Consider the following 48377-nt stretch of genomic DNA (forward strand, 5'->3'; position numbering starts at 1 on the left):
ACAAGGGCACCAACGGGCTCGAACTGCTCAGCGTCCTGGTGATCCAGAACCTGGTCGGCGTGGGCACGGTGATCGGCGTCGGGTCGGCCCTCGCGGTGATCCTGCTCGCCATCTCGGTGGGTCCCATCGTCTACTACCTGGTCCGCACGTTCCGGAGGACTGACTGATGACGGCGACGGCGACGGCCGCCCCCGCGAGAGGGGCGGGCAGGCCGCACTACGGCACCCACCTGTTCCTGATCGTCATGGCGGTGATGTGGCTGATCCCGCTGTTGTGGACCCTCTACGCGGCGCTGCGCCCGAAGGCGGTGACCGACAAGTACGGCTACTGGAGCCTGCACGGGCCGATCAACCTGGACAACTTCACCAACGCGTGGACCCAGGGCGGCATGGCGACCTACTTCGGCAACACCCTGACCATCACCGTGCCGTCGGTCCTGCTGACGCTTCTGCTCGCCTCGATGATGGCGTTCGCGGTGAGCCGCTTCACCTGGAAGTTCAATCTGACGCTGCTCGTGTTGTTCACCGCCGGCAACATGCTGCCACCCCAGGTGCTCGCGGCCCCGCTGTTCGAGATGTTCAAGCACACGCCCCTGCCGTACTCGATCAGCTCCTCCGGCACCCTGCTCGACACCTACTACGCCGTCATCGCCGTCGAGGTCGCCTTCCAGATGGGCTTTTGCACCTTCGTGCTGTCCAACTACATGAAAGCGCTGCCCGGCGGACTGACGGAGGCGGCGCAGGTCGACGGCGCGAGCGTCTGGCAGCAGTACAGCCGCATCATCATGCCCCTGACGCGTCCGGCTCTGGCCGCGCTCGGCACGCTGGAGGTGGTCTGGCTGTACAACGACTACTTCTGGCCGCTGCTGTTCATTCACAGCGGTGACCGGCTGCCCATCACCACGGGGATCACGAACCTGCAGGGCCAGTTCCTGCTGGACTACAACATGATCGCGGCGGGTGCCACCATCACGGTCATCCCGACCCTTGTGGTCTATCTGGCGCTGCAACGGCACTTCGTCGCGGGTCTCACCCTCGGTGCCAGCAAGGGGTGAGGCGGCCGGGCCGACAAATGCCGCGATTTTGTCGGTCGGAGGCGCGAGAATGGCGTCCATTGTGATGACCACATCGACGCAAACTCGCGCTCGCCCGCTGCCGGTCGACCTTGTCGACGGGCCCGCCGGGCTGCTCTATCTCCTCCCGCGCGCCCCGCTCACCCTCGACGACTGCGAAGCGCTGTCCGAGGCCCTGGCCGTCCGGGCCGCCGCCCTGCGCGGCGCGGCGCTTCACGCCTCAACGGACAAGAAGGAATTCTGACGCCAAGGCGGAAGCGGCCGGCTCGACAGTGACACGGAGGCGACACGGGGGCGTGCCGGTGCCCCGCCCAGGGGCCCCGGCACATGTCAGCCCGGCGTCAGATCCGGAGCCGGATTCGGAATCAGATGAGGCCGCGCGACGCGAACACGGCACGGACCGCTCCTGCCGCCGCCGCTCCGCCGTGCCGCTGTGCGGCGGCGACGGTGGCCTCGGCCGCCGCCTTGAAGGTGATGTCCTTGGTGAAGTCGAACTGCGCGTCGATGATGATCGTGCTCGCCGCGCGGTCGCCCAGCATGGCGCGGATCTCGTACAGCGCCGCGGACCAGATCTCACCGTCGGCGTGGACCTCGCCGACCATGTCCTCGGGGTAGTGCTTGGTGCCGTCCAGGCGGCGCAGGCAGTGGGGTGCGGTGGAGGTGTAGGAGACGGAGTCCCAGTCGGCGACGCACGCCTCGGGCGTTCTTGTTGGCGTGCCCGTCTTCCAGCTGGTCACGGCGACGGCGAGGTAGTCGCCGAAGGCCTCGCCGATCGAGCCTGACTCCAGGGTGGTTCCGAAGCCGGTGACCTGGCCGTCCTGGACCGAGTGGCCGTACTCGTGGACGATCACCTCGCCGTCCTCCCCGTCGTCCACGCCGCCCTTGCCCAGCGTGATGTTCGCCTTGTCCTCCCTGAAGAAGGAGTTGTCGCCGCCGTACTGGTTGATCCGCAGCTCGATCTGGCGCTGGTTGACCGGGCGCAGCCGGGAGCCGAAGCCCAGCGACTGGATGTACTGCTGCGCCGTGGTGACCCAGTAGTAGCCCATCACCTGCTCGAACTGGTCGCTGTCGCGGTGCCATGCGGGGAAGGACCCGTTCACGGCATGGGCGGCCTTTCCGGTCTCGCTCTTGACCGTGACGTATCGGCCGGTGAGGGTTCCGGAGCCGTCCAGGTCGGTGAGCGTGACCGTGCGGTACGCGGAGGCGAAGGCGGCGCCGTCGCGGTCCTTGTCGTCGGATAAGGATTCGTCACCGGTGCTCTGCACCGGGTTGGGAGAGAAGACGACGGCGGTGGGGTCGCCGGCGGCCCGGGCCGTGCCCGGCGTGAGGAGAACGGTCACAGAGGCCAGCGCCAGGAAGGCGGCGGACATACGGCGTCGGGGGGTGTTCACCGCAGAATCCTCCTTGAAGGGGAAACAATCATGGTGAATCTACGGCGGCGCCCAACGTCCTGTCACTGCCGGCGGGGGAGGAACCCGGCCGCCCCCGCGAGCTCGTGCGAACGGGCGCCGGCCCGCCCCGGGCGGCGGGGACGGGCCGGCGGACGGGTCTGCTCCTACGGGGCGGCGCGGTTCCGATGGTGGCGGTGTAGACGCCGGACTGGGCGTCCAGCAGCAGGTCGCCTGCGCCAAGTGCGGCAACGAGGGTGCGTACACCTCCTACGTCCGCCCGATGGAACGCACCCCAGAGGCGGTCGCGGGGAATGCCTCCAGCGGTGCTGTACACGGTGCGGGCACGTGTGGTGGGAGGCCACGATCGAGCAGAAACCGCCAAGGCTCGCCTCGTCCCCGCCGCAGCTGGTGCACCGGGCCTGGAGTAGGGGAGAGTCCGTGCGGTGACGTGTCGCCCGGGCGGTTGTCGACGGGCCAGCCCCTGGCGGTGACGTGCCCGGGCCGCCGCCATACGGCTGAGCTGGAAGCCGGCGGCCGCGCGCCAAGGCTGCAGGTCGGCTTCGCCCGCACCGCGGTTGAGCAGGCGCAACCTCACTGACCAACAGGTCGCCCCTAACCTCCGCCGAATTCGAGGAAAGCTGATGGCCCCCACGCCGCTACCCACCGCCACGGTCACCACGACGGCCACGGTCACCGTCACCAGCACGCCGAGGCCCGCGCCAGCCGATAGCCCCTCGTTGCTCGACCAACTACAGGGCTGGGGCACTCTGGCCGCGATCTTCGTCACGCTCGGCACCGTGTGGTGGACCAACCGCAAATCGGCCAAGGACCAGGCCGCGCAGTTCGCAGAGCTTCGTGCTCGTGAGCGACGCGAAGTCCTTGTTGAGCAACTCCAGCGGGTCGCCGAAAGTTACGCCGAGCGTGTGGGCCAGCCCGATGAGATACCGCCCCGATTCGGCGGGCTCATACCGGCAGAAGCACCCGTAAGCGCGCAGCGGGCGGACGCGCGCACGCGGACGAGGATCGCCCAGGCCAAGCTCCAGGCGCACGTTGCGGCGCTTCCGTGCACGTACGGTTCGCTTCTTAAGATGATCGAGTTCTCTTCGGTTCCGCAACTACTCACCGAGACTGCGGAGGCCGAAGCGAAACGGCGTCTCGCGATCCTGGGTGCGGAGGCCGAGAAGGTCGAGCCGCACATGATCTACGCCGAGCTGGCCGAGAACATCGCCGAGGCGATCGGAGAAGGCGAGGCCAAGCCGTGAGGTATGAAGGTCCACCCCACCGTGAGCGGTGCCAGCGCGAGCTTCTCGGCGGCTGTGTGCGGCCGCCTGAACCAGCCAGGAAAACGAATCAGGGCTCGCACCCATGAAAGTGCGAGCCCCGGTTCGTGGTTGGTCAGGCGGGAACGATGTTCTCAGCCTGCGGGCCCTTCTGGCCCTGGGTGATGTCGAAGGCCACCTTCTGGCCCTCGCGCAGCTCGCGGTAGCCGCCCTGAGAGATGATGTTGGAGTAGTGGGCGAAGACGTCGGCGCCGCCGCCGTCCTGTTCGATGAAGCCGAAGCCCTTTTCCGCGTTGAACCACTTCACGGTGCCAGTAGCCATGTCGAATCTCCTCTTGATAGGGGCAGAGCCGGAATCCGCACTACACGGATCCCGCGTCGCCGCGATAGGCCCACCCGGAGTCGACCGGCAAACAAAAATGCACCTGAGGCTGCATACCGTCAGGTGCACATAAGTTCTTATGGGTACTACAACTGCAACTTTGCCCAAACGTAGCACACGAGCTGGAGGAAAGGTTCGAGCCCTGTGGCTGCACAGGCAGAGAGATCATCGACAACCCCATCAGGAGCATGACCCGTGCGCGCAGTTGAGCCCAATGTCTGTGGCCTACGAGACGCTCCTGTCGCCCACCGCCACGCTGTCGGCCAGCGGCGACTCGGTCACGGTCACCTCCACCGTCACCATCTCCTGACCTGCCCCGGGGCGGGAGGTGACCGGTGGCCACACGCCAGAACACCAGCCTCAACCCAGCCCTCAAGAACAACAACGCCGGCTGGGGTGGCGCCGCGGCCCCGACCCGGATCACCGGTGTCTCAGGGTTCCCCAGGGCGACCGCCGCGCATTACGTGTCCGGCACGTTCATGCAGACCGAGGTCGGGCTCGTGGTCGCCGGCCAGGTCTTCACCTGTTCGGTCCACGCCCGGGCGAATGTCTTCAACGTCAACAGCGGCACCCTGTACATCGACTGGTTGACGTCGACCGGCACCCACATCAGCTACACCTCGACGGTGTTGATGCCGGGGCCGCCCCACGAGTTGTTCACGATGTCGAGGGCGAGATCCGGGCGGGGGTTCTGGCCGTTCAGGTCGGTGGGGGCGAGCATTCACTGGCCGGCGGCGAGCAGGGAGGCGTCGGAGCAGCTGTTGCTCTCGCAGCCCTTGGCGGCGATCCACCTGGCACCGGGGGCGACGCCGATGCCGTCGGCGCCGACCATCGTGCCCATGGTGTGGGTGCCGTGGCCGTAGTTGTCGCAGGGCGCGTCGCTCGGGCACACTCCCGCCGGGTCGAACCAGTTGTAGTTGTGGTCGACGGTGCCGTCGGCGTTCTTGCCGCGGTACTGGGCGGCCAGGGCCGGGTGGTCGAACTGCACGCCCGTGTCGACGTTGGCGACGACGATGCCCTCACCGCGGTCGCCGAGCTCGTCCCAGACGCGCGGGGCGTTGATGCGGTCGATGTTCCACTCGACGGCGTCGACCTTCTGGACGGCCTTGCCTGGCAGAGGGTCGGGCAGCTTGACGACCTGGTCGGCCTCGATCTGCTTGACCTCGGGCAGTTTCGCGATCTCCGCTGCCAGTTTGGCATCGCCGGTCACCTTGACGGCGTTGACGATCCAGAACGAGGAGAAGTCGGCGTGCTGGGCCGTCAGGAGCTTACGCAGGTTGGCCTGCGACGACGTGGCCTTCTCCGTCTTGGCCTGATAGACCTGCTCGGCCTTCTCTGTCTTGGTCTTCGCGGTACGGGCCGCCGTGAGGTCGGCGGCATCCTTCAAGCGCACCCAGAAGGTGGCCTTGTCGTCTTTGGCCAGTTCCGCCTGGATGACTTTGTCGATCTTGCTGGGCTCGGGGGAGGGCTGGGCCGCGCCGTACGCGGCGGCTTGGGGGAGGAGGAGTGCGAGGGCGGCGACGGTCCCTGTCAGGGCTGTTCGCCAGTGATGGGAGGTGCTGGACACACGGTCTCCTTCACGCGGGCGGGGGTCTCCTGCCGGAAAGCGAAGTGGGCCTTTATGTGATCTTTACAACCCACGTGAAGGATCCTGAATCGATCTTGTTAACTCATCAAGAGTCCGACTGGACGGTGTCAGAAGATTTAACAATCGAGTCGGTGAGGCCGGTGGCGGGTAGCCGCCAGACATGAGCGCGATGACGTGCGACTTCATTCGGACGACAGAGTTCCCGCGCGGTATTCCGGTCGACGCGTGGCGGTTTTACGCCAAGTGTCAGATCCGCCAGTCGTCCGGTGCCTATGGGCGGCCGGATTCGTGGCGGTGCCGTCCCAGCAGAAACGACGACGCGAGCACCGCCGCCACCGCGAAGCAGGCGCCGCCCACCACGTCGGTGGGGTAGTGGAAGCCGCTGCCGACGAGCGCCGCACCTGCGATGAGCGTCACGATGACGGCCGCGGTCGCGGCGACGACCCGGGCCGTGCCCCGTCTCGCCAGGACGACGAGAACCGTGAGCGCCGAGACGAGACTGACGGTGTGGCCGCTCGGGTAGGCGAGATAGTCGCCGAGCGGCCGGTCGAACAGCGGCTTCAGCACCCAGGTGTTGAGGGCCACCGGCACGACCGACCCGACGAGACAGAAGATCACGGCGTCCCATCGGCGGCGGAGCGCGCAGGCCACGGTCATCAGCGCGATCAGGGGGACCAGCACGTACGGCTCCGTCGGCAGGAGCGCCACGCGCAGCAGGGCTCCGTCGTCGCCGATTGATCCGGTGATCCCCCGCAGGAGGCCCGCGTCGAGCGCGTCAGGCCGCCGTTCCCCCGCCACCCACAGTCCCAGCCCCAGCGTGACCGCCGCGCCCGCGGTGGCACCGGCGGCGCGTGCCCTCACACCCGTCACGCCGGAGAACCTTAGCCCGGTGGCACCCGAGGAGGTTGGGCGGGTCAGAATCCCGCGACGACGACCTTGCCGATCATGCGGCCGCTCTCGACCATCTCGTGCGCGCGCCGCAGCGACGCCGCGTCGACGGGCCCGAGCGTCGTGGTGGCGGTGGTGCGGACCTTCCCCTCGTCGACCAGGTCGCGCACCCGCTCCAGCAGGTCGTGCTGGGCGATCATGTCGTCGGTCTCGAAGAGGGATCGGGTGAACATGAGCTCCCAGTGGAAGGTGATGCTCTTCTCCTTGAGCGGCAGCAGCTCCAGCCCCTCGGGCTCGTCGATCGCCGTGATCTGGCCGCCGGGCCGCAGGATCTCGGCGTAGGCCTCGATGGCCCCTCCGGTGATGGGCGAGAAGATGTAATCCACGCCACCGGGAGCGACGGCGCGGACGTTCCGTACGAGATCGTGATGGTCGACCACCTCGTGCGCACCCATGTCCCGTGCCCACTGCTGCGACTCGGGCCGCGACGCGGTGGCGATGACGGTGACCCCGGTGAGGGCGCGGGCGAGCTGGATGACCATGGAGCCGACACCGCCCGCTCCGGCCATGACCAGCAGGGTGCCGGTGCTGCCGGCGTCGAGGCGGAATCGGTCGAACAACGTCTCCCAGGCCGTGATCGTGGTCAGCGGCAGCGCGGCCGCGTCGGCGAAGCTCAGCGAGCCGGGCTTGTGGCCCACGATTCGCTCGTCCACCGTGTGGAACCGGGCGTCGGTGCCGCTGCGCGCGATCGACCCGGCGTAGTAGACCTCGTCGCCCGGCTGGAAGAGCGTGACGTCGCCGCCGACCTCGACGACCACGCCGGCGGCGTCCCAGCCGAGGACCTTCGGCCGGCCTCCGGGATCATTGCCGGCGCGCACCTTCGTGTCGACGGGGTTCACCGAGACGGCCTCGACGCGCACCAGAAGATCGCGCGGGCCGGGCGCGGGAATCGGCAGTTCGAGATCTTCAAGACTGGCCGGGTCGGAGATCGGAAGTGGTTTGCGGTATCCCACCGCCGGCATCGTGTTCGTCATGCTGCAACGGTATGAGAAGTGAAGTACTTACCCGCAAGGGAGCCTAGTTCCCATTGGATACCATGCTCGCATGACCACCATCTCGGAGTGCGGCCCGAACGACGTCTACGCGGCCGCCTGCCCCTGCCGGGACATGCTCGATCTGCTCGCCAACAAGTGGAGCGCGCTCGCCCTCGGCGCGCTCGAGGACGGCCCGCGCCGCTTCGGCGCGATCAAAGAACGGCTCCAGGGCATCAGCCCCAAGGTGCTCACCCAGACCCTGCGCCGGCTGGAGGAGCACGGTCTCGTCTCCCGCGAGATCTTCCCCGAGGTTCCGCTGCGGGTGGAGTACTCCCTCACGCCCCTCGGCGTGGACGCCTGCGTGCCGCTGGCAGGCCTGCGCCTATGGGTCGAGGACAACATCCACCGGTTCCCGGCCTCGGCCTGAATCCCGGGTTTCCGGGATCATGTGCCCACGGGTACGGCGGCGAGCAGGCGGCGGTAGCGCCGGGCGTGCCGGGCGAGTTCCTCGTCGCCGGTGCCGCGGGCGTCGTGGAGGATCAGCGGCTCGGCGAAGGTCATCCCCATGCGGTGCGCGGTCTGCTCCATCGGGCGCAGGAGTTCCGTCATGGTGAAGCGGTGGAAGCCGCCGTGCCGGTACGCATCGGCTATGCCGCCGGTGGACGCAGCGACCAGCATGGTCTTTCCGGTGAGCAGACCTCCCGTGTCGTAGGCGAAACCGCGGGCCATGACCTCGTCGAGCCACTGCTTGAGGAACCCCGGCATGGCGTACCAGTGGAACGGGAACTGGAAAACGATCACCTCGTGACCCGTCACGAGCCGCTGTTCCGCGGCCACGTCGATGGTCCTGCCGGGATAGACCCGGTGCAGGTCGTGCAGCGTGACGTTCTCGAGACCGCGAATCGCGTCGGCCATCGTGGCGTTGATCCGCGAACGGGCGAGGTCGGGGTGGCCCAGCAGAACCAGAGTGCGAGGCGCTGACTCGATCATGACGACTTCTTTCTGAGAACGGTCGGTGCCCCAGTGGTGCCTATCCTGACTTCCTGGGACATGGGGGAGGGAGGGTGTCGGTGCAGAGCCGTGGGGGCGGAACTCGTCGTGTCGCGATCCTGGCGTTCGACGGCGTGACGATGATCGACGTCGCGGGTCCCGCCGACGTGTTCAGCCACGCCGCCCGGCTCGGCGCGGCGTACGAGGTGACCGTGGTGTCGCCGGACGGCGCCGACGTCGTGACCTCCACCGGGCTCACGCTGCACGTCGCCCGCGCCGCCGCGGAGTGCGGCCCGGTTCACACGGTGCTCGTGCCCGGGGCGTACGGCATGGTGGACCGGCCCTTCGACGCTGCACTGGTCCATGCGGTCGGGCATCTCGTGCAGGGCGCGGAACGCGTGGCGTCGGTCTGCACGGGGTCGTTTCTACTGGCCGAACTGGGGCTGCTCGACGGGAGACGGGCCACGACCCACTGGCGTCAGACCGACGTGTTCGCGCGACGTTACCGGCGGGTGCTTGTGCAACCTGATGCGATCTACGTCCGGGACGGGCACATCCTGACGTCGGCCGGAGTCAGCTCCGGAGTCGACCTGTCCCTGGCGATGGTGGAAAACGATCACGGTCCGACACTGGCCGCCGACGTGGCCGAGGCGATGGTGGTCTTCATGCAACGGCCCGGCGCGCTGTCGCAGTTCTCGGCGCCGTCCCGCCGTCACGTCGGCCGCGACGATCCCCTCCGGCCCCTGCTGGACGCGATCGCGGCAGACCCCGCCGGCGACTACACGGTGCCGTCCATGGCCGCCGTCGCCGCGGTGAGCACACGGCAGCTGACCCGGCTGTTCCACGACGCGGTGGGCACCACCCCGGCGCGTTACGTCGAGACGGTCCGGCTGGAGAACGCGCAGTCGCTGCTGCAGAGAGGTCACACCGTCGGCGCCGCGGCGGCGAAGAGCGGATTCGGGAGCGCCGAGACCCTGCGTCGTGTGTTCACCAGCCGCTTCGGCGTCTCGCCGTCGGCGTATCGCGACCGGCCGCACCCCGTACCGCCCTCGCATGCTGCGTCCCCCGAATGATCCGAAGTGATCCGCCGTCCGTCGCGGCGGGAGTGCGTCCAGCGTGCCCGTACGGCACGGCGGTGTGAACCGTGCTTTCCGCCAGGAACGCCGCACATTCGGACTCGTGAGGCCGAGCCCTTTCAGCGATATCAGTCGAACGCGGCCAGATGGCGCTCGCGCGCGCTGCTCAGGTGGTCGCGCATCGCGGCCTCGGCGGCGTCCGGGTCCGCGGCCAGGATGGCCGCGGCGATGCGCCTGTGCTCCTCGGTCGTCGCGCTGGCCTGGGCGTAGGGGAAATAGCGGCGGTGCAGATGCAGGTGGGCGTGCAGGCGGTTGATGCCGTCGCGGAGCAACTCGTTGCCGGAGGCCTCGGCGATGAGGTCGTGGAACCGCGCGTCGAGCACGGTGAACGCCGCATGCCAGCCGTCCGGGTCGTCCTCCTCTGACGCGACCGTCGTGGCCGCCTCGCCGCTGATGGCCTCCCGGCGTGCGGTGTCGGCGCGCTCGGCGGCCCACCGCGTGGAGGCGCACTCCAGCAGTAACCGCATCTCGAACATCGCCTCGAACTCGGCGCGGGTCAGCAGCGGGCTCACCGTGTAGCCGACGAGGGGGCGCTTGCGCACCAGGCCGTCGGCTTCGAGCCGGGCCAGCGCTTCGCGGACGGGCGTGGGGGAGACGGCGAACTCGCGGGCCAGGGCGTCGATGTTGATCCGGTCCCCGGGGGACAGGCTGTGTTCGAGCACCAAGCCCTTGAGCGTCTCGTACACGTCCTCGCCCAGCGTCGAGCGCCGGAACCGGATCGGTTCGGGGCGTGCCATCGGCCTTCCTCTCGGCTGTTTCGTCGGCTCAATTCATGAATGTTAAGCCTTGACCGACCTATGGGCGGAGGACTATACATCCATGAAACATCCTATAGGATCCACGATATCTCAAGAGGTGCGGTCATGATCAAAAGACCATTCGTCCGGGCCGCAGGGATGGCCGCACTGGTGGTGACCCTCGCGCTGGCCGGCTGCACCAAGAAGAGCGACGACACGACGGCCGGCCCCGCCACCCGCACGCCCGGCCAGGTCAAGATCGCTCTGGTTCCCGGCGGGGCGCACCCCTACTTCCAGCCGTGGAAGGAGGCGGGCGCCACGGCCAAGACCCAGCTCGGGCTCGGCGACGTCACCTACAACGAGACCTCCGACTGGGACCAGACCAAGCAGAACGACGTGCTCAAGTCGCTCGCGGCCCAGGGCTACAACGCGTTCGGCGTCTTCGGTGTCTCCCCGGAGAACATCAACGCCACCTTCGACGACCTCAAGCGGCAGGGCTTCCCCGTCGCATCCCTCGGATCGTGCCCGGCGGGCGACGCCGACAAGGCCGACTTCTGCCTGTCGACCGACGTCGAGCAGGCCGCGTACAAGGCCGCGCAGGCCGCCATCCAGGCCATGGGCGGCTCGGGCAACCTCGTGCACCTGACCGGTAACAAGGTCGACTCCAACACCCAGCGCCGCATCGCCGGCGTGCAGAAAGCCGTCGACGAGACCGGCGGCAAGGTCAAGCTCCTGCAGACGGTGACCGACGTCGACAAGGACCTGCAGAGTGCGCAGAAGGCCGTCGCCGACCTGCTCGCAGCCAAGGGCACGCAGATCCAGGCCATCGTCAACACCGCCTACAACCCGGCGGTCGCCTCGGCCGACGGCGTCAAGCAGGCCAAGCTCCCCATCAAGGTGATCGCGATCGACGACGACCAGACGATCCTCGCCGGCATCAGGGACGGCTCCGTGGCCGGCACCGTCCTGCAGAACCCGGTCGGCCAGGCGTCCGTCGGGTCGTACGCGCTGATGAAGCTCGCCGGCGGCTGCACGATGACGACGCCCGGCGTGGTCGTCGACTCGGGTTCCTTCGTCGTCACCAAGGCCGACGTCGACACCTACGACGCCGACAGGCAGGCCAAGACCGAGGAACTGCGCAAGGCCTTCGACAGCCAGTACCTCACCTGCAAGTAGAACCACCGCCCCAGCGAGGAGCTTCGTTGCCCGCGATCACCCATGCCGAGGCGTATCTCGTCGACCTCGAGGTCGAGACCGTACGCACCGACGCCGTCCAGTCGTTCCTCAAACAGGAGACCGTGTTCGTCGAGATCCGGACCGACGACGGCGGCTCGGGAACCGGCTACTCCTACACCATCGGCACCGGCGGCACCGCCGTCCTTGCCCTGCTCCGCGACTACCTGCTGCCCCGGCTGACCGGCGCGGACCCCCGGCGGGTGGAGGCGGTGTGGCGCGACCTGTTCGCGGCCACCCGCGCCACCACGGTGGGCGCGATCACGTCGCTGGCCCTCGCCGCCGTCGACACGGCGTTGTGGGACTGGCGATGCCGCGACGCCGGCCAGCCGCTGTGGGTGCTCGCCGGGGGAGCGAAGGACAGCATCCCGCTGTACGACACCGAGGGCGGCTGGCTGCACCTCGGCACCGACGAGCTGATTGCCGGGGCGAAGGCCAGCCAGGCCGCGGGCTGGCGCGGGGCGAAGCTGAAGCTCGGCCGCTCGCCCGTGGAGGACGCCGAGCGGCTGGCCGCCGTGCGCGCCGCCGTCGGCCCGCACTTCGACCTCATGCTCGACGCCAACCAGTCGCTCACGGCGGCCGAGGCCGTACGGCGGGCCCGGCTCCTCGAACCGGCCGACCCGTACTGGTTCGAGGAGCCGCTGCCCGGCGACGACGTGGCCGGGCACGAGACCGTGGCGGCGGGCAGTTCCATCCCGGTCGCGGTCGGCGAATCCCTGTATTCGGCGGCGCAGTTCCGCGAATACCTGCAGCGGCGGGCGGCCGGAATCGTCCAGGTCGACGTGGCGCGCATCGGCGGCATCACGCCCTGGCTGAAGGTCGCCCACCTGGCCGAGACGCACAACGTCATGGTCTGCCCGCACTTCCTGATGGAGCTGCACGTCAGCCTGTGCTGCGCGGTGCCGAACAGCGGCTACCTGGAGCACATCCCGCAACTGCGGGCGATCACGCGCGAGGAGATCGAGGTCGTCGACGGGCACGCCCTGGCGCCGTCCGCCCCCGGGCTCGGCATCGTGTGGGACCGCGACGCCATCGACGACCGGAGGGTGCGGTGAGCAGCCCGGCGACGACGGCACCGGAGACCGCCCGCCCTCCGGAGACGCGCCGGCCCCCGAGGATCCCGCTGTGGGCCAACCCGCGCCTCGGCCTGGTCGTCCTGCTCGTCGCCCTCGTCGTGCTGTTCACCGCGCTGCGGCCCGCCTTCCTCGACACCACGCTCACGCTGGTGCCGTTGCAGTCCGACATCAGCGTCTACGCGGTGGTCGGGCTCGCCCAGCTCGCCGTCCTGTCGCTCGGGCACATGAACATGGCCGTCGGCAGCATGGCGTCGATGAGCGCCTTCGCCATGGGGCTCGCCTACGACCGGCTCGGAGTGCCGCTGCCCGTGGGACTGGTCATCGGGCTGGCCGCCGGGGCCCTGCTGGGCGCGCTCGCCGGGCTGATCATCTCGCGTACGGGCGTCAACTCGTTCGTGGTCACGCTCGCGATGGACTTCGCCCTGGTCGGCCTGATCACGATCCTCTACACGCGGTTCACCGACGGCGTCGCCTTCAGCGGCCAGCCCGCGGGGATGACGACGCTGCGCAACGACACCTTCGCCGACTACTGCATGGGCGAGGTGTGCGGCCCCCGCATCCCGCTGATCGCCCCGATCGCACTGGTCGCGGCGCTCGCGGTCGGGCTGCTGTTCCGGTACGGCAGGCTCGGCAGAGAGATCCTCATGACGGGCGCCAACGAGAAGGCGGCCGAGCTGTCCGGCATCCCCACGAAGAGACGGGTGCTGCAGGCGCACGCGCTGAGCGGGCTCCTGGCCGGGCTGGCCGGATTCCTCCTCGCGGCCAACAACGGGGCGTTCTCGGCGAGCATCGGCGACCAGTTCCTCCTGCCGTCGTTCCTCGGGCCCGTACTCGGCGGCACGCTGCTGGCCGGGGGAGCGGTCAGCGTCCTCGGCACGGTCCTCGGCGCGACGCTCACCCAGGTCATCTACAAGGGGCTCAACCTGCTGCAGTTCCAGCTCGACGAGCTGAAGCTCTACATCGGGCTGGTCCTGCTGGTCGCGCTCTCGCTGGACCGGATCCGGCACGTCATCGGCGAACGAAGGGGGGCTCGGGCATGAGCGCCGGCACCATGGTGGAAACCCCCGCAGGCGGGCGGATCAGGCGGGCCACGCGCCGGCCGGAGTTCACCCTCGCGCTGCTGGCGGTCGCCGGTTTCGCGGCCCTGGCCGTCGCCACGGACGGGAACCTCCTGTCCGGCGGAACCCTGGACGCGTTCTTCCGCTACCTCGCCGTCCCGATCGTCATCGGCCTGTCCCAGATGGTGGTCCTCGCGATCGGCCAGATGAACCTGTCGGTCGGCGCCCTCACCGGGCTGTGCTCGATGGTCGCGGCCTGGCTGATGCTCCAGGCCGGTCTGCCCGCGCCGGTGGCCGTGCTCGGCGCGCTCGCCGTCGGCCTCGCCGCGGGCCTGGTCAACGGGCTGCTCGTGGTGGTGACCCGGATCAACGGGTTCATCGTCACGCTCGCCACCATGACCATCATCGAGGGCCTGAGGTACGGCGTGAACGGGCCCGACACCTTCCAGGGATACTCGCAGCGGCTGCGCGACTTCGGCCGCGCCTCCGTGCTCGGGCTGCCGGTGGTGTTCCTCGCCGCGCTCGCCGTCGCCGCCCTCGTGGCGGTGTTCTTCGCCCGCACAGTCGCCGGCCGCCACCTCCTCGCGACCGGCGGGAGCCCGTTCGCCGCTCGGCTGTCCGGGGTGTCCAACGACCGGTCGATCGTCCTCGCGCACGGGCTGAGCGGGCTGCTCGCCGGAGCGGCCGCGGTCATCACCGTCGCCGCGTCCGGCTCGGTCAACTCCAGCATCGGCGACGACCTTCTGCTACCGAGCTTCGCCGCCCCCATCATCGGCGGGGTCGCGCTGGCCGGCGGCGTCGTCAGCGTCGCCGGAACCTGCCTCGCGGCCTTCCTCGTCCGGCTGGTCGACGTCATGCAGGCGCAGTTCGGCATCAATCCGCGCTGGATCGACCTGATCATCGGCGCGGTCGTCCTCGGCGCGGTGCTGCTCGGCACCGTGCGGCAGAAGCTGTTGCGGAGGTCGTCGTGATTCTCAGCGCCGAGGGTCTGGTCAAGACCTTCCCCGGGGTGCGGGCGCTGGACGGCGCCACCCTGCGACTGGCGGCGGGGAGCGTGCACGCCCTGCTCGGCGAGAACGGCGCGGGCAAGAGCACGCTGATCAAGATCCTTACGGGCGTGTACCGGCCGGACGGCGGCCGGGTGCTCATGGGCGGCGCCGAGGTGCACCTCGCCGGTCCGCTGGACGCCCAGAAGGCCGGCATCGGCGTGGTCCACCAGGAACGCAACCTGATCCCCGAGTTCTCCGTCGCGGAGAACATCGTGTTGCACCACCTGCCGCGGCGATTCGGCCTGGTCGACCGGCCGCGGATGAAGGCAGAGGCCCGCCGCTGCCTGGACCTGCTCGACCTCGACCTCGACCCCGACATGCCGGTCGCCGGGCTGTCCGTCGCGCAGGCGCAGCTCGTCGAGATCGCCAAGGCGCTCAGCGTCGACAGCAAGGTGCTGCTCCTCGACGAGCCGACCGCCTCGCTCACCGGAGACGAGGCCGACCGCCTCTACGGCATCGTCGGGAAGCTGCGCGACAACGGTCACGCCGTCGTGCTGGTCAGCCACAAGCTGGAGGAGGTCTTCGCCGTCGCCGACACGGTGACCGTGCTGCGTGACGGGCACACCGTCGCCGACGCCGAGCCCCTGGCGGGATACACCCAGGACCAGGTGGTCGACCTGATGGTCGGGCGGGCCTACGCGTCTGTGCGCCTGCCCGAGCGGCGGGTCGATCCCGAGACACCGGCGGCCCTCCGGCTGCGGGAGGTGAGCACCGCCCGCGGGCACCGCGACGTCTCCCTGTCGGTGCGCCCCGGCGAGATCCTGGGGTTGTACGGGCTGGTGGGCGCGGGCCGCAGCGAACTCGCCAAGGCGCTGCTCGGGCTCGACCGCATCACGTCGGGCACGGTCGAGGTGCACGGGCGGCCCGTCCGCATCCGCGACGTCGGCGAGGCGCTGCGCCGCCACCGGATCGGCTATGTCACGGAGAACCGCAAGGAGGAGGGCCTGTTCCTCGACCAGCCGATCACGCGCAACATCGGCGTGACCGTCTGGCGGAGCCTCGCCCGGGCCGGGCTGGTGACGGAGCGGGCGGAGCGGCGCGTCGTCGAGGAGTACGCCGACCGGCTCGGCATCAAGGCGTCCTCGCCCCGCCAGCTCGCCGGCCAGCTGTCCGGCGGCAACCAGCAGAAGGTCAGCCTCGCCAAGTGGCTCGCCGCGCGCTGCGAGATCCTCATCGTGGACGAGCCCACCGTCGGCATCGATGTGCGCACCAAGGCGGCCTTCCACGAGCTGATCGCCGAGCTGGCCGGCGAGGGACTGGCCCTGCTGCTGATCTCGTCGGACCTGCCCGAGATCGTCACGCTCGCCGATCGCATCGCCGTGATGAACGACCTGGCCGTCCGCGGCGAGCTCCTCAACGACCACGACTACGGCCGCATGAGTCAGGCGATCATCCGTCTGATCCACGGTGATGCGCGGTGACCGGCTGAGTGCGCCGGGGCTGACACGGAGGTTCGGCCCATCAGTCCCGCCGCAGCTCCGTGGCGAGGGAGGCCGATGTCCGATTCCTTCAAGACCCGGTCCGTACGGCGGGGCACGATGAGCCGGTGAGCATCGACCTTTCCGCGGCGGCCGCCTTCATGGCCACGCACGCCCGTCTCCTCGACCGCCGCCGCTTCGCGTTTCTGACCGGCGAGGGCGACGTCGCCGCGACGCTGAATGCGCTGGACGGCTACCGCAATCCCGACGGCGGCTACGGCTGGGGGCTGGAGCCCGACCTGCGTTCACCGGAGAGCCAGCCGGCCGGCGCGTTGCACGCCTTCGAGGTGTTCGACGAGATCGGCCCGGCCGCGGCCGGGCGTGCGGCCGGGCTGTGCGACTGGCTGGAGTCGGTCTCCTTCCCCGACGGCGGCGTGCCGTTCGCCCTGCCCACCAGAGACGGCGCAGGGAACGCCCCCTGGTGGGCCGGCGCCGACACCACCGTCTCCTCACTGCAGATCACCGCCGCGGTCGCGGCGGGCGCCCACCGCGTGGCGGTGCAGGACCCGGCCGTGGCCGCCCATCCCTGGCTCGGCCGGGCCACCGCGTACTGCCTGGCGGGCATCGCGGCGCTCGACGAGGCGCCGCACGCCTACACGCTGCTTTTTGTGGCGCGATTCCTCGACGCCGTGCACGCCACGCATCCCCAGGCGGAAGATCTCCTCGGCCACGTGGGCGCGTACTTCCCTTCCGACGGCCTTCTACCCGTCGAAGGAGGCGCCGAGGGGGAGACGCTTCGCCCGCTCGGCGTCGCGCCGTATCCCGGCACCCCGGCACGGAAGCTGTTCACGCCTGAGGCGGTCTCGGCCGACCTGGACCGCCTGGCCGGTTCGCAGGCCGGAGACGGCGGGTGGACGATCGACTTCGCCCCGATCTCACCCGCGGCCGCGATGGAATGGCGCGGCTACACCACCGTGAGCGCCATCGACCTCCTGCGCCGCAACGGAAGGATCTGACCGGGCGGATTCTCGATTGCGCGAACCCGCGCGCCGCGGGAACCATGGCGGCCATGCGCCGCGATGAGCACGCCGGACCCGTCGCATTGCGGGCCATGCAGGAACTGGCCTCCCGCGTCTTCCCCGTGACCGGCTACCGGCATGCCGGCGACCTCACCTGGAACTGGTGCTTGGCCCTCGGCAGCCAATTCGAATGCCCGACCGCCGTCTGGACGGCGGGGGATCGCACCCTGGCCTGGGGCTGGCTGGAGTCTCCGGACTCCCTGATGCTCCAGGTCGATCCGGAGCATCCCGAGATGGCCGGCGACGTGCTGGCGTGGGCCGAGCACACGGCCGGCGGGCCGCCGTCCGTAGAGGTCGCCGCGACGGAGACTCATCTGATCGCCGCCCTGGAACGGCGGGGCTACACCGCCGCCGACGACGGCCCGTTCATGGTGTGCATGGGCCGCCCGCTGACGGGGCTGCCGGAGGTTCCCGGCATGCCCGACGGCTACACGATCGATGTCCAGCGCGACGACGCCGGCGTCGCCGGTCGCGCCGCCGCGCATCGCGCCGCCTTCGGCTCGGCCCGGGTCACCGCCGAACGGCACGCCCGCATGAGGATGCAGTGGCCGTACCGGCCCGAATACGACCTCGTGGTCACCTCACCCGACGGTGAGGTCGAGGCCTACTGCCAGGGCTGGTTCGACGAGACGAACGGCGTCGGGGCGTTCGAGCCGGTCGGCACGCGGCCGGGCCGGCGCCGCCTCGGCCTGGCCCGCGCGGTATGCGTCGCGGTGCTGCACGCGTTCGCCCGGGCGGGCGGCCGGCGCGCCATCGTTTACGCGCGCGGAGACGCCGCCTATCCCGCGCCGAAACGGCTCTATGAATCGATCGGATTCGCGCCGTACACCCGCACGCGCATATACGGCCGTAGCCGGTGAGATCTTTCCGCTGACGGTGTCCGCGCGTTATGCCTCATCGCTCCCCGGCTCGTTTCCCGCGGGCGATCAAACCAGTGGCTTCGGGCGATCCGACCAGGTGCGCCGAGCGGATGATAATTGATCTGACTTCATGTCATGAGAAATGTTAATGGCTTTACGGATGTCTCATTTCAAATGTCACAATAAGTCCGGAATGGTGCTGCGCCGTGAGAGCGCTCTACGACGGGTGGCCGGGGTGTGCTTCTCGCTATGCGCCGACATGTAATACGCTCAATCCCGGCGAAGGCCCCGGCTGGGGCGTTCGAGCGCGTCCGGCAGGGTGGGCCTGCGGGCCGCGGCTCTTCCGGACCGGCCGGCCCGCCACCTGACGTCGACAAGCAACCACACCTGCCCTGACCTGCTGATCAGCGCCTCCCCGCGCACTTGGCACGACTCCACGAAGGTGGGCCGTGGGTAGCTTGATCACGTGCGCCCACGCATCGCCGGCAGGCCGGAGCTAGGAGGGAACACGGTGTCCAGGCGCACAAGCACCCCGTCCGCGGCCCAGATCCGCTGGATGAACGCCGCCGCCGTCTATGAGGCCATGCGCGCGCGGGAGTCCTGCACCGCCCGGGACCTCATGACGGTGACCGGCCTGTCGCGCCCCACCATCCACACGACCTGCGACTGGCTCATCGCTCAGGGGCTCGTGGTGGAGGTGGACAACGACCCCGTCCAGGACTCCCAGCCCGGCCGTCCCGCCCGCCGCTACCAGATCAACCCCCGCGCCGGGTTCGTCCTGTCCCTCGACATCCGGGAAGGCCGCGTCACGGCCGCCGTCGCCGACCTGACCGGCGGAGTCTGCGGCGAGTTGTCCCGCGAGATCACCCCCGACCCGAGCCTGCGGTCACAGGTCGCCGTGCACGGTCCGGAGATCGCCCACGACGTGGTCGAACTCGCCGGAATCGCGCCCGACGCGGTGTGGCAGGCCTGCGTGAGCATCCCCGCCCCCGTGCAGTCCCGCGAGTACGAGCCCTCGACCGCCGCGGAGTATCGGGCCGGCACACGCGACGTCATCACACGGCTTCACGAGACGCTCCCGTGGCCGGTGGTCGCCGAGAACGACGCCAACCTCGCGATGATCGGCGAGCAGTGGCAGGGCGCCGCCCGCAAATACGACAACGCCGTGCTGCTCGACGTGTGCGAGAACGGCTTCGGGGCCGGGCTCATCGTCAACGGCCGTCTCGTGCGTGGCAGCAAGGGGCTGGCCGGTGAGATGACGTCCGTCGACCTGCTGTCGGGCATGGGGCCGGCCGGCGGCGTGATGAACAAGATGGCCCAGCTCGGAGCCGATGAGGTTCGCGACCCGGCCGACCGGGAAGGCGTGCTCCACGACCTGGCGCACGGCGACCCGGGACAGGTCACGCCCGACGTCGTGTTCGCCGCGCTCGATCGGGGAGACCCCGCCGCCCGGCGGATCGCCGACGAGGTGGGCGGGATCGTGGCACGTCCCATCGCGATGCTGGCCACGCTGCTCGACCCGGAGCTCGTCGTCGTCTGCGGTCTTTCCGCCGAGGCCGCCGACCGGCTGATGCCGCCGATCGAGGAGCAGACGCTGGACCTCTACCGCAGGCTGGCCGCCCCGCCGCCGCGGCTGGCGCTGTCGGCCCTGGGGAACAGGGCGACCGTCCTCGGCGGAGTGCGCCGCGCGCTCAACGAGGTCGAGGGCCGGCTGTTCGGCTCGCCGCACAGCGACCGCTGGCCCGCCACGACCCTGCGCGCCGCCGACGCCCGGTAGCCCCGGGCCCTCTCCGCGCCTCTCGACAGCGACCGGCGGCCTGCCGTCGGGGATGCCTGCCGTGCCCATACGGACGGCGCGAAGCGTCATTTCCCCCGGCCTCGCGAGCGGTCACCCATGGCTCGTTCCGCCCGTTCACGGGGCACTTCGGCTGGGCCGTACCGGCAGCCGCAGGCCCTTTGCCATTTTGACTGTTGACGCCCGATCTAGCCTGTGGCTAGTGTATCGAAAAACCTTTAATAAATACCCCTTCGTAACATTGCGGTAACGCCCCTGCAGTAGCTCACAACGCGACCGAAACGGTCGCCATCGGGACCTACGGGCAGACGCGGAACCCCCCGCGCCGCCCGGGACGCCACAGACGAGACATCCCACTCGCCGGTGCTCCGCCGTCCCTCATGGTGTGCTCGCGCCGAGGACTATCGCCATAACCAGAAAGACTCCGTTGGGACACAGGAAGCTGAGAATCGCCATGCCGGGCTGATCGACACGATCGGCTCGCCGGCGCCTCCCCGGGCAGCGCCGCGCACTGCGCGCGCGACGTGGACACGACCACACCCGGGCGGCCCGGATCGAGCGGCGACCATGCTGCGCACCGTCTTCGCCCTCGACGCGAGACCTGGCCGGACTCCCCGTACGGATCTCCCGCCCGCGAGGCGGCCGGCCGGCGTGGTTGCGGGCGAAGAGGCCGAGAAGTGCCGATGCAGGGGCCGGCAAATCCCCGCCGACGCCAAATGATCGGTGCTAAAACGGAAACCAATGATGCAAACGTGACATTTACGACATTTCTGCTTAAATAGGGAGCCAGGTCGTATCGCGATCTTGGGACGGCCCCCAGGGCACAGAACATGTCCACCCCGCTGATCAGCCATCACTGATCGATCACCTCGACCCGCACCGCCTGGGAGGGCGAAGCGGTCCCGTCCGGAATTAGTGAGGAACAACTGTGCGTACACGCAAGCCGTACGTCTTCGCCGTCGCAGGCGCTCTGATGTTCGCCGCCGCGGCCTGCGGCAACAGCAACGACTCGTCCAGCGGCGGGTCCGCCAGTGGAGGCGCGGGCTCGTCGATCACCTACTGGGCGTCCAACCAGGGCACGAGCCTGGAGAGCGACAAGCAGATCCTCCAGCCGGAGCTCGACCGGTTCACCAAGGAAACCGGCATCAAGGTGAACCTCGAGGTCGTCCCCTGGTCCGACCTGCTCAACCGCATCCTGGCCGCGGCCACCTCCGGCAAGGGCCCCGACGTCGTCAACATCGGCAACACCTGGTCGGCCTCGCTGCAGGCGACCGGCGCGTTCGTTCCGCTCGACGACACCCAGCTGAACACCCTCGGCGGCAAGGCGCGTTTCCTGGGCCCGAGCCTCGCGGCGACGGGTGCCCCCGGGCAGCCCCCCGTCGGCGCGCCGCTCTACAGCACGGCCTACGCCCTCTACTACAACAAGCACATGTTCAAGGACGCCGGCATCGCCGACGCGCCGAAGACCTGGGACGAGCTGGTCGCCGACGGCAAGAAGCTCACCAAGGACGGCAAGTGGGGCCTGGCCGTCGAGGGCGCCAGCGTCAGCGAGAACGCCCACATGATCTTCACGCTCGGCCAGCAGCAGGGCGGTGACCTGTTCGACAGCTCGGGCAAGCCGCAGTTCGACTCGCCGGCGAACGTGGCCGCCGTCAAGCAGTACCTCGACTTCATCGCCTCGGACAAGATCACCAACCCGAGTGACGCCGCGTACTCCAACGGCACCGAGGCGCTTCAGGACTTCATCGGCGGCAAGGCCGCCATGGTGATGTGGCAGTCGGCCAGCGGCACGCTCAAGACGGGCGGCATGACCCCCGACGACTACGGCGTCGCGCCGATCCCGCTGCCCGACCCCTCCTCGGGCGGCAAGCAGATCGACAGCATGGTCGGCGGCATCAACATCTCCGTCTTCAACAGCGCCGCCAACAAGGACGGCGCGCTGAAGTTCGTGAAGTTCATGACCAGCAAGCAGACGCAGCAGGACCTCAACAAGGCCTACGGCTCGCTGCCGACGGTCACCGACGCCTACGACGACCCGGCGTTCCAGACTCCGGAGATCAAGACGTACCAGCAGATCCTGGCCAACACGGCCGCTCCGCTGCCCCAGGTGACCAACGAGAGCCAGTTCGAGACCCTGGTCGGCAACGCGATGAACCAGCTGTTCGCGGACGCGGCCAGCGGCAAGCCGATCACCGACGAGACGGTGAAGGCCAAGCTCACCGAGGCCAACCAGCAGATGACCAGCTGAGCAGACCTGCTCCGGGGTGCCGGGCGGTGACGATCCACCGCCCGGCACCCCGTGCCTGACCATGCACGATTGAAGATCGGAAGGACGTCAATGGTCGTGTCCGCCACGTCCCGGCCCGGCGGGGGACGGGGATCCGGAGACCCGGGGGGGCCTCCACCACCAGCCGGAGGTGGGAGGGGCCGGGTCACCCCCCGGCTCTGGGTGAGGCTGCGCCGTCTCGGCCTGCCGTACCTGCTGATCCTGCCCGCCCTCGTGCTGGAACTGCTCGTCCACCTGATCCCGATGGTGATCGGGATCGGCATGAGCTTCATCAAGCTCACCCAGCTCTACATTCGGAACTGGTCGGCGGCCCCGTCCGCGGGGTGGTCGAACTACCACCTGGCGGTGGACTTCAACGCCCCCGTCGGCCGCGCGCTGCTCCACTCGTTCTTCGTGACGATCCTGTTCACCGTGATCACGGTCGCGCTGTCCTGGTTCTTCGGGGTGGCCGGAGCCGTGCTGATGCAGGGGGAGTTCCGCGGGCGGGGCGTCCTGCGGGCGTTGTTCCTCGTGCCGTACGCGCTGCCCGTCTACGCCGGTGTGATCACCTGGAGCTTCCTGCTGCAGCGTGAATCGGGGCTCGTCAACCACGTGCTGGTGGACCAACTGCACCTGTTCGGCGACAAGCCCTTCTGGCTCATCGGGTCGAACAGCTTCATCTCCATCATCGTGGTGTCGTTGTGGCGCTGGTGGCCGTTCGCCTTCCTGGTGCTGATGGCCGGCCTGCAGAACATCCCGCGGGACCTGTACGAGGCGTCGGCGATCGACGGCGCGGGATGGATGCGGCAGCTGCGCTCGGTCACGCTCCCGATGCTGCGGCCGGTCAACCAGGTGCTCGTCCTGGTCCTGTTCCTGTGGACCTTCAACGACTTCAACACGCCGTACGTGTTGTTCGGTAAGACGGCGCCCCAAGAGGCGGACCTGATCTCGATCCACATCTACCAGAGTTCGTTCGTCACCTGGAACTTCGGAACCGGCTCGGCCATGTCCGTGCTGCTCCTGCTGTTCCTGCTGCTGGTCACGGCGGTCTACCTGGTGATCACCTCGCGGAGGAGGAGCGATGCGTGACCCCAAATGGCTGAAGTGGGTGCGCATCATCGGACTCGGCCTGCTCGGCCTGTTCACGGTGACGCCGATCTACGTGATGATCACATCGTCGATCAAGCCGCTGAAGGACGTCCAGGGGGACTTCCACTGGATCCCCACGACGATCACCTTCAGCGCCTTCCGCGACATGTGGTCGACGGTTCCCCTCGCGCACTACTTCGTCAACAGCGCCATCGTGTCGAGCATTGCGTCGGTCGTCTCGGTCGTGGTCGCGATCTTCGCGGCCTATGCCGTCAGCCGCTTCCGGTTCGCCGGGCGCAGGGCCTTCTCGATCACGGTTCTGTCGACCCAGATGTTCCCCGGCATCCTGTTCCTGCTGCCGCTCTTCTTGATCTACGTGAACCTCGGCACCGCGATCGGCGTGGACCTGTACGCCAGCCGCACCGGTCTGATCATCACGTATCTGACGTTCTCGCTGCCGTTCTCGATCTGGATGCTGGTCGGCTACTTCGACTCCATCCCCGTCGCGCTCGACGAGGCAGCCAAGGTCGACGGCAGCGGGCCGGTCGGCGCGCTGATCCGCGTCGTCATCCCCGCCGCGACCCCCGGCATCATCGCCGTCCTCATCTACGCGTTCATGAGCGCGTGGGGTGAGGTGCTGTTCGCCTCGGTCATGACCGACGAGTCGAGCAGAACGCTCGCCGTCGGCCTGCAGGGATACGCCACACAGAACAACGTGTACTGGAACCAGATCATGGCGGCCTCGCTGGTCGTCAGCATCCCGGTGGTGGCCGGGTTCCTGCTGCTCCAGCGCTACCTCGTGCAGGGCCTCACCGCGGGCGCGGTCAAGTGACCCGTCCCGGTCCGCACGGCACGACCGATCACCACACCACTCTTACCAAGGAGAACGGCATCATGGAGCCGCATCGGGGGGACGGCCCGGATCTCACGGCCTTCCCGGACGACTTCGTCTGGGCAGTGGCCACCTCGGCCTACCAGATCGAGGGCGCCGTCGACGAGGACGGCCGGCTGCCGTCCATCTGGGACACCTTCAGCCGCGTCCCCGGCGCGACCGACGGGGGCGACACGGGCGACGTGGCCTGCGACCACTACCACCGGTGGCAGGAGGACGTCGGCCTGATCAAGCAGCTCGGCGTGGACGCCTACCGGCTGTCGATCGCCTGGCCGCGGGTCGTGCCCACGGGCTCGGGCGCGGTCAACGCCAAGGGACTGGCCTTCTACGACCGGCTCGTCGACGCCCTGCTCGAGGCCGGCATCCGGCCGTTCGTGACGCTCTACCACTGGGACCTGCCGCAGGCGCTCCAGGACGAGGGCGGCTGGCCCCGGCGGGACACCGCCTATCGCTTCGCCGACTACGCCACCGCCGTGGCCGAGGCGCTCGGCGACCGCGTCACCGACTGGACCACGCTGAACGAGCCGCTGTGCAGTTCGTGGATCGGCCACCTCGAGGGCGCGATGGCGCCGGGCCTGCGGGACCTCGAGGCGGCCGTGCGCACGTCGTACCACCTGCACCTGGGCCACGGGCTGGCCACGCAGGCGATCCGCGCCGTCGCCAAGAAGACGCCCTCCGTCGGCATCGTCAACAACCTCAGCCCGATCGTGCCCGCCACGGACAGCGACGCGGACCGCGCCGCCGCCCTGCGCATGGACGGTCACGTCAACCGGTGGTGGCTCGACCCGATCCTGGGCCGGGGCTACCCGGAGGACATGGTCCAGGTGTACGGCGTCGACCTGCCGATCCAGGACGGCGACCTGGAGACGATCGCCCAGCCGCTCGACTACCTGGGGCTGAACTACTACTTCCGGCAGATCGTGACCGACGACCCCGAGGGTCCCGCGCCGTACGCGCGGCAGGTGCCGGTGCCGGGCGCGACGACCACCGCCATGGGCTGGGAGGTCAACGCGGACGGCCTGGAGCAGCTGCTGCTCCGCCTGACCCGCGAATACGGCGCAGAGCGGATCTACATCACCGAGAACGGCTCCGCCTGGGACGACAAGGTCACCGCCGAGGGGGCCGTCGACGACCCCGAGCGGATCGCGTACCTCGAGGACCACCTCGCCGCGTGTGCGAGGGCCGTCCGTCAGGGCGCTCCTCTGGCCGGGTACTTCGCCTGGTCGCTCATGGACAACTTCGAGTGGGCATACGGCTACGCGAAGCGGTTCGGCCTGATCCACGTCGACTACGACACCCAGGTCAGGACCATCAAGGCCAGCGGTCACCGCTACGCCGAGCTGATCCGCGCCGCCAAGGGCCTGCACGCGGGCTGACGTCAGCCCGCTTCGTGATCAGTGAGGCATCGGTGCGCGTGCCCGCCTTCCTCCAGGTAGGCCGGGGCGGGCACGCGCGCCACGCGAAAGAAAGGTCAGAACTCCAGTGCAGTCAAACGGCGCATACGTCGCCGACGCGAACCGATACGACGGCATGAGCTACCGAAGGCTCGGGACGTCCGGCCTGCTCCTCCCCGAAGTCTCCCTGGGGCTGTGGCAGAACTTCGGAGACGACGGCCCTGCGGACCGGCACCGGGCGATCATCACCCACGCCTTCGACCGCGGCGTCACCCACTTCGACCTCGCCAACAACTACGGCAACCCCGCGGGCTCGGCGGAGTCGAACTTCGGCGTGGTGCTGCGCGGCGACCTGCGGCACCACCGCGACGAGCTGATCATCTCGTCGAAGGCCGGCTATCGCATGTGGCCGGGGCCGTACGGCGAGTGGGGGTCGCGCAAGTACCTGGTGGCCAGCCTGGACCAGTCGCTGAAGCGGATGGGGCTGGACTACGTCGACGTCTTCTACTCCCACCGCTTCGACCCGGACACCCCGCTCGAGGAGACCGTCACCGCCCTGGCCGACATCGTGGCCCGGGGCAAGGCGTTGTACGTGGGAGTCTCCAACTACGACGCCAAGAAGACCGAGGAGGCCATCCGGCTGCTGAAGGAGCTGCGGGTGCCGCTCGCGGTCCACCAGCCGCGCTACTCGATGCTCGACCGGGAGCCGGAGAACGGCCTGCTCGACGTGCTGGGCGCGGGCGGCGTGGGCTGCGTGTGCTACTCGCCGCTCGCGCAGGGGCTGCTCACCGACCGCTACCTCACCGGAACCCCGGCGGGGTCGAGGATGTCGCGCGCCGACACCCTCAGGCCCGGGGTCATGAACGACGCACTGCAGAACACCCTGCAGGGCCTCGACGCCCTGGCGCGCGGACGCGGCCAGACGCTCGCCCAGACGGCGCTGTCGTGGGTGCTCCGGGACGAGCGCGTCACGTCGGTCATCGTCGGAGCCAGCAGCGTCAAGCAGTTCGACGACAACCTTGCGGCGTTGCAGGGACCGGCGTTCGGCGACGACGAACTCGCCCGCATCGACGACCTGCTGTCGCAGGCCGCCGGGGTGGAGCTGTGACGACGCCGGACCGGTGAACGACGCCCGCAAGGGGTCTCCTGTCCGTACGGCCACGGCATCCCCTCTCCACGCCGGAGGGGGACGCCGTGGCCGTCGTGCGTTGGGCCTGATGGGACGCAAGTTCCCGGGGTGATGTTCCACCTTTGCCGATGCTTTTGTACGCTATGCGACGTTCATTAGGTAAGCCTTACTTTAGTGAGGCGAGAGGGGAACGGCATGCAACGGCATCGCACCCGGCGGGGCGGCGCACTTTCCTGGCTGGCGGCGCTCGCGGCGGCGCTGATGGCGACCATGGTCCTCGCGGCCTGTTCCGGCAGCGGGTCCTCGGCTGCGCCGTCCGGCGACACGCATGCCGTGAAGCACGTGCTCGGCACCACCGAGGTTCCCGGCAAGCCGAAGCGCGTCGTCGCGCTCGAATACTCCTTCGTCCAGGCCCTGGACCAGCTCGGCGTCACCCCGGTCGGCATCGCCGACGACAACGCGTCCGACCGCATCCAGCAGCTGCTCGGCAAGAAGATCAGCTACACGTCCGTCGGCACGCGCCTGGAGCCCAACCTGGAGCTGGTGAGCAGCCTCAAGCCCGACCTGATCATCGCCGACTCGACCCGGCACGCCAAGATCTACAAGCAGCTCAGCGCGATCGCCCCGACCATCGTGCTCAACAGCTGGGAGGGCAGCTACCAGGAGATCAAGGACGGGGTCGTCACCATCGCCGACGCCCTGGGCGACCGCGCCGCCGGCGAGGCGGTCGTGCGCAAGCACGAGGAGACCATGGCGGCCCTGGCCGCGCAGATCCCCAAGGGGGAGAAGCGCACCTTCATGCTGACCGTCTCGACGCCCGACTCCATGACGCTGCACACCTCCACGTCCTTCACCGGGTCGGTGTTCCAGACCCTCGGTCTCACCCCCGCGGTCCAGTCCGACAAGCCGCAGGAGTCGGGCGCCGGTCTGGAACGGGTGGCGGCCGTGAACCCCGACGTGCTGCTCGTCGCCATCGACGGCTCGGGCACCGCGTACGACCAGTGGAAGGACACCGCCACCTGGAAGGGCATCTCCGCTGTGAAGAACAACCAGGTCTACGTGGTCGACCGCAACCAGTTCTCCCGCTTCCGCGGCCTCGGCACCGCCGAGGTGATCGCCAAGACCGTGCTGAAGAACGTCTACCATGTCGACGCCTGACACGGCTGCGCCACCGCGATCGGCCCCGGCACGCTCTGCCCACGCGGCGGACCTGGGGCCGATCCTGGTCCTGACGGCACTGCTGGCGGCCGGAGTGGTCGCCAGCGTGTGCGTCGGGGCCTCCGGCCTGCCCTTCGCCCGTGCCGTGCACGGGCTTTTCGTCTGGGACGGCTCAGCCGACCACGCCCTCGTGCTCGACGTACGGCTCCCGCGCGCGGTGCTCACCGTGCTGGTGGGGGCCAACCTCGCCGTCGCCGGCCTGATCGCCCAGACGCTCACCCGCAATCCGCTGGCCTCCCCGCAGACCTTCGGCATCAATGCCGGCGCCTCCGTCGCGATCGTCCTGGTCGCCGTCGCCCTGCCCTCCCTGGGCGGGGCGGGCCTGGTCGTGCCCGCCTTCGCGGGAGCGGCCGCCGTCGGCGCGATCATGTGGTTCCTCTCGGTGTCCGGCGCGGTGACCACCGTCGGGCTCGCCTTGGCCGGCGTCACCCTGCAACTGGTGCTCACGGCGCTCGTGCAGGCGCTGCTCATCATGAGCAACACCACCCAGGACATGGTGTTCTGGCTCGCGGGCTCGGTCACCGGGGCGGACTGGTCGAAGGTCGCGGTGATCCTGCCGTTCACGCTCGTCTGCTGCGCGGTCGTGCTGCTGGCCGGCCGGCATCTCGGTCTTCTCCAACTCGACGTCATGACGGGCGGCTCGCTCGGCCAGAACACCCGCCGCGTCGCCGGGCTGGCCTCCGCGCTGGTGGTGCTGCTCGCGGGGTCGGCGGTCGCGGTCAGCGGCCCCGTCGGCTTCGTCGGGCTGATCGTCCCGCACATCGTGCGCCGCCTGCCCGGCGGCGGCGACCTGCGCCGCCTCGCCGTGCTCTGCATGGTCGGCGGCCCGGTGCTGCTCGTGTGCGCCGACCTCGCCGGCCGGGTCGTCGCCTTCCCCCAGGAACTGCCGGTCGGCATCGTGACCGCACTGATCGGGGCCCCGTCGTTCGTCTTTCTCGCGGTGAGGCAGCGCCACAGATGACGCCACCGATGAAGCCACCGGCGACCCCGCCCATGACGCCTCCGGCGGCTCAGGCTCCGACCCCGCCCACGGCCGGACCCCGGCCGGCCCGAATACTGCTGGCCTGCACGGCGGCGCTGACCCTGCTCGTCCTCATCGCCCTGGTGAGCATCGCGCGGGGCGCCGTCTCGTTGTCGTTGTCCGACGTCGTCGACGGCCTGACCGGCGGCTCCAACGCGTTCATCGTGCAGGAGTACCGGCTGCCGCGTGTGCTCGTTGCGATCCTCGCGGGTGGCGCGCTCGCGATCGCCGGCGTGTTCCTCCAGGCCGCCATGCGCAACCCGCTCGCCTCGCCCGACGTGGTCGGGCTCAGCAAGGGCGGCGGCGTCGGCGCGACGGTCGCGGTCATGCTCGCCTCTCCCGCGTCGCAGGTGTGGGCCGTGCCCCTCGGCGTGCTGGCCGGGACCACCCTCACCGCGGCCGCGCTGCTGGTGATCAGCCGGAGAATCGGCGCAAGCACGGTGACGCTGGTGCTGGTCGGGGCGGCCCTGGCCGCGCTGGCGGGCGCGGCCATCGAATACCTCCTCGTGCGCGAGCCGCAGAGCGCCGACCAGGCCCTGGTGTGGCTGGCGGGCAGCGTGTACGGCAGCGACCGCTCCGACGTGACCGCCCTGCTGGTCTGGCTGGCGGTGTGCCTTCCCCTCGTCGTCGTGGCGACGCGCGCGGCCGACCTGGCCGGATTCGGCGACGACAGCATCGTCAGCCTGGGCGGCCATCCCGTGCGCGTGCGCGCCACGCTGATCATCGCGGCCGTGCTGCTCACCGCGGGCGCCGTGACGAGTGTGGGCGGAATCGGGTTCCTCGGGTTGCTGGCCCCCCACCTGGCCCGGTTCGCCGTCGGGTCGCGCGCACGCCACCTCGTGCCGATGTCGGCCGTCACCGGGGCGCTGATCCTGTGCCTCGCCGACTTCGTCGGCCGGGTCGTCGCACTGCCCAACGAGATCCCAGCCGGCATCGTGGCGGTCGTCGTCGGCGGGCCCTACCTGTTGTTCCTCCTCATCCGGGAGACCAGAAAGCATGCCTGACCACCACGGCGCGCACGGGCTCGGCGCCCGCGGCCTGTCCACCGGCTACGGCAGCGCCGTGGTCCTCGGCGACGTGACCCTCGACGTGCCCGAAGGCAGGATCACCGCCCTGATCGGCGCCAACGGCTGCGGCAAGTCCACCCTGCTGCGCACCCTGGGACGCGCCCTCGACCCGCTCGGCGGCACGGTGCTGCTCGACGGCGAGGACATCGCCACCCGGCCCCGGCGCGCCGTCGCCCGGCTGCTCGCCCTCCTGCCGCAAAGCCCGCTCGCCCCGGAAGGTCTGACCGTACGGGAGTTGTGCGGTTTCGGGCGGCATCCGCATCGGGGGATGTTCTCCCGTGACACGGCCGACGACCAGGCGGCCGTCGCACACGCGCTGACGGCGGCCGGGCTGGACGATCTGGCCGACGTGCCGCTGCACCGCCTGTCCGGCGGGCAGCGCCAGCGCGCCTGGATTGCCATGGCCCTGGCCCAGGAGACCCCGATCATGCTGCTGGACGAGCCGACCACCTATCTCGACATCGCCCACCAGCTCGACGTGCTCAACCTGCTGGCCGAGCTGAACCAGACCCAGGGGCGGACCGTCGTCATGGTGCTGCACGACCTCAACCAGGCGGCGCAGTACGCCCATCATCTGATCGCGGTGGCGGGAGGCCGGGTCCACGCCACGGGCAGCCCCGACGAGTTGCTCACTCCCGAGCTGATCCGGGCCGTCTTCGGCGTCGAGGCCGTGGTGGTCCCGCACCCGGTGACCGGCACGCCTCTGTGCCTGCCGATCGCGACAGGGCGCGCGGCCGAAGAGGGCGCCGACCCCGCCGAGGTGGGCGGCTGAACCGGTCGCCCACCCGGTGCCGGCGACCATGCCGGGGACCGCACTCCCCGTCTGCTCGCCTCGCCCGGGTGGGCGCGGATGAGGCGCCCTCCCGCGGTCGGCGACCGCAAGGGGCAGATCCTCTCCGTTGCCGGCCACCCCGGGTCGTCGCCGGCCAGCCTCGCCTGTGGCAGGTGATGTGCCGGGGTGAGTGACGCTGCGGACGTCACCCCATAAGTGTCTGACAATATTGCTTGCAGTTCATCCGATTTCGCGGTTCAGATGACTTTTGCCGGTCTTCAGCCTCATCGAGCGAGGAACCCCGGGCGTTTACGTCCGGGAGGCGTCGCTTCCCTAACCTGGGCTTGTGTCCGGATGTCAGTCCGGGTGCTTTTGGTTGTCGATGTGCTCCTTGATGATCGACAGCGGAGCTCCTCCGCAGGAGGCGGCGAAGTAGGACGGGGACCAGAAATGGCCGCCCCACAGATACTTGCTGATATGGGCCGGGTACTCCTTGCGCAGCAACCGGGCCGAGACTCCTTTGAGGCTGTTGACCAGGCCGGACAGTGCGATCTGGCGGGGTAGTGGACCAGGAGATGGACATGGTCATGCTCGCCGTTGAACTCCACCAGCGTCGCGCCGAAGCTGTCGCACACCTCGATCATGATGTCTTCGCAGTGGCGCAAGATCTCGTCGGTGAATACCTTCTGCCGGTATTTGGGCGGGAGACCAAATGGGCGTGCGGGTTGTGGATGGCACTACGGCCTCGTCGAATATCGGGTTCGGTTTCCAGCCCGGTGACATGGGCCAAACGGTAGTTTGTTCGATTGTGAGGCTGGTGGTGCAGGTGAAGCTCCTGCCGACGCCCGAGCAGGCGGCGGCGTTGGAGACCACGCTGCGTGCCGCCAACAAGGCCGCCGACTTCGTTTCGCGGGTCGCCTTCCAGCAGCGGTGTTTCCGTAACTTCGACCTGCGTAAGCACACCTACGAGCAGGTCAAGACCGCCTACGGGCTGGCCGCGCAGGCCGCCCAGCACGTGATCAAGAAGGTCTGCGACGCCTATCGCACCCTGCATGCCAACCTGGCCGCCCGACACCTGGGCAAGCCAGGATCGGCGCGGCGGGTCAAGGCTGAAAGCAAACCGATCTCCTTCCGCCCTGCGGCGGCCCAGCCGTACGACGACCGGTGCCTGTCGTGGCAGCACGGAGACCGGACGGTGTCGATCTGGACGATTGCCGGGCGGCTGCGCGGTATCGCGTTCACCGGCTCGGCCCAGCAGTTGGCGCTGCTGGCCAAGCACCGTAAGGGTGAGTCTGATCTGGTGTGGCGGGAGGGCATGTGGTTCCTGCACGCCACCGTCGAGGTGGCGGATGTCTCGATCACCGCGCCGGACGGGTTCCTCGGGGTGGATCTGGGCATCGCCAACATCGCTACCATCTCCGATGGGGTCCGGCACAGTGGCAAGGGCGTGAACGCGGTCCGGCATAGGCACCGTGAGCTGCGCCGCCGCTTGCAGGCCAAGGCCACCAGGTCGGCCAGGCGGCTGCTGAAACGGCGCCGTCGTAAGGAGGCCCGCTTCGCTGCGGACGTCAACCACAGCATCGCCAAGCAGATCGTGACCGTGGCAGAACGCACCGGGCAAGGGATCGCCCTGGAAGACCTTAAGGGCATCCGCGACCGGGTACGGCTGCGCAAGCCCCAGCGGGTCACGCTGCATTCGTGGAGCTTCCACCAGCTGGGAGCCTTCATCGGCTACAAGGCGGCCCGGGCCGGGGTCGCCGTGGTCCACGTGGATCCGTCCTACACCTCCCAGCAATGCTCGCACTGCGGGCACGTGGACAAGAACAACCGGCCCGACCAGGAAACCTTCGCCTGTACGTCGTGCGGCTTCGCTGAGCACGCCGACGTCAACGCAGCCCGCAACATCGCCTCACGCGGTGAGGCGGGCTGGGCAGTGAGTCACGCTGCCTGACGCGGACCGGACCGTCGACGCCATCGACGGCGAGGAGCTGCAAGCTCGGTCGTTTACGGCCGAGAAGCTGACAGTTTGCGGCTGAGGACCGGGTCGGGGTGGTCCTCGAAACCGAGGCTCCGGTAGAGCCCCTGGCCGTCGGGGCTGGCGTTGAGATCCACCCGGCGCAGGCCGCGGCCCTCGAACCACGCGAGGAGATCCTCCATGATCGCCCGGGCGTACCCCCGCTTGCGGTACGCCGGGTCGGTGACGACGCCGAAGACGTGACCGATCAGCCCGCCCGGGTTGTACGGCGTCGGCAGCCGCCGGTCGACGGCCCCGATCCCGCAGGCGGCCAGGCCCGTCTCGCCGTCGACGACGGCGATCCGCACACCCGTGTCGGCGACCTGCTCGGCCAGTGCCACCCTGCAGCGTTCCTCCCAGTCGTCCGCGCCGAGCGAGGCGGGTCCCCACACCGCGGCGAGATCGGAGAACAGCAGCACGCGGAGCCGTATCAGTTCGGCGACGTCATGGGGAGTTGCGGGACGCACGAGGACCATGGCCGGGAGCCTACGGCCACGCTCGCCCGTCCAGCGAGGCACCCCGTGCGGCCGCGGACTGCTCCCGGGCACGTCACCGCCCGGGTCCGGCGTCGAACCGGCTGCACCCGCACGAGCAGGTCCCGGCCGGAGGGTCCGCCCAGTACAAGGCGACGAACGGCTCCGCGGACGAGGGATGATGCACCCGCTCCCGGGTGACGCGGTAGGACGCGGTGCTGTCCGGCTCCTCAGGAGAGCGGCGTGGCACCGGCACCGTGAGGAGGCCGATGTCCTGCTCGACGCGGGTGAGCATGCCGTGGCAGGGGCCGCCCAGGCAGATGGCGTTGTGAGAAGGTCTTGCCGGCTGCGGCGTGCGTGCCGCCTGCCCGCGGTCCGGCGAGGTGGCCGGTGACGTGGCCGGTGAGGTCATGTCGTTCACGCGCACGGGGTCGCTCGGCGCGTCCGCCCGTCGAAGGGGCAAGGCCGGAAACGTGGTCACCAATTCACCATACGCTCGCAGATTCCGGCCCCATGAGTGCACTGGCATCGCATCGGCATGCTGGCCCGACGGTTAGGCATTGCACATGCGGGAGCGCGCCGCGCTGGCCGGTTCTCGTAGGGTCGTGCCATGAGTGAACCGGCGTCTTTCGCGGCGTTCGTCGCCTCCGTTCCCCGGTTCCGGGCAGGGGCGGGAGCCCTTCTTCGGGACGAGCGCGGGCGGGTTCTGCTCGTCCATCCGGTCTACAAGGACACCTGGGAGATCCCCGGCGGGCTGGTCGAGGCCGGAGAGTCTCCGCTCGCGGCGCTCGTCCGCGAGCTAGAAGAGGAACTGTCGATCACACCGTCGCCCGCGCGGCTGGCGTGCGTCGACTGGGCGCCACCGAAGCCGCCGTGGGACGCCGGGCTGATGTTCGTCTTCGACGCGGGAACGCTCAGCGCATCCCAGATCGACCAGATCCGCCTCCCGCCGGGAGAACTCGACCAGCACCTTTTCGCCCCTCCCGCCGACCTCGACGGCATTCTGCCTCCGTCATTGGCCAGGAGGATGCGGACGGCCATCGCGGCGGCCGACGCCGGAGTCACCCTCTACGCGGAGGACGGCGTCGCCCGCAGCCTTCCGTGACGGCGCTCGCGCGAAGGGCCGCGGGCAGCACGCCCGCGGCCCTCGCGGAACCGGCCCGGGTCAGGAGCCGATCTTCTTGCCCTGCCTGTGCCATGCGACCGCGACGGACGGCCGGGGCTGGGAGGAGCCGCCGTCGGGCCAGTGGCTGAACGGGTTGTCGGGGGTCGCGCCGGTGATCTCACCCGGGTGCTGCACGGCGACGAACACGCTCAGCTGATCGGGGGTGATCAGCGGCCCGCAGGTCTCCGCGCCGTACGGAACGGTCAGGAACTGGCGCACGCGACCGCGCTCGGGGCCGGACAACGGCATCGCGAAGAGGCCGTCGTTCTTCTTGAGCGCGTTGCCGTCCGTCGAGATCCACAGATTGCCCTCGGCGTCGAAGGTGACGTTGTCGGGGCAGGAGATGGGGGAGACCTTGCTCTTGTCGTAGCCCGCGAAGTACGTCGAGGGGTCGGCGGGGTCGCCGCAGACGAGAGGGATCGACCAGGCGAACGTCGTCGCGCCCGCGTCGTTCCAGCGCTCCACGATCTCCAGGATGTGGCCGTGCATGTTGGCGCTCCGCGGGTTGGCCTCGTCGGCCTGGGCCGCGGTGCGGTTGGAGTTGTTGGTCAGCGCGACGTAGACGGCGCCGTTGACCGGGTTGCGCTCGATGTCCTCGGGGCGGTCCATCTTGGTCGCCCCCACCTTGTCGGCGGCGACGCGGGTGTAGACGAGCACCTCCTGGGCCGTCATGCCCGTGACGTAGGACTTCTTGCCGCTGACCAGCGGGATCCAGGTGCCCGAGCCGTCGAAAGCGCGGTCCTTCGGCAGCGTGCCGGAACCGTCGATCTCGGCAGCCGGGCTGTCGCCGGTGAACTTGGCGACGTACAGCGTGCCCTCGTCGAGCAGGTCACGGTTGTGCCGGTCGTAGCCCGGGATGTAGCGGTCCTTCGACACGAACTTGTAGATGTACTCGAACCGGCCGTCGTCGCCCATGTAGACGACCACTCGGCCGTCGCGGGCGAGCGTGGTGGTGGCGCCCTCGTGCGCGAACCTGCCCAGGGCGGTGCGCTTGACCGGCGTGGAGTGGGGGTCGAACGGGTCGACCTCCACGATCCAGCCGAACCGGTTGATCTCCTGCGGGTGCTTGGCGAGATCGAACCGCTCCTCGACCCGGTCGAAGCGCCGGTTGCCGCTCGGGATGGACGTGGTGGTGCTGACGCCGTACCGGGCGAGGTAGGTCTTCTGCGCCTCGGGCACGCCGTCTCCGCCGACGAAGTACTGGTTCCAGTTCTCCTCGCCGCTCAGGACGGTCTGCCACGGGGTCGTGCCCCCCGCGCAGTTGTTGAGCGTGCCGTAGACCGTGGTGCCGTGCTTGTCGGCCGCCGTCTTGAGCAGCGCCGAGCCCGCCGCGGGCCCGGTGAAGACCATCCGGGTCTGCGCGGTGATACGGCGGTTGTACTTGCGGCGTCCGTGGGTGACGAGCTTCCACTGGCCGGTGCGCCCGGCCCGCTCCACCTCCACGATGGAGCCGCCGTGCGCCGCGAGACCGATCTTGATCTGCTCCAGCGGGGCGGTGTCCCCGCTGGTCCAGCCGCGGAACATGAGGTTCTCGTCCGTGTATTCGTGGTTGACCCAGAGCAGGCCGCGGTCGCGGCCCAGGGGGAAGAACGTCACGAAGTCGCAGTTATAGCCGAACTGCTTGGCCTGCGCCGCGGCCGTCTGCCGGTTGAAGTCGAACTTCGGCGCGTCGGGAAGCACCGGGTCGCCCCAGCGCACCACGACAGAGGACGCATATCCGGCCGCGACGGTGAGCGCGTCCGCGGAATTAGGTGCGACCGCGGTGAATCCGAGTCCGCCCCGGCGCCCGGTGGCCGGGGTGTGGCCGGTGCCGGCCACGGCCGGAAAGGCCCCCGCGACGCCGGCGGTCGCGACGAGCGTGCCGAGCGCCCCCGCACGGAGGGCGCCGCGCCGGGAAAACACGGCGGAGAGAATGTCGCCGAAATACGGATTGTCACTGGTGTTGGGAACGTCGTGCGCACAGGCATTGCCGCAGCGGAACTGGCAGGTCATGGCATCGCGGCCGCCCGAGCGTGGAGCGGATAACAGCGGGAGCAACCTTCGGGGAGAAGGGTTCGTCACCGGAGCCTCCATGATCGTAGGCGATTGCCTTTCACCGTATGATGAGCCGTCTGAACTCCAGGTGAATTGAGCTTTCCTGTTGGGTTAAGCGATTTCCGTAAAGGTTGTGGCCATGATCTCCGGCAAATCGGTCAGCCACAAATAACGAAAAATCCGATTATGAATCCATGACGGCATGATTCGACAATTCGTCACGAATTATCGACATATTTAGGGCAATTGGGGCTTGGGTCGTCATGCGCGGTCGGCGAGCGGGCGCCGCCGCAGCGCGACGTCCACCAGGGCGGGGTGCGTCCACGCGCCGTCGGGGTGGTAGACGTCGGTGCCCGGAGGCACGATCTCGTCGATGCGGTCCAGCGTCGCGTCGTCCAATGTGAGGGACGCGCCATCCAGAAGGGATTCCAGCTGCTCCATGGTGCGCGGGCCGATGATGACCGAGGTTACGGCCGGATGCGCCACGGGGAAGGCGACCGCGAGCTGGGGGAGTGAGCACCCGATCTCCGTGGCGAGCGCGGCGAGCTGCTCGGCTATGTCGAGCTTGGCCACGTTGACCGGAAGGGCCGGGTCGAAGCGGCCCGGGTTGAGCAAGGCCCGGCCGGTGGTCAGGTCGACGGGCAGGCTCGTGCGGTTCCTGCCGGTGAGGAAGCCCGAGGCCAGCGGCCCCCAGGTCAGCACGCCCATGCCGTACCGCGCGCAGGTGGGCAGCACGGAGGCTTCGACGCCCCGGGCGAGGATCGAGTACGGCGGCTGCTCGGTGCGGAAACGCTGGAGGCCGCGGCGCTCGGAGACATGATGCGCCTCGGCGATCTCTTCTGCGGGGAACGTCGAGCAGCCGAAGGCCCGGATCTTCCCCTGGCTCACCAGGTCGGTGAGCGCGGACAGGGTCTCCTCGATGTCCGTGGTGTGGTCGGGACGGTGCACCTGGTAGAGGTCGATCCAGTCGGTGCGCAGCCGCCGCAGGCTGTCCTCCACCGCGGTGACGATCCAGCGCCTGCTGTTGCCGCCCCTGTTGACGCCCTCGCCCATCGGGAAGTGCACCTTGGTCGCCAGCACCACCTCGTCGCGTCGTCCGTACAACGCCTTGCCGACGATCTCCTCGGACTCGCCGGCCGAGTACATGTCCGCGGTGTCGACGAAGTTGACGCCGCCGTCCAGCGCGGCGTGCACGATGCGCGCGCACTCGTCGTGGTCGGGATTGCCGACCGCGCCGAACATCATGGTGCCGAGGCAGTGCACGCTGACCTTCATGCCGGTACGGCCGAGGACGCGATAGTGCATGATCATGCTCCTTGGGGACGGTCTTCCAGACCGGGGTCGCTGACGCGCGGCAGCCTAGGAGCTCGACTCGACTCTAGATCAAGCCTCATCCTTATCGACATGACGGACAATTCGACCACTATGACCATCGGTGAGGTTGCGGCGCGCACCGGCCTGAGCGTCCACACGCTGCGTTTCTATGAGCGTGAAGGCATCCTGGCCGACCCGGTGCGGCGCGACGCGGGAGGGAGGCGCGTCTACACCGAAAACGACATCGAGTGGCTCAACCTGTGCGTCATCCTGCGGACCTCCGGCATGCCCGTTCCTGAGATCCGCCGCTACACCGAGCTGGCCAGACAGGGCGACGGCACCGAGGGTGAGCGCCTGGCCCTCCTGCGCGAGCACCACGCCAGGGTCACCGCGCAGATCGGCGACCTGCACCGTTGCCTCGACCTGATCACCTACAAGATCGGAATCTACGAGGACTTCTTCGACGAAGCCGAACGCGAGCACGCCGGCGCCCTCACGCCGTGACGCTCCGCCCGACGGACCTCACGGCTTGCGCGCGTAGACGTAGATGACGGGCAGGTCGAACAGGTCCGGCCGGCCGAGCGCGTCGTCGAACCGGGCGACGAACGACGACTCGAAGGCATCCCTTTCTGCGGGGCCGAGCGAGGCGACCTGCGGATAGTGCGGGCTCGCCGCGTGGCTGCGCCAAAGCTCGCGCCCGCTCCGCGGCTGGAGGGCGAGCACCCCCTGCACCGCCCGCTCGAACGTGAAACCCGTCCTCGTCAGGGTGTCGCGTGCGCGCTCCTCGCTGCCCACCTCGGCCATCGGGTCGGCGAGCGTGAGCCCGACGTCCGCGGCGCATTCACGAAACAGCCGGGCCGCGAAGGGATGGCCCTCGCGCATCGCGGAGAAGCCGACCACTCCGCCCGGCCGCAGAATTCTGTGCCACGCGGCCAGGGCCCGATCGGCCGGCAGGTAGAGCATCCCCGCGCAGCACAACACCGCGTCGAAAGAATCGGCCTCGAACTCGTCCAGAGCCGTCACGTCCGACTTCACGAACGTGACGTTCGACAGCCCCGACGCGTCGAGCAGGCGCGCGGCCTCGCGCAGCATGCCCGCCGAGACGTCGGCGCCGACCACATGACCCGAAGGGCCGACCACCCGTCCGGCCGCCAGCGCGGCGAGCCCGGTGCCCGTGGCCGCGTCCAGCACCCGCATGCCGGGGGTGAGCCCGGCGAACTCGACCAGCCGCTCGGCATAGGTGACGTGCCAGTCCAGGTCCCCATACCCTGCGGCCCGCCCGTCGAAGTAGGCCTCCATGCCGTTGTCGTCCATGGGAGAGATCGTGGCAGACGGGGTCGCGGGCGGTGGAACGCGATCCTGGCGGGGGACGGTGCGGGAATTGTCACCGGGGGATGTGAGGATGGGGGGCATGCCGTTGCCCCGCCCCCGTGAGCGTGCCGACCTGCCGTACGCGCCCCATCTGGAACCGCACGAAGGCCGTCTGCGTCCGTCGGGCGACTACGACGCCGTGGCGTTCGACGACGCCGGGTTCGACGATGCCCAGGCCGGTGACGCGCGTTTTCTGGAGTGCGTGTTCTCGGAGGCGGCGTTCTCCGGCGGGCGCTACACCCGGGCGCGCTTCTCTGACGTGTGGATGCACACCGTGCGATGGGTCGGCGCCGACCTCGGCGAGACGAGGTGGCTGGACACCGAGGTGATCGGCAGCGTGCTCGCCGGCATCCAGCTCTTCAGCTCCGAGCTCAACCGCGTCGTCTTCCACGACTGCAAGTTCGACTCGGTCAACTTCCGCGGGGCGGCGTTGCAGGAGGTGTCCTTCGTCAACTGCAGGCTGGGCGAGGTCGACTTCGCCGGTGCGACGCTGAACCAGGTCACCTTCGAGGGCTCCGCGCTGGAGGGCGTGCGGTTCGACAAGGCGCGCCTGAGCAAGGTCGACCTGCGCGGGGCGACGCAGCTGGGCATCAAGGACGGCTACGACTCCTTGAGGGGCGCCACCATCAGCGACGCCCAGCTGACGATCATCGCGCCGATGCTGGCGCAGGTCCTCGGCATCGAGGTGAAGGACCGCTGACCGTGGCCCGCCCTCGGCCGCCGGAGGCGTAGCCGGGATCGCTGAGACCTCCGCGCGTTTCTCCTGCTACCTGAGCCTGCCTCAATCGCCTTTCCCGCGGCGAGCGGCGACGCCGGCCGCCACCCGGACGAAAGCAGCGAGGGCCGGCGATCGGCTCTGCTCCGGCCAGGCGATCATCATCGTGGTCGGCGGGGCATCGAGAACGGGCACACACACGACGTCGCCGCCCAGGTAGCCACGAGCGGACTCCGGCAGGATGGCGACGGTCCTCCCCATGGCGATGAGTTGCATCAACTGTCCGGCGTCACGCACTTCGGGACCTTCGGCATCGTCCTGAAGCAGGCCCGCCCAGCGCGGCATGACCTCGCCGTCCAGATCCGCCAAGGTCACCGCTGCCCTTCCCGCCAACCGGTGCCGCGCCGGCAGTATCACGACCTGGCCCTCGACCAGCAAGTCCTCAGAGTCGAGCCCGGTCAGGTCAGGCCGCCCGTGCAGTAGCCCGACATCGGCGAAACCGCCACGAAGCAAGGCTGCCTGCTCGCCGAAGCCGCAGAACAGCACGTCCACTGCGATCGCCTCTGGTTCGCTCTCATAGGCGGCCAGGATTTCCGGCAACATGCCGCCGTCACCGACGGCCTTCGTCACCAGGACCAGCCTGTGATCTTCTTGGCCCGCTCGCTGGGCACGACGAGCAGCCGCCGCCAAGCCCTCCAGGGCCCTCCTGCCTTCGTGGAGTAGCACCTGCCCCGCGGCTGTGAGAGTGACCTTTCTGCTGGTTCGCTCCAGTAACAAAACGCCCAGGCGACGTTCGAGCTGCTTGATGGTTCTGGACAAGGGCGGCTGCGCAATGCCGAGGCGTTGTGCTGCTCGGCTGAAGTTCAGCTCCTCGGCGACCGCCACGAAATAGGCGAGCTCGCGAGCCTCCAACCCATCCATACCCCTAGGGTATCGTTCATGATCGAGCTGGTCATGGTGCTTGCCGCCCATACGTGATGACGTTTGTTCATGACACAAGACACGGTGTCCACCCCGAAGGTCGCTCTGGTGAGCTGGAAATGACGGAGAGGTACTGGCGTCCCGGCCGGCTCACCGTACGGGTGGTCAACCCGGTGATGCGACGGCTGGGAACGGTCACCACGCTTGAGGTCGTGCGACGCCGGACCGGCACCCTTCAGCTCGTCCCGGTGAACGTCCTCGAACTCGACGGCGACCGTTACCTGGTCTCCATGCGAGGTCAGACACATTGGGTGTGTAACCTCCGTGCCACTGGCCGCTGCCACCTGCAAAGGCGTGGCCGGCGGCGCGCGTACCTGGCAGTGGAGCTGTCCGGGGAGCAACTGTCGCACGTCATCGCCGCCTACAGGGATCGATGGCAGGTGCAACGCTTCTTTGAAAAAATGCCTGATCCAACCGACCATCCGGCCTTCCGTCTCTATCCGGTCGAGAACGTATCTGTGGAGCCAGGGATCGAACCCCAGGCCCTTTGACGCCTTTGTACCGGCCAGATCTGCCGCCTTCGGCAAACCGCTGCCACGAACCCGAACGGCTATCGGCGGCATAGATGTGCGAGCGATATCGGATTGAGGCAGGTCGGTCCGTACTGGTTGGATTCGGCTGCATGCGCACCATCACGAGCGAGCGCCTCCTGCTGCGCCCCTGGCACGACGACGACGCCGACTTCCTCCTGGATCTCGAGTCGCGCTGGGAGGTCGTGCGCTTCTTGGGGGTGCATCCCACGACCATGCGCACCCGCGAGGACGCACTCGCCTCGATCGCACGCCGGCGCGCCGTCGACCACCCGATCCACGGGATCTGGGCCGTCACCACGGCCGCGGACGGACGGCTGGTCGGAAATCTCCTGCTCAAGCCGATTCCCCTGTCGGCCGGCGAATCCACTGACGAGCCGAACGACGTCGAGATCGGCTGGGCCCTGCATCCGGACGTCCGGGGACAGGGCTACGCCACCGAAGCGGCACAGGCCGTCCTCAGCGACGCGTTCAGCCGGGGCCTGGCGAAGGTCGTCGCCGTCACGGATCCCGGCAACCATGCCTCCCAGGCCGTCTGCCGGCGGCTCGGCATGACGCACCTGGGCCGTACGACGAGGTACTACGACGCCCCGCTCGAACTCTTCGAACAGCTGCCCGCCTGACCGGCACGACCGGTGCGGTCGCCTCGCGCGCACATCAGCAGAAGAGGGAGCCGGCGGGCAACCTTTCCCCGCGATCACGCGTATGTGAGGGCATGAGTCCCCGAGGAGCACTATGACCCCGCCCGCCGAGGGGTTCGCCGACTTCGTCGCGGCCAGGGCCACAGCCCTGCTGCGGACGGCATATCTGACCTGCGAGTCGGCGGCCGACGCGGAAGACGTGCTGCAGAGCGCGCTCGAACGGGCCTACCGCAACTGGCACCGGCTGCGCCGCGACGCCGACCCCGAGCCCTACGTGCGGAAGATCATCGTCAACCTGGCCATCAGCCGGGCCCGCCGCCGGGCGATCCTGCGGCTGATCCCCGTGCACGCCCCGCCCGACATGCCCGTTCCCCGCGGAGACGTCGAACTGCGCCAGGTGCTGCTCGACGCGCTTCGCATGCTGCCGCCCCGCCAGCGGGCGGTGATGGTGCTCCGGTACTGGGAGGACATGACCGAGGCGCAGACGGCCCGGATCCTCGGGTGCTCGGTCGGGACGGTCAAGAGCCAGGCGTCCAAGGCCCTGGCGCGGCTTCGCGTGCTGCTGGACCGGGAGGTGGTCATCAATGTCGAGGCTTGAGAACGAACTGCGCACGGCCATGGCACAGGAGACCGCCACGTTGCGGGCCGCGCCCGACCTGGCCGACCGGGTCGTACGGCGCTCGCGCCGTCGCAGGGCCCGCCGCATGAAGCTGGTGGCCGCCGCTGCCGCCGTCGTCGTCGCGGCGGGAGCCGTACCGGCCTTCGTGAAGCTGTCGCGACCCGACCAGACCGTCTCCGACCGGGCCCTCGCCGAGGTCGACGGAGTCGAGGTGCACTACCTGCCCCCCGACCTGGGCAAGCCGGAACGGCTGACGCTGAAGGAACGCGACAACCAGGACACGATCCGCCTCTGGGGCCAGGGTCTGAGGTGGTCGGCGGGAGACCGGTTCGTCCAGGTGTCCGTCTACCGGCCCAAAAACACGATCACCGATGTGATGGACATCTGGGGCCTGAACATCCTGCGCGACGTGGACGAGTCGACGGCCAACCAGGGCTTCGCCAGCACCACCGACCATACCGACCGGATATGGGTCGCCCAGCCGGGCGTCGTGCTGAGGGTCATCACCTCGGTGTCGCTGAAGGGCGACCTCGACCGCATCGCCAAGGGACTGCGGGTGAGCCGGGCCGCGCCGAACACGCAGCCCACCGCCGCGCAGCCGAGCCGCGCCGACGATCCCCTCTCGTTTGCAGGCGTACGGCTGGGTCGCCTGCCGGACGGCTTCACGACCGAGCAGGGCGATGCGTACATGATCACCGATGGCATAGGCCGGTGGTTCAACCGCGGCGGCGGGAGCCTGTCGGTGGAGGTCGTCTGGGGCGACGGTGCACACGACCTCGACAGCTTGCGCGAGGCCACGGTGTGGCCGAACGACGAGCGGCTCGTCAAGGTGCGCGAGAGCGAGGTGCGCGAGATCGCCATGCGCGGCACGCATGCGCTTGAGGGGACGGCCCTGTCGGCGAGCAGACATGGCGGCAAGGGCCGGATGCTCCTGTGGGTGATCCGGCCGGGTCTGGGCGTACGGATATGGGCGTCGCCGGATCTCGTGGGCACCATGCCGGAGATCGCCCGTGGCATCACGCCCATCCCGCCGTTGAAGGGAGACGCGGTCGCCGAGGTGCGGGTGCCCTACGTACCTGAGGGCCTCCGGCCGGACAAGACACGATCGGCGACGGGCCCCGACTGGGTCATGACGGCCCGGCGCTGGCGTTCACCCGCAGATCCGGCGCGTCAGGTGTCCGTGGAGGTGTATCACGGAGGCGCCGTCGAAGAGCGGGACTGGGCGGGCCGCACGGCGGGCGTCGACGCGGAGCCGGACGTCATCGGCGGAGTCGAGGGCATGGTGTGGCGGTCGAAGCGGGAGCAGAGGTTCGCCTGGCGAGACGCCTCCGGACTCGGCGTCGCCGTCGGGGCGGGTTCCCGGACCGAACTGGCCAAGGTCGTCGAGGGCATCCGCGCATCCGCGTGACCTCCACGCGGGCAGCGGTCGGGTCGGCCTGCTGGGGTCGCCTTCATCACCGGAGGCGGCCCTGGTCGCCGTCCGCGGCGGGCGTGGGTCACGTTCTCGCCTCGGCCGCGGACGGCGAGGTGATGACGAGGACGGCGTCAGCGGGCTCGTCCCACTGGCAGGCGTACCGGTGCGGAACGTCGCTGAGCCACTCGCTCGACCGCCCGGCGGGGATCTCCGACTCCCGTCCGGCGGGACCGGCGACGATCGTGCCACGGGTGACGAGGAGGTGCTCGCGCACCCCCGGCCCGTGGGCGGGGGAGGAGCGGTCGGCGCCCGGCTCAAGCCGCAGCGCGTAGACCTCGACGGTCGCGTCCGGGTAGCGGCGGGCGTCCAGCAGGCGGGCGGAGACGCCGTCCGCCCCGACCTCGGCGCCGATCCTGTCGTCGAGCAGCGAGGCCAGAGGCACGCCGAGCGGACCGGCGAGGGCGTACAAGGTGGCGAGCGTCGCGTTGCGCATGCCCGACTCGATCTCCGACAGCGACCCCTTGCCGACGCCCGCTTCGGCGGCCAGCGCGGACAACGACAGGCCGCGTTCGACGCGCAGGGCGCGCACCCGTGCCCCCACCCGGGCGTTCACTTCGTCCATCCGTCGATGCTAGCGTTCCATATACAGAACGATCACAGGTGAGCGAAGGATCCCCCCATGCGTCAAACCCTGTGGCAACCGCTGTCCGCCGGGCTCGTGGCCGCCTTCGTCGGCTACACCAGCTCGTTCGCCGTCGTGCTCGCCGGGCTCCGCGGGGCCGGGGCGACCGCCGGGCAGGCCGCCTCCGGGCTGCTGGTGCTCTGCCTCACCCTGGGACTGGGCACCATGCTGCTCGCCTGGCGGTACAAGACGCCGGTCATGCTCGCCTGGTCGACCCCGGGCGCCGCCGTCCTCGCCGCCGGAGGCGCCGTCGCGGGCGGCTGGCCTGCCGCCGTCGGAGCCTTCCTCGTCACCGGCGTGCTCATCGCCGCCACCGCCGCCATCCCCCGCCTCGGCGACCTGGCCGGCTCGATTCCCGCCCCGATCTCCCAGGCCATGCTCGCCGGGGTGGTGCTTCCCCTGTGCCTGGCGCCGGTCACCGCGACGGCGCGGCATCCGGCGGTGCTGCTGCCGGTGCTCGCGGTCTGGCTCGCCGTTCTCGCGTTCGCCCCGCGTTGGGCGAACGCCGCCGCCCTGGGCACCGCCCTCGCCGTCGCGGTCGCGGCCCTCGCCGCCGACAGCCCGGACGCGGGCGCGTTCACCCCGCATCTGAGCTGGACGGCCCCCGCCTTCACCTGGCAGGCCCTTGTGGGCATCGCCGTCCCGCTCTACCTCGTGACGATGGCCTCCCAGAACGTGCCCGGCACCGCCGTGCTGTCCGGCTTCGGTTACCGCACGCCATGGCGTCCCGCCCTCGCCGTCACCGCCGCCGGGACCATCGCCGGGGCCCCCGCGGGCGGCCACGCGATCAACCTCGCCGCGATCTCCGCCGCACTGTCGGCCTCGCCCGACGCCGGGCGCGACCCCGCCCGCCGGTGGATCGCCGCGTTCACCACCGGATGCGCGTACGTCCCGCTGGCCTTCGCCTCCGCCGCCCTGTCCGCCGTCGTCACCGCGGCGCCGGACGGGCTCGTCGTCGCGGCGGCCGGCATCGCCCTGTTCGGCATCCTCGGCTCCTCGCTCGCCTCGGCGGCGGCAGAGCCGCGCGGACGCGAAGCCGCGATCGTCACCTTCCTCGTCGCCGCCTCCGGCGTCACCGCAGCCGGAATCGGCGCAGCCTTCTGGGCGCTGCTGGCCGGCCTCGCCGTACGGCTGATCATCGGCCTGCGCGACCGGCGGGCCGCCCCGGCGCCCGATACCCGAGATGGTGCCGGGGAGCCGGGCCGTACGGCCGGAGCCTCCCGGGGGTAGCCCCGCGCCGCCGTCCGGGCAGGTCCGTGGTGGGATTGGATTGCCTGTGGGCTCGCCTGGGGGGTGTGAACCGCATGGACGTTCGCCTGATCGGCGATGGAGGGGTCGAGGAGCGTTCCGCCGGGGAACTCGCGGCGCTGCTCCACCATGGGGACGGCCTGGTCTGGGTGGACATCCCCAGCTGTGACAGGGACGCCGCCCACGTGTTGTCGGAGGTGTTCGGCTTCCATCCGATGGCGATCGGCGACTGCGTCGAGCGCAACCGCGTTCCGAAGGTGCACGCCTACCGGGACCACGTGTTCGTCGTCCTCCACGCCCCGGAGCGGGGCGAGCGCGGTCACGTGCACTGGGTCGAGCTCGATCAGTTCGTCGGCCGGAACTACCTGGTGACCGTGCACGGGCCGGTCAATCCCGCGGTCGACCCGGAGACGGCCCTGCGGGAGACCCGGGCGGTGCTCGCGCGGATCAAGGCCGGGCGCCTGCGGCCGGCCACGCCGTTCGAATTGTCGTACGCGGTGGTCTCGGCTCTCATCCGCCGCCAGGAGGACTACGTGGAGGCGGTGACCAGCGACGTCTGGCGGCTGGAGCAGCGGGTGACGGGCGGGCGTGTCGGCGACCCGGAGGAGTTCCTCACCGACTTGTTCCGCGCCCGCCACGGCCTGCTGGCCGTACGGACGATGAGCGCGCAGAGCGGCGCGATCTACGGCCGGATGTCCCACCTGTCCGGCATCTCGCCGGGAGGGCAGCGGCTCGTGGTCGACATGGCCGACCAGTTCGACCGGGTCCGCAGCGTCGCCGACGGCGAGCGGGAGTATCTCCAAGGGGTGATCGAGTTCTACCAGACCACCCTGACCATCAAGTCGGCGCTGGTCGGCCAGGGCCTGAACGAGGAGACCAAGCGGCTGACCGAGGCCAGCTACACGCAGAACGAGGAGATCAAGAAGATCTCCTCGTGGGCTGCGATCCTGTTCGCCCCCACACTCATCGGCACCGTGTACGGAATGAACTTCCAGCACATGCCCGAGCTGCACTGGATCTTCGGCTATCCGCTGGCGTTGTCGCTGATGGTGCTGACGTCCGCCACGCTCTACCTGGCATTCAAACGGCGAGGCTGGTTGTGACCGCACGCCCTCAGCGCGGCGGGCGCATCCTGTCGAGTTCGAGGTTGAGCCGCAGCACGTTGACCCGGGGCTCGCCGATGAAGCCGAGCACGCGGCCTTCCTCGTTGCCGGCGATCGCCTTCAGCACCTCCTGCACGGACAGGCCCCGCGCCCTGGCGACACGGGGCGCCTGCAGCCGGGCGTACGCGGGGGAGATGTGGGGGTCGAGGCCGCTGCCGCTCGCGGTCACCGCGTCGGCCGGTACGGCGGGCCTGGCCGGGGCGGAGCCGCGGATCGGCACGATCTCGCCGGTCCGGTAGTCCTCACCGGAGCGGGCGCACTCCACCGGCACGCCCGCGTAGGCGGCGAGGAACGGCCGCGCCACCACGCCGCACTGCTCGTTGACGCTGACGATTCGGACCGGCCGGGCCACATGCCCGGTCTGGTCGCGAGGCCCGATGACCGACACCACCGCGCCCACGCCGCCCGGCGTGCAATACGGCCGCGAGCCGTCCACGCCCTCCAGCAGGCCGGCCGCCCTGCTGCGGGAGCAGACCTGGGTGAGCAGGCTGTCCCGCGCCCGTTTCGCGGCGACATCCCGGGCCTTCGCGGCCGGGTCGGAGGGAAGCGTGTCGACGACGTCCTCCGGGCCCAGATTGCTGCCTCCGGTGGCGGTGGGGTCGTACCCTGCTCCGGCGGCCGACGGGCGGCTCTGGAAGTACCGCACGAGCGGCCTGCCGTGGCCGTCGGTGAACGCCTGGCCGATGAGGCGGCTGCCGACCGTACGGCCGCCTTCCGTGATCATCGAGCCTTCGGCGCGGCCATGGAGGCCGGGAAGGAGCGCGACCCCCCAGACGGCCAGGGGATAGATCACTCCGACGATCACGGTGAGGGCGAGCAGGGTGCGCACCGCCGCCACCAGCGGGAGCATCCATCCTGGCACCCGGGCCGGCAGGGAGGTGCGCGCGGCGGTCATGAGATCCCCCGGAGGAGCTGGATGAGAATGTCGATGAGCTTGATGCCGATGAACGGCGCGATGATGCCGCCCAGGCCGTAGATGTAGAGGTTGCGGGACAGGAGTTTGGAGGCGCTGGAGGGGCGGTAGCGCACGCCGCGGAGGGCGAGCGGGATCAGTGCGACGATGATGATCGCGTTGAAGATGACCGCCGACAGGATGGCC

The 48377-nt window shown here is 69.6% G+C and carries 49 protein-coding genes and 2 pseudogenes (1 of these 51 only partly in view); 33 read left to right on the forward strand and 18 right to left on the reverse strand.

Translation table 11 applies throughout. The annotated features are described in order from the left end of the window. The 3 genes from Pth03_RS30360 to Pth03_RS30370 form a co-directional block, all read left to right on the forward strand. Positions 1-167: the 3' end of a carbohydrate ABC transporter permease gene (locus Pth03_RS30360; RefSeq protein WP_239119478.1), read on the forward strand. 799 nt of this gene lie to the left of the window's left edge; only the last 167 of its 966 coding nucleotides appear in the window; its start codon lies off the left edge, out of view; it ends in the stop codon at positions 165-167. Further along, entirely contained in the window at positions 167-1054 is an 888-nt protein-coding gene (locus tag Pth03_RS30365) for a carbohydrate ABC transporter permease (RefSeq protein ID WP_203947851.1), read from the forward strand. The genes Pth03_RS30360 and Pth03_RS30365 overlap by 1 nt, the downstream gene beginning before the upstream one ends. Positions 1055-1118: 64 nt before the next feature. Continuing rightward, positions 1119-1316, forward strand: coding sequence for a hypothetical protein (locus Pth03_RS30370; protein WP_203947852.1), 198 nt, complete (start codon positions 1119-1121; stop codon positions 1314-1316). Between the two features lie 121 nt (positions 1317-1437). On the opposite strand, the gene Pth03_RS30375 is transcribed toward Pth03_RS30370, so the two are convergent. Beyond that, positions 1438-2463 (reverse strand): M36 family metallopeptidase, encoded by a 1026-nt coding sequence (locus Pth03_RS30375; RefSeq protein WP_203947853.1) that lies wholly within the window; start codon positions 2461-2463, stop codon positions 1438-1440. Positions 2464-3104: 641 nt separating this feature from the next. Here Pth03_RS30375 and Pth03_RS30380 point away from each other — a divergent pair. Beyond that, positions 3105-3725: a hypothetical protein gene (locus Pth03_RS30380; protein WP_203947854.1), complete on the forward strand. Its 621-nt coding sequence runs from the start codon at positions 3105-3107 to the stop codon at positions 3723-3725. A 133-nt stretch (positions 3726-3858) separates the two neighbouring features. Here Pth03_RS30380 and Pth03_RS30385 read toward each other — a convergent pair whose 3' ends face one another. The 5 genes from Pth03_RS30385 to Pth03_RS30405 form a co-directional block, all read right to left on the reverse strand. Beyond that, a complete protein-coding gene (locus Pth03_RS30385; RefSeq protein ID WP_203947855.1) occupies positions 3859-4065 on the reverse strand; it encodes a cold-shock protein in 207 nt (68 codons plus the stop codon). 520 nt (positions 4066-4585) lie between these two features. Further along, positions 4586-4735: a hypothetical protein gene (locus Pth03_RS30390; protein ID WP_203947856.1), complete on the reverse strand. Its 150-nt coding sequence runs from the start codon at positions 4733-4735 to the stop codon at positions 4586-4588. A 111-nt stretch (positions 4736-4846) separates the two neighbouring features. Then, the gene (locus Pth03_RS30395; RefSeq protein ID WP_239119479.1) at positions 4847-5692 is read right to left on the reverse strand and encodes a S8 family serine peptidase; all 846 of its coding nucleotides are present in this window, start codon (positions 5690-5692) and stop codon (positions 4847-4849) included. Positions 5693-5983: 291 nt separating this feature from the next. Next, complete coding sequence (locus Pth03_RS30400; RefSeq protein ID WP_203947857.1) at positions 5984-6583, reverse strand: phosphatase PAP2 family protein; 600 nt, start codon at positions 6581-6583, stop codon at positions 5984-5986. Positions 6584-6627: 44 nt separating this feature from the next. Beyond that, the gene (locus Pth03_RS30405) at positions 6628-7635 is read right to left on the reverse strand and encodes a zinc-binding alcohol dehydrogenase family protein (RefSeq protein WP_203947858.1); all 1008 of its coding nucleotides are present in this window, start codon (positions 7633-7635) and stop codon (positions 6628-6630) included. 70 nt (positions 7636-7705) lie between these two features. Between Pth03_RS30405 and Pth03_RS30410 the strand changes: the two genes are divergently transcribed. Then, complete coding sequence (locus tag Pth03_RS30410; protein WP_203947859.1) at positions 7706-8062, forward strand: winged helix-turn-helix transcriptional regulator; 357 nt, start codon at positions 7706-7708, stop codon at positions 8060-8062. 17 nt (positions 8063-8079) lie between these two features. On the opposite strand, the gene Pth03_RS30415 is transcribed toward Pth03_RS30410, so the two are convergent. Beyond that, positions 8080-8625 (reverse strand): NAD(P)H-dependent oxidoreductase, encoded by a 546-nt coding sequence (locus Pth03_RS30415; RefSeq protein WP_203947860.1) that lies wholly within the window; start codon positions 8623-8625, stop codon positions 8080-8082. 80 nt (positions 8626-8705) lie between these two features. Between Pth03_RS30415 and Pth03_RS30420 the strand changes: the two genes are divergently transcribed. Further along, a complete protein-coding gene (locus Pth03_RS30420) occupies positions 8706-9698 on the forward strand; it encodes a GlxA family transcriptional regulator (RefSeq protein WP_239119480.1) in 993 nt (330 codons plus the stop codon). Positions 9699-9829: 131 nt separating this feature from the next. On the opposite strand, the gene Pth03_RS30425 is transcribed toward Pth03_RS30420, so the two are convergent. Then, positions 9830-10498: a GntR family transcriptional regulator gene (locus Pth03_RS30425; protein WP_203947861.1), complete on the reverse strand. Its 669-nt coding sequence runs from the start codon at positions 10496-10498 to the stop codon at positions 9830-9832. A gap of 126 nt (positions 10499-10624) precedes the next feature. Between Pth03_RS30425 and Pth03_RS30430 the strand changes: the two genes are divergently transcribed. The 17 genes from Pth03_RS30430 to Pth03_RS30510 all read left to right on the forward strand — a co-directional run bounded on the left by Pth03_RS30430 (position 10625) and on the right by Pth03_RS30510 (position 30914). Next, positions 10625-11674, forward strand: coding sequence for a sugar ABC transporter substrate-binding protein (locus Pth03_RS30430; protein WP_203947862.1), 1050 nt, complete (start codon positions 10625-10627; stop codon positions 11672-11674). A 26-nt stretch (positions 11675-11700) separates the two neighbouring features. Further along, positions 11701-12786 carry a mandelate racemase/muconate lactonizing enzyme family protein gene (locus tag Pth03_RS30435; RefSeq protein WP_203947863.1) on the forward strand — a complete coding sequence of 362 codons (1086 nt, stop codon included), beginning with the start codon at positions 11701-11703 and terminating at the stop codon, positions 12784-12786. Then, positions 12783-13847 carry an ABC transporter permease gene (locus Pth03_RS30440; protein ID WP_203947864.1) on the forward strand — a complete coding sequence of 355 codons (1065 nt, stop codon included), beginning with the start codon at positions 12783-12785 and terminating at the stop codon, positions 13845-13847. Before Pth03_RS30435 ends, Pth03_RS30440 begins: the two co-directional genes overlap by 4 nt. Beyond that, entirely contained in the window at positions 13844-14836 is a 993-nt protein-coding gene (locus Pth03_RS30445) for an ABC transporter permease (RefSeq protein ID WP_203947865.1), read from the forward strand. Before Pth03_RS30440 ends, Pth03_RS30445 begins: the two co-directional genes overlap by 4 nt. Then, entirely contained in the window at positions 14833-16335 is a 1503-nt protein-coding gene (locus Pth03_RS30450; protein WP_203947866.1) for a sugar ABC transporter ATP-binding protein, read from the forward strand. Before Pth03_RS30445 ends, Pth03_RS30450 begins: the two co-directional genes overlap by 4 nt. A gap of 125 nt (positions 16336-16460) precedes the next feature. Then, entirely contained in the window at positions 16461-17348 is an 888-nt protein-coding gene (locus Pth03_RS30455; RefSeq protein ID WP_203947867.1) for a hypothetical protein, read from the forward strand. 53 nt (positions 17349-17401) lie between these two features. Beyond that, a complete protein-coding gene (locus Pth03_RS30460) occupies positions 17402-18271 on the forward strand; it encodes a GNAT family N-acetyltransferase (protein WP_203947868.1) in 870 nt (289 codons plus the stop codon). A gap of 511 nt (positions 18272-18782) precedes the next feature. Further along, positions 18783-20048: an ROK family transcriptional regulator gene (locus tag Pth03_RS30465; RefSeq protein ID WP_203947869.1), complete on the forward strand. Its 1266-nt coding sequence runs from the start codon at positions 18783-18785 to the stop codon at positions 20046-20048. A 946-nt stretch (positions 20049-20994) separates the two neighbouring features. Continuing rightward, a complete protein-coding gene (locus Pth03_RS30470; protein WP_203947870.1) occupies positions 20995-22314 on the forward strand; it encodes an extracellular solute-binding protein in 1320 nt (439 codons plus the stop codon). A 201-nt stretch (positions 22315-22515) separates the two neighbouring features. Then, positions 22516-23421 carry a carbohydrate ABC transporter permease gene (locus tag Pth03_RS30475; RefSeq protein WP_239119481.1) on the forward strand — a complete coding sequence of 302 codons (906 nt, stop codon included), beginning with the start codon at positions 22516-22518 and terminating at the stop codon, positions 23419-23421. After that, on the forward strand, positions 23414-24253 hold the full coding sequence (locus Pth03_RS30480) for a carbohydrate ABC transporter permease (RefSeq protein ID WP_203947871.1): 840 nt from the start codon (positions 23414-23416) through the stop codon (positions 24251-24253). Before Pth03_RS30475 ends, Pth03_RS30480 begins: the two co-directional genes overlap by 8 nt. A gap of 62 nt (positions 24254-24315) precedes the next feature. Further along, positions 24316-25689, forward strand: a complete 1374-nt coding sequence (locus Pth03_RS30485; protein WP_203947872.1) for a GH1 family beta-glucosidase — start codon at positions 24316-24318, stop codon at positions 25687-25689. A 154-nt stretch (positions 25690-25843) separates the two neighbouring features. Continuing rightward, entirely contained in the window at positions 25844-26815 is a 972-nt protein-coding gene (locus tag Pth03_RS30490) for an aldo/keto reductase (RefSeq protein ID WP_203947902.1), read from the forward strand. 216 nt (positions 26816-27031) lie between these two features. Beyond that, positions 27032-27994, forward strand: coding sequence for an ABC transporter substrate-binding protein (locus tag Pth03_RS30495; protein ID WP_203947873.1), 963 nt, complete (start codon positions 27032-27034; stop codon positions 27992-27994). Beyond that, on the forward strand, positions 27981-29015 hold the full coding sequence (locus Pth03_RS30500; protein WP_203947874.1) for a FecCD family ABC transporter permease: 1035 nt from the start codon (positions 27981-27983) through the stop codon (positions 29013-29015). Before Pth03_RS30495 ends, Pth03_RS30500 begins: the two co-directional genes overlap by 14 nt. Before the next feature lie 8 nt (positions 29016-29023). Continuing rightward, positions 29024-30079, forward strand: coding sequence for a FecCD family ABC transporter permease (locus tag Pth03_RS30505; RefSeq protein WP_203947875.1), 1056 nt, complete (start codon positions 29024-29026; stop codon positions 30077-30079). After that, the gene (locus Pth03_RS30510) at positions 30072-30914 is read left to right on the forward strand and encodes an ABC transporter ATP-binding protein (protein ID WP_203947876.1); all 843 of its coding nucleotides are present in this window, start codon (positions 30072-30074) and stop codon (positions 30912-30914) included. The genes Pth03_RS30505 and Pth03_RS30510 overlap by 8 nt, the downstream gene beginning before the upstream one ends. Before the next feature lie 357 nt (positions 30915-31271). Here Pth03_RS30510 and tnpA read toward each other — a convergent pair. Beyond that, a pseudogene (gene tnpA, locus Pth03_RS30515) lies at positions 31272-31686 on the reverse strand (IS200/IS605 family transposase). Between the two features lie 9 nt (positions 31687-31695). Here tnpA and Pth03_RS30520 point away from each other — a divergent pair. Further along, positions 31696-32865, forward strand: a complete 1170-nt coding sequence (locus tag Pth03_RS30520; RefSeq protein WP_203947877.1) for an RNA-guided endonuclease InsQ/TnpB family protein — start codon at positions 31696-31698, stop codon at positions 32863-32865. Between the two features lie 53 nt (positions 32866-32918). On the opposite strand, the gene Pth03_RS30525 is transcribed toward Pth03_RS30520, so the two are convergent. Together Pth03_RS30525 and Pth03_RS30530 are read right to left on the reverse strand one after the other, a co-directional pair. Beyond that, positions 32919-33404, reverse strand: coding sequence for a GNAT family N-acetyltransferase (locus Pth03_RS30525; RefSeq protein WP_203947878.1), 486 nt, complete (start codon positions 33402-33404; stop codon positions 32919-32921). 73 nt (positions 33405-33477) lie between these two features. Further along, positions 33478-33882: a hypothetical protein gene (locus tag Pth03_RS30530; protein ID WP_203947879.1), complete on the reverse strand. Its 405-nt coding sequence runs from the start codon at positions 33880-33882 to the stop codon at positions 33478-33480. A 129-nt stretch (positions 33883-34011) separates the two neighbouring features. Between Pth03_RS30530 and Pth03_RS30535 the strand changes: the two genes are divergently transcribed. Next, on the forward strand, positions 34012-34506 hold the full coding sequence (locus Pth03_RS30535; protein WP_203947880.1) for an NUDIX domain-containing protein: 495 nt from the start codon (positions 34012-34014) through the stop codon (positions 34504-34506). Between the two features lie 60 nt (positions 34507-34566). Here the strand turns inward: Pth03_RS30535 and Pth03_RS30540 are convergent, their stop codons facing one another. Together Pth03_RS30540 and Pth03_RS30545 are read right to left on the reverse strand one after the other, a co-directional pair. After that, positions 34567-36639 carry a PhoX family protein gene (locus Pth03_RS30540; protein ID WP_203947881.1) on the reverse strand — a complete coding sequence of 691 codons (2073 nt, stop codon included), beginning with the start codon at positions 36637-36639 and terminating at the stop codon, positions 34567-34569. Between the two features lie 222 nt (positions 36640-36861). Beyond that, positions 36862-37905 (reverse strand): aldo/keto reductase, encoded by a 1044-nt coding sequence (locus tag Pth03_RS30545; protein ID WP_203947882.1) that lies wholly within the window; start codon positions 37903-37905, stop codon positions 36862-36864. Between the two features lie 99 nt (positions 37906-38004). Here Pth03_RS30545 and Pth03_RS30550 point away from each other — a divergent pair, with 99 nt between their 5' ends. After that, the gene (locus tag Pth03_RS30550; protein ID WP_239119482.1) at positions 38005-38418 is read left to right on the forward strand and encodes a MerR family transcriptional regulator; all 414 of its coding nucleotides are present in this window, start codon (positions 38005-38007) and stop codon (positions 38416-38418) included. 18 nt (positions 38419-38436) lie between these two features. On the opposite strand, the gene Pth03_RS30555 is transcribed toward Pth03_RS30550, so the two are convergent. Further along, positions 38437-39228 (reverse strand): class I SAM-dependent methyltransferase, encoded by a 792-nt coding sequence (locus tag Pth03_RS30555; protein ID WP_203947883.1) that lies wholly within the window; start codon positions 39226-39228, stop codon positions 38437-38439. A 97-nt stretch (positions 39229-39325) separates the two neighbouring features. Between Pth03_RS30555 and Pth03_RS30560 the strand changes: the two genes are divergently transcribed. Continuing rightward, positions 39326-39985, forward strand: a complete 660-nt coding sequence (locus Pth03_RS30560) for a pentapeptide repeat-containing protein (RefSeq protein WP_203947884.1) — start codon at positions 39326-39328, stop codon at positions 39983-39985. Between the two features lie 81 nt (positions 39986-40066). On the opposite strand, the gene Pth03_RS30565 is transcribed toward Pth03_RS30560, so the two are convergent. After that, the gene (locus Pth03_RS30565) at positions 40067-40921 is read right to left on the reverse strand and encodes a LysR family transcriptional regulator (RefSeq protein WP_203947885.1); all 855 of its coding nucleotides are present in this window, start codon (positions 40919-40921) and stop codon (positions 40067-40069) included. A 56-nt stretch (positions 40922-40977) separates the two neighbouring features. On the opposite strand from Pth03_RS30565, the gene Pth03_RS30570 reads away from it, so the two are divergent. The 4 genes from Pth03_RS30570 to Pth03_RS30585 all read left to right on the forward strand — a co-directional run bounded on the left by Pth03_RS30570 (position 40978) and on the right by Pth03_RS30585 (position 44179). Beyond that, entirely contained in the window at positions 40978-41472 is a 495-nt protein-coding gene (locus Pth03_RS30570) for a nitroreductase/quinone reductase family protein (RefSeq protein WP_239119484.1), read from the forward strand. A gap of 131 nt (positions 41473-41603) precedes the next feature. Further along, on the forward strand, positions 41604-42134 hold the full coding sequence (locus tag Pth03_RS30575; protein ID WP_203947887.1) for a GNAT family N-acetyltransferase: 531 nt from the start codon (positions 41604-41606) through the stop codon (positions 42132-42134). 112 nt (positions 42135-42246) lie between these two features. Then, positions 42247-42750 (forward strand): SigE family RNA polymerase sigma factor, encoded by a 504-nt coding sequence (locus Pth03_RS30580; RefSeq protein WP_203947888.1) that lies wholly within the window; start codon positions 42247-42249, stop codon positions 42748-42750. Then, positions 42737-44179 (forward strand): hypothetical protein, encoded by a 1443-nt coding sequence (locus tag Pth03_RS30585; RefSeq protein ID WP_203947889.1) that lies wholly within the window; start codon positions 42737-42739, stop codon positions 44177-44179. The genes Pth03_RS30580 and Pth03_RS30585 overlap by 14 nt, the downstream gene beginning before the upstream one ends. Before the next feature lie 88 nt (positions 44180-44267). Here Pth03_RS30585 and Pth03_RS30590 read toward each other — a convergent pair whose 3' ends face one another. After that, entirely contained in the window at positions 44268-44807 is a 540-nt protein-coding gene (locus tag Pth03_RS30590; protein ID WP_203947890.1) for a helix-turn-helix domain-containing protein, read from the reverse strand. A 57-nt stretch (positions 44808-44864) separates the two neighbouring features. On the opposite strand from Pth03_RS30590, the gene Pth03_RS30595 reads away from it, so the two are divergent. Next, positions 44865-46097 carry a benzoate/H(+) symporter BenE family transporter gene (locus tag Pth03_RS30595; RefSeq protein WP_203947891.1) on the forward strand — a complete coding sequence of 411 codons (1233 nt, stop codon included), beginning with the start codon at positions 44865-44867 and terminating at the stop codon, positions 46095-46097. A gap of 74 nt (positions 46098-46171) precedes the next feature. Then, a complete protein-coding gene (locus Pth03_RS30600) occupies positions 46172-47218 on the forward strand; it encodes a magnesium transporter CorA family protein (RefSeq protein ID WP_203947892.1) in 1047 nt (348 codons plus the stop codon). A 10-nt stretch (positions 47219-47228) separates the two neighbouring features. Here the strand turns inward: Pth03_RS30600 and Pth03_RS30605 are convergent, their stop codons facing one another. Together Pth03_RS30605 and Pth03_RS30610 are read right to left on the reverse strand one after the other, a co-directional pair. Then, the gene (locus Pth03_RS30605) at positions 47229-48173 is read right to left on the reverse strand and encodes a potassium-transporting ATPase subunit C (protein WP_239119483.1); all 945 of its coding nucleotides are present in this window, start codon (positions 48171-48173) and stop codon (positions 47229-47231) included. Then, positions 48170-48377: pseudogene (locus tag Pth03_RS30610) on the reverse strand (potassium-transporting ATPase subunit B); the annotation flags it as partial. The gene Pth03_RS30605 and the pseudogene Pth03_RS30610, both read right to left, overlap by 4 nt.

The organism is Planotetraspora thailandica, from assembly GCF_016863335.1.
GTDB lineage: Bacteria > Actinomycetota > Actinomycetes > Streptosporangiales > Streptosporangiaceae > Planotetraspora > Planotetraspora thailandica.

Excerpts from the sequence above, each read along its gene's own strand:
- Pth03_RS30485 (WP_203947872.1), top strand. The coding sequence starts at position 24,316 with ATGGAGCCGCATCGGGGGGACGGCCCGGATCTCACGGCCTTCCCGGAC.
- Pth03_RS30380 (WP_203947854.1), top strand. The coding sequence starts at position 3,105 with ATGGCCCCCACGCCGCTACCCACCGCCACGGTCACCACGACGGCCACG.
- Pth03_RS30590 (WP_203947890.1), bottom strand. The coding sequence starts at position 44,807 with ATGGACGAAGTGAACGCCCGGGTGGGGGCACGGGTGCGCGCCCTGCGC.
- Pth03_RS30570 (WP_239119484.1), top strand. The coding sequence starts at position 40,978 with ATGACGTTTGTTCATGACACAAGACACGGTGTCCACCCCGAAGGTCGC.
- Pth03_RS30385 (WP_203947855.1), bottom strand. The coding sequence starts at position 4,065 with ATGGCTACTGGCACCGTGAAGTGGTTCAACGCGGAAAAGGGCTTCGGC.
- Pth03_RS30405 (WP_203947858.1), bottom strand. The coding sequence starts at position 7,635 with ATGACGAACACGATGCCGGCGGTGGGATACCGCAAACCACTTCCGATC.
- Pth03_RS30525 (WP_203947878.1), bottom strand. The coding sequence starts at position 33,404 with ATGGTCCTCGTGCGTCCCGCAACTCCCCATGACGTCGCCGAACTGATA.
- Pth03_RS30560 (WP_203947884.1), top strand. The coding sequence starts at position 39,326 with ATGCCGTTGCCCCGCCCCCGTGAGCGTGCCGACCTGCCGTACGCGCCC.
- Pth03_RS30390 (WP_203947856.1), bottom strand. The coding sequence starts at position 4,735 with ATGTGGGTGCCGGTCGACGTCAACCAGTCGATGTACAGGGTGCCGCTG.
- Pth03_RS30535 (WP_203947880.1), top strand. The coding sequence starts at position 34,012 with ATGAGTGAACCGGCGTCTTTCGCGGCGTTCGTCGCCTCCGTTCCCCGG.
- Pth03_RS30555 (WP_203947883.1), bottom strand. The coding sequence starts at position 39,228 with ATGGACGACAACGGCATGGAGGCCTACTTCGACGGGCGGGCCGCAGGG.
- Pth03_RS30545 (WP_203947882.1), bottom strand. The coding sequence starts at position 37,905 with ATGCACTATCGCGTCCTCGGCCGTACCGGCATGAAGGTCAGCGTGCAC.
- Pth03_RS30565 (WP_203947885.1), bottom strand. The coding sequence starts at position 40,921 with ATGGATGGGTTGGAGGCTCGCGAGCTCGCCTATTTCGTGGCGGTCGCC.
- Pth03_RS30520 (WP_203947877.1), top strand. The coding sequence starts at position 31,696 with ATGGGCCAAACGGTAGTTTGTTCGATTGTGAGGCTGGTGGTGCAGGTG.
- Pth03_RS30370 (WP_203947852.1), top strand. The coding sequence starts at position 1,119 with ATGACCACATCGACGCAAACTCGCGCTCGCCCGCTGCCGGTCGACCTT.
- Pth03_RS30460 (WP_203947868.1), top strand. The coding sequence starts at position 17,402 with ATGCGCCGCGATGAGCACGCCGGACCCGTCGCATTGCGGGCCATGCAG.
- Pth03_RS30595 (WP_203947891.1), top strand. The coding sequence starts at position 44,865 with ATGCGTCAAACCCTGTGGCAACCGCTGTCCGCCGGGCTCGTGGCCGCC.
- Pth03_RS30580 (WP_203947888.1), top strand. The coding sequence starts at position 42,247 with ATGACCCCGCCCGCCGAGGGGTTCGCCGACTTCGTCGCGGCCAGGGCC.
- Pth03_RS30600 (WP_203947892.1), top strand. The coding sequence starts at position 46,172 with ATGGACGTTCGCCTGATCGGCGATGGAGGGGTCGAGGAGCGTTCCGCC.
- Pth03_RS30425 (WP_203947861.1), bottom strand. The coding sequence starts at position 10,498 with ATGGCACGCCCCGAACCGATCCGGTTCCGGCGCTCGACGCTGGGCGAG.
- Pth03_RS30500 (WP_203947874.1), top strand. The coding sequence starts at position 27,981 with ATGTCGACGCCTGACACGGCTGCGCCACCGCGATCGGCCCCGGCACGC.
- Pth03_RS30575 (WP_203947887.1), top strand. The coding sequence starts at position 41,604 with ATGCGCACCATCACGAGCGAGCGCCTCCTGCTGCGCCCCTGGCACGAC.
- Pth03_RS30430 (WP_203947862.1), top strand. The coding sequence starts at position 10,625 with ATGATCAAAAGACCATTCGTCCGGGCCGCAGGGATGGCCGCACTGGTG.
- Pth03_RS30510 (WP_203947876.1), top strand. The coding sequence starts at position 30,072 with ATGCCTGACCACCACGGCGCGCACGGGCTCGGCGCCCGCGGCCTGTCC.
- Pth03_RS30415 (WP_203947860.1), bottom strand. The coding sequence starts at position 8,625 with ATGATCGAGTCAGCGCCTCGCACTCTGGTTCTGCTGGGCCACCCCGAC.
- Pth03_RS30540 (WP_203947881.1), bottom strand. The coding sequence starts at position 36,639 with ATGGAGGCTCCGGTGACGAACCCTTCTCCCCGAAGGTTGCTCCCGCTG.
- Pth03_RS30410 (WP_203947859.1), top strand. The coding sequence starts at position 7,706 with ATGACCACCATCTCGGAGTGCGGCCCGAACGACGTCTACGCGGCCGCC.
- Pth03_RS30585 (WP_203947889.1), top strand. The coding sequence starts at position 42,737 with ATGTCGAGGCTTGAGAACGAACTGCGCACGGCCATGGCACAGGAGACC.
- Pth03_RS30550 (WP_239119482.1), top strand. The coding sequence starts at position 38,005 with ATGACGGACAATTCGACCACTATGACCATCGGTGAGGTTGCGGCGCGC.
- Pth03_RS30605 (WP_239119483.1), bottom strand. The coding sequence starts at position 48,173 with ATGACCGCCGCGCGCACCTCCCTGCCGGCCCGGGTGCCAGGATGGATG.
- Pth03_RS30490 (WP_203947902.1), top strand. The coding sequence starts at position 25,844 with ATGAGCTACCGAAGGCTCGGGACGTCCGGCCTGCTCCTCCCCGAAGTC.
- Pth03_RS30505 (WP_203947875.1), top strand. The coding sequence starts at position 29,024 with ATGAAGCCACCGGCGACCCCGCCCATGACGCCTCCGGCGGCTCAGGCT.
- Pth03_RS30365 (WP_203947851.1), top strand. The coding sequence starts at position 167 with ATGACGGCGACGGCGACGGCCGCCCCCGCGAGAGGGGCGGGCAGGCCG.
- Pth03_RS30480 (WP_203947871.1), top strand. The coding sequence starts at position 23,414 with ATGCGTGACCCCAAATGGCTGAAGTGGGTGCGCATCATCGGACTCGGC.
- Pth03_RS30495 (WP_203947873.1), top strand. The coding sequence starts at position 27,032 with ATGCAACGGCATCGCACCCGGCGGGGCGGCGCACTTTCCTGGCTGGCG.
- Pth03_RS30445 (WP_203947865.1), top strand. The coding sequence starts at position 13,844 with ATGAGCGCCGGCACCATGGTGGAAACCCCCGCAGGCGGGCGGATCAGG.